The sequence below is a fragment of the Bradyrhizobium sp. KZN70725 genome (assembly GCF_055264925.1).
The window spans coordinates 1-57671 of record NZ_JBUYWT010000018.1 but is presented as its reverse complement, the minus strand read 5'-3'; the positions used below and the strand labels follow the sequence as shown (position 1 = coordinate 57671).

Below are 57671 nucleotides of genomic sequence, written 5' to 3'. Positions count from 1 at the left end.
CGCGCATCGGATGGAATATGCCGCGCGAGCGCCGATGCCAGCATACGCGTGTCCGCATGCGCATCGCCGCAGCGCGGTGCGCCGCTGCAGGCGACCACACGAAGCCTCGGATCGCCGGCATCAGTCACGAGGTCCGCCCCACCGGGCATCTCGCGCATCCCCTCCACCAGCATCATCCGCCACGGCGTCATGCGGAGAGCCCGCGCGCAGCCGGCGAGATCGTTGAGCGTCTGGTGCGGCATTTGCCCGAAGGCGACGCCAACCATCGCGCCCATTGGATAGATGCCCGGCACGGGACTCGACGATTGGCCGACTGGTTCGGCATCACCGCGAAGCGACTGCGGCAGGCTCGCGCCGCCGGCGAGATGAGCCGCCATCCGTCGCCGCTCACCCCTGGTTCCGCCGGAGGTGACAAACCATTCGGCCAGCGCCAACGCGACCTGAACGGCCTCGCTCCGCATGACCGAAAGCCCGCGCTGCGCGCCATCGGCCCGCACCAGCAGTCCCCGGCCGCGATCGCGCTCGATCCTGATATCGGCGGACGCATCCGCCAGCATCCGCGCATTGCCATCATCGATTGCGAAGCCGAACTTGGTTGGAAGATCAAACGAGGCACCGGCAAGCCCCTGCTCAAGCTCGGTCGCAAGCGAGCGCGTCTCGTCGGCGACAGTCCAGAACGGCGTCACCAGAATGTTTCGCTGCGCCTCGGTATTCGAGTCCGTGTCCAGCAACCCGAGTTCAGCGAGCCCATCGACCAGGGGCGGATAACCTTCATCGCTGACGCCGCGAATCTGGAGATTGGCGCGGCTGGTCAGGTCGATCAGGCCGTTGCCGTATCGCGCCGCCAGCCTGGCGATTCCCGCTGCCTGCGCCGCGTCCAGCCGTCCGCCGCGCGGGCGAATGCGCACCACGAGGCCATCGCCTGACTGCATCGGCCGCAGCGCGCCTGGACACCAGCCCTTGACCGCAACCGCGCTCATGAGGCCTCCTGCAGAGCAGCCGCGATCGAATTGCGCCGCGTCTGCCAGAGCGAGGCTTCATGCAATCTCGCGAAGCAGGTTTCGATCGCAGCCAGCGCCGCCGGGTTCTCGCGCGCCATGAAGCCGCGAACCTCGTCATTGCCGAGCGTCGCATCGTAGTAGAGATCGAACAGATGCGGCGGCACCGCGCCGGCAAGATGGGCGAACGCCGCCATGTGCTCCAACGTCGCTGTGATTTCGGCGGCACCACGGAAGCCATGGCGCATCATGCCCGCGATCCAGGCAGGGTTGGCCGCGCGCACTCGCACCACCCGTGAGATTTCCTCGGTCAACGCCCGGGCATGCGGCTGATCCGGCCGCGTCGCATCGAGGTGATAGAGCGATGGGGCTTTCGTGCCAAGGCGCCTCGCCGCCGCCGCGATGCCCGCCTCGTGCGCGGCGTAGTCGGCCGCCAGCAGCAGATCGGTCTCCGGCAGATCCTGGGTGTGAACAAAACTGTCCGCAGCCGCGAGCCGCGCCTCGATGCCGGCGCGATCGGGCCGCATCTCGCCGTCGGATGCGAGAGCCCACGACGATGCCGACAACCAGGCTTCGCCGGCCGCCTCGCGCGCCTCCGGTGTGAAGACGTCGGGGACCGACGAAATGCCAACGCCATAATGTCCGGGGCGAGGACCGAACACGCGCGCGATGCGCTGCCGGTAAGGATTCTCGTCCGCCTCGTCGCTGCGTTCGGACAACGCCTCCGCCGCGGCTTCGAATAACTGGGCCAGCCCTGAGAAGACGTCGCGGAACAGCCCCGACACGCGCAGCGTGACGTCGATGCGCGGCCGGCCGAGCTCTGCCGGCGCGATGATGTCGTAGCCCGACACCCGCCCCGAGCCGTGATCCCAGCGCGGCGCGATGCCCGCGAGATGCAGGGCCATCGCAAAGTCCTCGCCGGCGGTGCGCATCGTCGAGGAGCCCCAGAGGTCGACCACGAGTCCCTTCGGCCAGTCGCCGTGATCCTGCAAATGACGGCGCAGCAGCTCTTCAGCAAGCTTCACGCCTTGCGCATGCGCCGACGGCGTCGGCACCGCGCGCGGATCGACCGCAAACAGATTGCGCCCGGTCGGGAGCACGTCGCTGCGCCCGCGATAGGGCGAGCCCGACGGCCCCGGCGCAACACGCCGGCCGGCGAGCGCACCAAGCAACGCCTCCTTCTCCGCCTCACCGCAAGCGCCCTGCCCGAACACATGCAGGCCGTCGCCGAACTGGCTTTCCTTGAGGTCGCAGACGAAACGATCGATCTGCGGAATGGCCTCGGCCGCGGAGACCGACGCGGCGAGACCGAGATCGTCCTCCAGCCCGGCGATGCGCGCTTCGTCGCGGATCGCGGCGATCAGGCGCTGCCGCCGCGCCGGATCGAGACCATCGGCGGTCGAATACTCATCGAGCAAGCGCTCAAGATTGCGCAAGCCTTTGGGGACCGCGGCCTGTGCCAGTGGCGGCGGCGGATGACCGATCGTCACGGCACCGATCCGGCGCTTGGCCTGCGCCGCCTCGCCGGGATCGTTGACGATGAAGGGATAGACAACAGGCAGATCGCCGATCAGCGCCTCCGGCCAGCATGCGGGCGACAGCGCAACCGACTTGCCGGGCAGCCATTCCAGCGTTCCGTGCGCGCCGATGTGGACGACGGCATCGATGGCCTGCCGCCTGAGCCACAGATAGAACGCGACATAGGCATGGCGCGGCGTGCGCGCCAGATCGTGATAGTCGGCGTCGCGCTGTCCCACCTCACCGCGCTCCGGCTGAACGGCGATGACCGATTTGCCGCAGCAGATCGCCGCGAAATGAAATGCGCCGTCACGGCAATCGGGATCATCTTCCGGCGCGCCCCATGCGCGGCTGAGATCGTCCTGCAGCAGCTCGGGAAGGCCGGAAAGCGCCGCACGATAGTCGGCGACGTTCCACGTCAAATTCCTGCGCAAAAGAATGTCGCCCAGTGACTCCACCGGCTCAAGGTCAAATCCCGCGCCCGCGAGATCAGCCAGCATCGCCCCGACCGAGGCAAGCGCATCGAGGCCGACGGCATGCGCGATCTGATGCGGGCGGCCGGGATAGTTCGAGAGCACCAGCGCGAGCCGCTTCTCCTGTGCCGGCTTGCTGGCAAGCCGATGCCAGGCGGCCACGCGTGCGGCAACTGCAGCGACGCGCTCGGCATCCGGTCGATGCGCAAGATGCGCGAATTGCAGCTCAAGATCGCGCTCACCAGGCGATTTGAAGCTCACGACCCCTGTGAACAGGCGGCCGTCGACCTCCGGCAGCACCACATGCATCGCGAGATCGCCGGGCGAGAGCCCGCGGAGCGACAAGGCCCAATCCTCGCGCCGCGCGGTCGACAGCGCGACCTGGAACACCGGGCATGATGCAGCGTCGAACGGCGTCGTGCCGTCGTCACCGGCCGCGGAAAACGCGGTCGCATTGACGATCGCCGCTGGAGCGCATTGCGCAAACTGAGCGCGCAGCCAATCCGCCACGCCCGCCGCCTTCAGCGAGGTGACGAACACACCGTGGGCATCAAAGCCCCTCTCACGCAATGCATCGATCAATGCATCGACCGGCGCCGTATCGCCTGCCGCGAGGTAGGAACGATAGAACGTCACCAGCACGCGCGGCCGGCCGTCCGGTGCCGGCAACGCCGCGATGGCACCGCGCTGGGAATCGTAGACGCCGATCTCGGGAAGATCGATCTCGCCGACCACGGGTCCGGCATAAAGTCCGGACGCCAGCGCCAGTTGCGCGATCACGGCCTGCGCCGCAACGGGGCCGCCCTTGTCGCACAGCACCTTCAGACGGCGCAGCGTCGAGACCGGCAAGGTCGAGAACTCATCCAGCCGCAGATCGTCGCGGCCATCGGCCGGCAGCACGACCAGGGCGATGCCGCGCTCCTTCGCCAGCCGATGCACCGCGGCCAGCCCGTATGACCAATAGGGCTCGCCGCCGATCAGCCGCACCAGAATGCCGCGGGCGTGCGAGAGCGTCCGCTCGATATAGGTATCGACCGACAGCGGATGGCGCAGCTCCGCGAGATTGGCGAGCCGCAGCGACGGCAGCGCAGCACGGCCCCGCCGCCAGCCGGCCGCGAAGGCAGCAAGATCGCTGTCGGAAAACGACAACACCACGAGATCGGCCGGATCCTGGCCGAGGTCCCTTGGCGTCGCGGTCTCCTCAAGGCCGCGGCTCTCGCGGAAGACGACGTGCATCAGACACCAAGCCGTGCCCTGATCGCGGCTTCATCGATGTCGGCATGTTCGCCGATCACGACGAGCTTCGACCGCCGCGCCCGGGCACCCCAGGGCATGTCGAACTGATGCCGCACCCGCTCGCCGACCGATTGCACCAACAGCCGCATCGGCTTGCCTTCGACCGCGATGTAGCCCTTGGCGCGCAGCACGTTCTGCTCGCGCGCCAGCCCCTTGATCGAGGCGACCAGCGCGTCGACATCCGAAACTTCCGGAAGATCGATCACGACGGAATTGAAATCGTCGTGCTCGTGTTCCTCCTCGCCATCGTGATGCGACGGCCGCGCCGCGAGATCGCTTTCCGCCGCCGCCCCGAGCCCGAGGATCACGCGCGCGTCGATCGTGCCGTCGACGACGGGCAACATCGGCACCTCGCGCGGCATCTCGGCCGCGATCACCTCTTTCGCTGCCTTGATCCCCTCCGCCCCCGCGAGGTCCGCCTTGGTCAGCAGCACGATATCGGCACATGCGATCTGGTCCTCGAACACTTCCGACAGCGGCGTCTCGTGGTCGAGATTGTCGTCCGCCGCACGCTGCGCATCCACCGCGGCCGGATCAGGCGCAAAACGGCCGGCGGCGACGGCCTCGGCGTCGGCGAGCGCGATCACGCCGTCGACCGTGATCCGCGAACGGATCTCCGGCCAGTCGAACGCTTTCAGCAGCGGCTTCGGCAGCGCGAGCCCGGAAGTTTCGATCACGATGTGATCGGGCTTCACGTTCCGCGCCAGCAACTGCTCCATCGCCGGGATGAAATCATCGGCGACGGTGCAGCAGATACAGCCATTGGCGAGTTCGACGATGTTCTCGGCCGGACAATTGGCGTCGGCGCACGACTTCAGGATGTCGCCGTCGACGCCTTCGCTGCCGAATTCGTTGACCAGCACCGCGAGCTTCTTGCCGTTGGCATTGCGGATCAGATGCTGGATCAGCGTCGTCTTGCCGGAGCCGAGAAAGCCGGTCACGACGGTGACCGGAATTTTGGCGAGCGTGGTCATTCTGCGGCCTCCGGCACGACGGGAAGAGGTGGAATGCGGGCGAGCGATTGCTTGCGGAAGATTTCCGGACGGCTGCGCCACGGCACGATGCCGTCGGGCGCCGCCGCATAGGCGGAGGCACCGGCGATCACATCCGCGGCATTATCAGCGGACAGTCGGCCGTAGACATAGGACCACCGCCCCGGCGCGCTGAGCGCGACCGAGCAACCCTGGCTGCAGGCCGACAGGCATGCGACGGGAACCAGATTGACGTCATCAGGCACGCCGGCCTCGACAAGCGCGGCATGCAGGCGTGCACCGGGCGCGAGCTCACCTTCCGCCGGCGTCTGGCCGGCGCGGCAGGTGATGCAGACATGAAGTGTAACGCTCATCGCCCTTCCTGGATTGACAGCGGGAAGCGATGAGGCACACGAACCGATTTTGGACAGGTTCGTTCCCCGTCGCGGAACACCCCGTCCGCCGGTTTCACAACATGCTGCGTTGGCAGGTCTCCCGGCTTGCGGAGCAGGTTTTACCCTTCGATGCCCACCTTCCCGACTCCGTATGGAATCAGTGGCTTGGGCATCTCTCCGGTCACGGTCGCGGGGGCGGCTGCGCTTCGGGCCCGATTTAGCGGAGCCCTATCGCATTCCCTCTTCGCCTGTCGTAGGACAGGAACCGACGCGGGACCACCATTCGTCCAAGCCTCGCACTTGTCAAGCCGAAGGAATGTGATGACTTCTGATGGAAAGGGCGCTGAAGACGGCGCCGTCGGCACCGATCTTTCGCCGGATGCGCGCCACGCGGACAAGATGGCGAAAAAGAAGGCCGCCCGCGACCGCATCATGGCGACCAAGAGCGGTGAAAAGGGCCTGATCATCGTCCATACCGGCGCCGGCAAAGGAAAATCGTCCTCCGCGTTCGGCATGATTGTGCGCTGTGTGGCGCACGGCTTTCCCTGCGCCGTGGTGCAGTTCATCAAGGGCGCCTGGGATACCGGCGAGCGCCGCCTGCTCACCGGGCATTTCGGCGATCTCTGTCAATTCCACGCAATGGGCGAAGGCTTTACCTGGGAGACGCAGGATCGCGCCCGCGACATCGCGGCAGCGCAAGCCGGCTGGGAAAAGGCCAAGCAGCTGATCGCAGACCCGAGCCTGCGCATGGTCGTGCTCGACGAGATCAACATCGCGCTACGCTACGATTACCTTGCGATCGCCGATGTCGTCGACTTCCTGACCACGTCGAAGCCGCCGATGACCCATGTCGTGCTCACCGGGCGCAACGCCAAGGAGGAGCTAATCGAGATTGCCGATCTCGTCACCGAGATGACGCTGGTAAAGCATCCGTTCCGCTCCGGCATCAAGGCCCAGCCGGGCGTCGAGTTCTGACGGGCATCACGATGGCGCGCGCATTGATGATCCAGGGAGCCGGCTCGGACGTGGGCAAATCGCTCATCGTCGCCGGCCTCGCCCGCGCCGCGAGACGGCGCGGCCTGCGCGTGCTGCCGTTCAAGCCGCAGAACATGTCGAACAACGCCGCCGTGACCGTCGATGGCGGCGAGATCGGCCGCGCACAGGCGTTGCAGGCGCTCGCCGCCGGCGTCGAGCCGCACACCGACATGAACCCGGTGCTGCTGAAGCCCGAGACCGATGTCGGCGCCCAGGTCATCGTGCACGGCAAACGGATCGCCACCGCACGCGCGCGCGAATATGCCGGCATGAAACCATCGCTGACGGGCGCGGTGCTGGAGAGTTTTGCGCGCCTGAAGCAGCGCGCCGATCTGGTGCTGGTCGAGGGCGCCGGCAGTCCCGCCGAGGTCAACTTACGCAAGGCCGATATCGCCAATATGGGATTTGCGCGCAAAGCAGACGTGCCCGTGGTGCTGGTCGGCGACATCGACCGCGGCGGCGTGATCGCGCAGCTCGTCGGCATCAAGATGGTGATCGACCCTGATGATGCCGCGATGATCCAAGGCTTTGTCATCAACAAATTCCGCGGCGATCCGACATTGTTCGACGACGGCTATCGCCTGATCGAAGAACGCACGGCGTGGCGCGGCTTTGGCGTGCTGCCCTGGTTCGTCCGCGCCGGCGAACTTCCGGCCGAAGATGCGCTCGGGCTCGGCGAGGCGCGCAAGCCCGGCCAGTGCAAGATCGCGTTCCTTGCGCTGTCGCGGATTGCCAATTTCGACGACCTCGATCCGCTGAAGCTCGAGCCCGGCGTCGATCTCGTGATGGTACGTCCGGGCGAAGCCATCCCGGGTGATGCGAAGCTCGTCATCCTGCCCGGCTCGAAATCGACCCGCGGCGATCTCGCCTTCCTGCGCGCGCAGGGCTGGGACATCGACCTCCTCGCGCATCATCGCCGCGGCGGCCATGTCCTCGGCCTGTGCGGCGGATACCAGATGCTTGGACACAGCGTCGCCGACCCCGATGGGATCGAAGGTCCTGCCGGCGAAACGCGCGGGCTCGGGCTGCTCGATGTCGCAACCACCATGACCGAACAGAAGACGCTGACGCGCTCCAGCGCGGTGCATGCCGCGACCAGCCAGCCGATCAGCGCCTATGAAATCCATATCGGGCGCACCGACGGGCCGGATCGCGCGCGGCCCTTTGCATCACTCGACGGTACGGCTGAGGGCGCGGTCTCCGCAGACGGGCGCGTTCACGGCAGCTATCTGCACGGCCTGTTCGCCTCGGACGAATTTCGCAAGGCGTTCCTTGCACAGCTCGACATCCCCGCGGCGGATCAGACTTACGGCGCCAGGGTCGAGAGCGCGCTCGACGCGCTCGCCGGGCACATCGAGACCCATCTCGATGTCGAAGGCTTGCTCGCGCTGGCGCGCTAAACGGGCAGCACGGCGGAAAGGCGCGACCACTCGGGCTCACTGCCCGGCAAGCCGAGGCGCAGCCATCCCGGTTTCTGCTGGAAGACCCGCGACCAGATCTGCGCACGGGCAAGTTTCTCCTGCGCAGCCAATGCATCGCCCGTCTGGTAGAGCCGGAACAGCAACGTGCCACCGAGCAGCGTCCAACCCTGCGATCGCGCTATTGCATCGAGCCTGACGCAGTCGTCCGCGAGCCGCGCGGCCGTGGCCTTGGCCCAGTCGTGATCGAGCAACGCGCGCCGCCCGATCGCGATTGCTGCTCCCGAAACCGGCCATGGGCCCGCCCTCGCCGCAAGCGCGGCGACGTCCGCCTCGCTGCCGATCGCGAAGCCGAGCCGCAAGCCGGCAAGTCCGTAGAACTTGCCGAAGGAGCGCAGGATCAGGAGCCCCGCGCGTCCTGCTTCCGGTGCAAGGGACAGGTCAGGAACGGCGTCCGCAAAACTCTCGTCGATGACGAGCCGGCCAACGCGCGGCAGCAGTGCCAGCAACTCGCGCCGATCATGGCGTCGTCCGTCGGGATTGTTCGGATTGACGACGACGGCGATGTCCGCTCCCGCCAGCGCGGCGAGATCGGACACCTCGGCGACGTCCCAGCCGGCGGCCGACAACACCGCGGCATATTCATTGTAGGTCGGCGCCAGAATCCGCGCCCGCCCCTTGAGCGCCAGATGCGGCAGCAACTGAATCGCGGCCTGCGCACCACCCATCGCCACGATCGGCGCCTTGGTGACATAGGCCTGCCGCGCAGCGTCGTGCAGCGATTCAAGATCGGATCGCGACGGCAACGCGCTCCATTGCCTCGGCTCGACATCGACCAAGGGATACGGCACCCGATTGATCCCGGTCGACAGGTCGATCCAGTCGTCCGCGGCGCCGCCGAAGCGCTGCCGGGCGACATCAAGGTTCCCGCCGTGCTCACGCATGCGCCGCTCCTTCACGCCAGCGCCAGGACCAGCAGCGCCCCGGCCAACAGAATCATGGCGTAACGATAGAGTTTCAGCCCGGTGAGGACGTCAGCGGCAGCCGGATCGCGCGCGCCCTCGTTCAGCCAGGGCTCATCGGCGATGTGCCCGTGATAGATGCGAGGACCGCTGAGCCGCACGCCGAGCGCGCCGGCCATCGCAGCTTCCGGCCAGCCGGCATTCGGCGAGCGATGCCGGCGCGCATCGCGCAACATGCATGACCACGCCTGCGAACGGTTCGGCGCGAGCAGCACGAACAGAACACCCGTCAACCGCGCCGGAATGAGATTGGCGAGATCGTCGATCCGGGCGGCTGCCCAGCCAAAGGCTTCGTGCCGCTCGGTGCGGTGGCCGATCATCGAGTCCAGCGTGTTGATCGCCTTGTAGCCAAGGATTCCCGGCAGGCCGAACAGCGCGCCCCAGAACACCGGCGCCACGATGCCGTCGGATGCATTCTCGGCAAGGCTCTCGATGGTGGCGCGCGCGATGCCGGCGTCGTCGAGCGTTGCCGGATCTCGCCCGACAATCTGCGCGACCGCCGAACGTGCGGCCGTGATGTCGCCGGATACCAAGGGACTTGCCACCGCGGCGACATGGTCATGCAGCGAGCGCACGGCAACCAGCGGCCACGCTAGGACGCCGACAAGGACAATGCGAACCCATCCGGATGCGAGCGCGGACTGAACGGCCCAACCGAGCGCAATCACCAGCGCGATCACCAGGATCGCAGCCGCAATGCCAGCCACGCGACGAAACGCCGGCGGGTCGGAGGCGCGGTTCCAGGCGCTATCGACAAGATTGATCAGCCGGCCGAGCCAGGTCACGGGATGGCCGATGCGGGCAAACAGCCACGCCGGCCAGCCGATCAGGGCATCCACCGCCATCGCCACCGCCATCGCTCCCGCAAAACCCACGATAATCCTCTCCGCGCCGCGGTCCCCCTGATGCGCAAGACATCGGCCGAGTGCAAGCCCTCCGTGACGGATTTCGGCTTTGTCTTTCTCCGCGATTGGTGGTTAGAGCGTTTGTGAACGACGTGCGTACCGGTCGCACAGGAGATGATATGGCCGTCATTCTGATCACGGGGGGAGCGCGGTCCGGCAAAAGCCGGCGCGCCGAACTTCGTGCGCGCAGCTTTCCGGGACAGCCGGTCTATATCGCGACCGCCGAGGCGCTCGATGCGGAAATGGATGAGCGGATCGCCAAACATCGCGCGCGGCGCGGCAGCGACTGGATCGAGCGCGAGGTGCCGCTCGATCTGGTTGAAGTGCTGTCCGGGACCGATGGCGCTGGTGCAAGGCTGGTCGATTGCCTGACGCTCTGGCTATCCAATCTGCTGCATGCCGGGCGCGACTGGTCGCAGGAAGTGACGCGGCTGGCGGATGCGCTGTCGCGCCAGCACGGCCCGGTCGTGCTGGTCACCAACGAGGTCGGCCTCGGCATCGTGCCAGACAATGCATTGGCGCGGACGTTCCGCGACGCCGCAGGAATCATGAACCAGACTATCGCCGGCATCGCAGACGAGGTCGAGTTCGTCGTTGCGGGCCTGCCGATGAAGCTTAAATGAAATCCGAGATCGATCCTGCCAAAGGCCCCGCAATGGTCTCATTCGACGATACGTTTCGCCGGCAGCTGCACGATCTGTTCGTGTGGCGGCGCGACGTGCGGCGGTTCCGAACCGATCCGCTGCCGGATGGCACGATCGAGCGGCTGATCGAGATCGCCTGCCTGTCGCCTTCGGTCGGCCTGAGCCAGCCCTGGCGGTTCGTCATTGTCGACGACAAGACACGACGCCGCGCTGTCATCGACGACTTCAAGGCCTGCAACGCCGATGCGCTGCGGTCCTATTCGGGCGAGCGCGCCACAAAATACGCCGCGTTGAAATTATCGGGCCTCGAGGAGGCGCCGGGACATCTCGCCGTGTTTGCCGAGAAGACCGACCGGATCGGCGCCGGTCTCGGCCGCGCGACGATGCCGGAGACGTCGGAATATTCCGTGGTGGCCGGGATCTGCTCGATGTGGCTTGCCGCGCGCGCCGAAGGCATCGGCATCGGCTGGGTATCGATCCTCAATCCAGAACGCATTCATGGCGTTCTGGAAATCCCGGCCTCCTGGAAATTCATCGGCTATCTCTGCATCGGTTACCCCCAGACCGAGTGCGACCGTCCGGAGCTCGAACAGGCCAAGTGGGAATCGCGGCGAGGTCCGGATGAATTCACCATCCGACGCTGACCGCCCCCCTGCTGGCGACGGCACCTTGAGCTGTGACGCGCACTGGCGCGCCGACATCGCCTCGCTGGTCTTTCCCGTGCCGGAGCACCGCGCTATCTGCGCGGTGCATCGGGGCGCCTTTCGCACGCTGCTGGGCACCGATCCGACGGTGGACGCATGTCTCGCCCATTTCAGGCGGTTTGAACCAGCCTTCAAGGCAGCCGCACGCGCCAAGATCGAGCGCAAGCGCATTCCCCTTGGAACAAATTTGCATCTTACCAGTCGCGACATCACCCGAAAGCTGCTAGAAGCCGATCAAATCGAATGTGGAGAACGACCATGAGCCAGTCCCAGACCGCGCAAACCCAGGTTACTCAAGCTCAGGTCACGCATCTGCCGATCGCCACCCGACAGGTCGGACGGCTTGCACAGTCGTTGATGGCCATGACGCTCGGCCTGTTCATCGTCGGCGTGGTCGGCTTCTCGCACATCGACGTAATCCACAACGCCGCGCATGACGTGCGCCATTCCAACGCCTTCCCCTGCCACTGATCTCCTTGGCATGAGCACGTTTCGCTCGATCGTCTTCTCGTCGGTCATTGCCGGATTCATCGTCGGCCTGATCGTCACGGCGGTCCAGCAGTTCGGCACCGTTCCCCTGATCCTCAGGGCCGAGGTCTACGAGAAGGCGGCCGCGCACAAGCACGAAGCCGCCGCGCCACCGCAGGCGATCCTCGTCCATGATCATGCGGATCATGATCATGGCGCGGAGGCCTGGGAGCCGCGCGACGGTTTGGAACGCAACGTCTATACCGCGGGGGCGAACATCCTGACCGCGATCGGCTTTGCGCTTCTGCTCTGCGGCTTCCTCGCGGTTCGCAGCGGCGCGACCGGCGAGCAAATCTCGTGGCATGAAGGCTTGATGTGGGGCCTCGCCGGTTTCGCCGTCTTCACCATCGCTCCGGGCCTCGGACTGCCGCCTGAATTGCCGGGGGTCCCCACCGCTCCATTGCTCTCGCGCCAGATCTGGTGGGTGACGGCGGTGCTGGCGACCGCAGCCGGCCTCGGCCTGATCGTGTTCCGGCGCTCGATGCCGGCCGCCATTGCCGGCGTGGTCCTGATCATGCTGCCGCATCTGATCGGCGCGCCCGAGCTGGAGCACGTCGAGACCAACGTGCCTTCATCCTTGTCGCATCAGTTCATGGTCGCCGTCACGCTGACCAGTCTGGTGTTCTGGTCGCTGCTGGGCAGCCTGACGAGCGCCGCATTCGCCTATTTCGACCAGCCAAGCTCACCCGCTCGCGGGTGACAGCCGCTGCCGGAAAAACGCCAGGATCTCATCGCGGGCCGCGATGGTCGGCTGGCCGGCCTCGTCGATCAGATGCACGGTCACGACGCTGTGCGGTGTCGTGACGAAATTCCGGAAGAACGGCGGCACATCGCGGTTCGCCGCGCTGTCGGGAAGCACCCGCCCGATGAAGCGGTCGCCGAGCGCCTCGCGATAGGCCGCAAAGCGCTGCGCCATGCAGAACTTGTCGCCCTCAAATCGATACGCCAGCACGGTCAGGTCTTCGCGTTCCAACCGCTCGCGGACCGCCTTGACCTCCTCCGGCGCGATCTCGATGCCCGCCGGATCGTTCAATGGCAATGACGGCTGCGAAAGCACCGGCGCCAGCATCGACGGCTCCAGCATCATGGTGAGCGCGAAATTGCCGGTAAAGCACATCCCGATGGCCCCGACACCGGGACCGCCGCATTCACCATGGGCAAATCGCGCCAGCGCGCGCAGCCATTGCGTCACGGGACTGGACTGGTTTGCGGCCATCGCGCGAAACTCGGCGCTGACGCAGGCGCGCTGAAACACCGCGGCGTCCTCCTCTGCGCTCGCAATAGCGCCGTCACGGCCGAACAGCGATGGCATATAGACGGTGAATCCGGCATCGCGAACCCAGCGGGCGAAGCGCGCCACATGCGGGCTGATACCCGGCATCTCCGCCATCACGATCACCGCAGGACCGCCGCCGCCAACATGGACGGTCTTGCCGGCACCATCGAGGGTGATCTGGCGGCGCTCGAAATCCTCGAGCGGATCGTCCTGGGTCATCGGCCGGTTCGGCATCGGCGGTCCTCCTGATCGAGATCGGCAGCGTCTCGGCGTCAGAGTTGCGATTTTCCGGCCCGGCAGCTAGTGTCAAAAATGACATTGATCGCGGATTTTATGACATGACCAGGATTGCGGTTGTCGAGATCGACGGCTGCCTCGCGTCAGCGGCCGCCATCACCCACGACGTGCTGGCCACCGCCAACCGGATCAGTACGTCGAAGCGCGCGCCCTTCGAGGTGACGACGCTGCGTTATGGGCCGAGGCGGCGCGCCGCCCGATTGCGCGGCGCCGACCTTGTCATCGTTCCGGGGCTCGGCTCGGCGTCGGCCGATGCACTGGAGCGGAAGCTGGCGACACCGGCATGTCGGCACGCCCGCGACATGCTGGTCACGGCGTTCGCGAGCGGCGCGATGCTCGCCGCGTCCTGCGCCAGCAGTTTCCTGCTCGCGGAGACCGGCCTGCTCGACGGCAAGCGAGCGACCACGACATGGTGGTTCGCGCCGCTGTTTCGGCAACGCTATCCGAATGTCGAGCTGATGACGGAGCGGATGGTGGTGGCCGACTGGCCGATCGCAACCGCCGGCGCGGCGATGGCGCAGATGGACCTGATGCTTGCGGTGATCACGCGTTTCGGCAGCCCGGCGCTGGCCAAGGGCTGCGCCAATTACCTGCTGCTTGGCGAGCGGCATTCGCAGGCGCCGTTCATGGCAATCAATTATCTTGCCAGCCAGGACCTCAAAATCGCCCGGGCCGAGAAATGGGTGCGCAGCAACATCGCGCGCGACTTCACGATCGGGGACGTCGCCGCCGCCGTCGCGCTGGCGCCGCGGACATTTGCCAGACGGCTCGAGCCGATCTGCGGCGTGTCGCCCATTCAATTCGTGCAACGCATCAGGATCGAGACGGCGCGGTCGTTGCTCGAGACCACGCGCCTGTCGGTCGAAGAGATCGCGGGTAAGGTCGGATACGCCGAGCCATCGACCCTCCGCCGGCTGATCCGGCGCGAAACGCGGCATTCGCCGCGGCATTTCCGCTCAGGCGGTTGATCCGCAACGACGCCACATCCGCGATGAAATCATCACGCCGACAGCCACGCGAAGGCGCGGCGCAAGAATGCTGGCGCATCCTTTTCGACTGGCGTGCCATGTGCTTCCACTCGCGAGGAACAAATGATGCAGCGAGTTGGGCGCCACGATGTGCCTGACCTGGCCGAGTGCGTCGACGCCGGCCTGCATTTGCTCGGTCAACCGGACCGGCGACCAGATGAAAAGGGCACCGTCCGCCAGCCTGACGATGGCCATCCGGGTCGGATAATGAAACCCGGCGACCGCAAGGTTCGGTCCCCCGGCAATCCAGATGTCGTGGCCGAACTGCTGCAATACGCCATTCGCGATGAACCTTGACCGTCGGGCTCCGCATCCAACCCCGCACGCTGCCGCCGGGTTCATTTACCATGCCCGGCGTGACAGGCCGCGGACAAGGGCAATGTCGATCATCGGTTCCGATTGCGCCGCGGCCAATTGCAACGATCGGGTTTACGCAACCTTAGACGATTTGATCCAAATGTTGCGCGTGCACGACGCGATTGGGATGAAGCGGCCGATGTCGCAAAAGTCGGACCTCGAGGGACACAGGCTGCCCTTCGCTGATGACGCCGCGCGTCACCTCGCAGCGGATGACGCAGGTCGTGACGCTGTGATGCCGCGCGTGACCATCAGCCGAACCTCGAATGCGTCCGCAAGTCAGCCGCAGGCGGCAATCGCGCATTCACCGCAGTCCGGCGCGGGCGTACTGGTCTCCGCGCTGCGTGAGGCCGACTGGCTCACGGCTGACCGTGTCACCGCCTTCACCCGCGTATTTCTCGTCCTGTTCATCGCCTGCATCGCGATCATCCCATGGGCCGCGCCGACGATGGAAGTCGGCCATGATTTCGCGGCGTTCTGGACCGCGGCGAAGCTCGCGCTCCAAGGCCGCGCCGGCGACGCCTATGGCGACGCGGGCCGCGCCGCTGTAGCCGCCGTGCTCGGTCAGAACACCTACGCACCGTTCTTCTACCCGCCGACGTCGCTGCTGTTCTGGCTGCCCTTTGCACTGGTTCCCTTTGCAACGGCGGCCGTCGTCTGGATCTTCGCGACCGGCGCCGCCTATGCAGCCGCGGTGAGAGCCATGCTCGAGCGCGGCTCCGTCGTTCCAGCGCTCGCCTTTCCCGCCGCGTGGGTGTGCGCGCTATTCGGACAGAATTCGCTGTTCTCGGCGGCTCTGCTCGGCGGATCGGCCGTCACGCTGGACCGCTACCCGGTGATCGCCGGCGCGTTGCTCGGGTGCTTCAGCTACAAACCGCAGATCGCCCTGCTCGCGCCGCTGGTGCTGATCCTGACGCGGCGCTGGCGTGCGCTGGCTGCTGCGGCCGCAACGACGCTCGTGCTTGTTCTGGCGGCCACCGCCTTGTTCGGGATCGATCCGTGGATCAAATTCGTTGCCGTTCTGCCGGAGGCAAGCGCCTGGAGCCTCGGCGGCGGACCCGGTTTCGAGAAGTTCGCCAGTCCCTATGCCGCGATCAGGCTGGCCGGCGGATCCAGCAGCACGGCCTGGCTCGTCCAGGTGACCGCGGCCGCAATCGCGATCGCCGTCCTGATCCTGGTGCTGCGAAAACGTCCCGGCGGCGCCGCCGAGATCGCGCTGATGGTGGCGATGACCGGCCTGTGCGTACCATCGCTCGGCAACTATGAGGTCGTGATCCTGGCGATCCCGGGCGCGTGGCTGATCGCGCAGGCGCTTGCGCAGGGTTGGTTGCCCTATGAACGCATCGCCGTCGCGGCGCTTTATTTGACGCCATTCGCCATGGTGCCTGCGGGCGCCAACGGCCTGCAACTGGCACCGATCGCCGCTGCGGCAGTTGCCGTCCTTGTCGTGCGCCGCATCAGGCATCTGCCACTCCCGGATGCTCCGGCCGAAATCGCCAATCACTGATTTGCCCGACGTGGCAAGTCCCTTTGCGAAGACGCGAGGCGGACGGCGAAATCGTGCAGCCTGACGCCCTAAGCGAAGGTATGACCCACAAACGACGACCCATATTGGGTGTCGTCCCTGCGAAAGCAGGGACCCATAACCACAAATGCTGATTGTTGAACGATGTTGGGACAACGAGTCCCACTCACAACACCTGCCGCGGCGTATGGGTCCCTGCTTTCGCACGGACGACACCGAACAAGCTGTTTGACAGTTGAATCCGAAAACCAATGTGGCTCATAACCGCCGCAACGCGACGAACCGGCGTCCGCTGCTATCCAGCCGGCATCAGGATCGCCTCTCGCGCCGCGTGCCAGCTCGCCTCGTCGGGTGCGCACAGCAAGCCGCCGGTCAGATTGACCGGCCGGTAGGATGATCCGTCGAAATGCGCGCTGTAGCCGCCGGCCTCGCGATGCAGCAGCCAGCCCGCGGCATGATCCCACGGCATCAGCTTGTTGTAGAACAGCAGGTGGCAATGTCCGGAGGCCGCCATGCGATACTCGTGCGCGGCGCATCTGAGCCAGGCGCTGCCGCCGAGCCTGGAAAGATTGCCGGCGACAATTGTGCGTAGCGGCTCGGGCAGGAAGTTGACGCCGACGATCGTATCCATCTGCTTGACCGGCACGGCGGGAGCCACTTTCAGGTCATGCCGCCGGCCGTCCGGCATCGCGAGCCACGCGCCCTCGCCGCGCAGCGCGAATGCGGTGTCGTTGCTGACCGGATCATGGATCGCGCCGAGCACGATCTCGCCGCGCATGGTGGCCGCCACCATGGTGCCGAACAGCGGCAAGCTCGAGGTGAAGTTCCGCGTGCCGTCGATCGGATCGATGATGAAGGCAAGCTCCGCGGTTCCGACCTGATCGAGCGCGGCCGGATCACGCGCGGTGCCCTCCTCGCCGATCACAACCGCATTCGGAAACGCCCGCAGCAGCGCCGCCGATATCGCCTGCTCGGCAAGCTCATCGGCTTCGGTGACGACGTCGAATGCCGATGTCTTGGTGCGGACCTCGATCTCCCGCACGCGGCGGAACCGCGGCATGATCTCGCTGCGGCCGACTTCGGCAAGGATGGCTCCGATATCAAGCGCGTCGGCGTGGGACAGTTTCACGCGGCATTCTCCTGCGTTGCGCCGGCATCCTATCGTGGAATTGCGACTGCGTGGCGGTCAGCGGCGCTGGTTGTAGACATCGATGCAGACGGCGCCCAGCAGGACGAGGCCCTTGATCACTTGCTGATAATCGATGCCGATACCGAGGATCGACATGCCGTTGTTCATCACGCCCATGATCATGGCACCGACCACCGCGCCACCGACCCAGCCGACGCCGCCATAGGCCGACGCACCGCCGATGAAGCAGGCGGCGATCACATCGAGCTCGAAGCCGAGGCCGGCCTTCGGCGTCGCGGTGTTGAGCCGGGCTGCGAACACCAGCCCGGCGAGCGCGGCCAGCACGCCCATGTTGACGAAGGTGAAGAAGGTGAGCCGTTCGGTCTTGACGCCCGACAGTTTCGCCGCCTTGGCGTTGCCGCCCACCGCGTAGATCTGCCGCCCGATCACCGTCCGCCGCGTGACGAAGCCATAGAGCGCGATCAGGACGGTCATGATGACGAGCACGTTGGGCAGGCCGCGATGCGAGGCGATCAGGTAGGTGAAGTAGAGCACCGCGCCCGCCAGCGCGATGCTCTTGACGACGAAGAACGCATAGGGCTCGACGGCGATGCCGTGCGCCTGCTCGCGCGCCCGGCTCCTGGCGGTCGCCAGCACCAGCACAAACGCCAGGACGATGCCGATCGCGAGCGACGTCGGATAGAGCGTGCCGGCGCTCGGGAACAGCTCGGGGATGAAGCCCGACGACAGCTTCTGGAAGGTCGGCGGGAACGGCCCGACCGACTGGCCCTGCAGGACCGCAAGCGCGAGGCCCTTGAACACCAGCATGCCCGCCAGCGTCACGATGAAGGACGGAATGCCGAAATAGGCCACCCAGTAGCCCTGGGCCGCGCCGATCGCGGCGCCGACCAAGAGGCAGGCGACGAAGGCGATCGGGTAGCTGACATGGTAGCGCACCATCAGCACCGCCGCGACGGCGCCGACGAAGCCCGCGACCGAGCCGACCGAAAGATCGATATGCCCGGTGACGATCACCAGCAGCATGCCGAGCGCCATGATGACGATGTAGCTGTTCTGCAGCACGAGATTGGTGAGGTTGAGCGGCTGCAACAGCGTGCCGTCGGTCACGATCTCGAAGAACAGCATGATCGCGAGCAGCGACAGCAGCATGCCGTAGTTGCGCAGATTGTTCTTGATGAAGCCGGAATGCCTGGGGGCCTCGGGAAGTGATACCGTCTTGTCGGTCATGGTGCCCCTCCTCCGGCGCGTGCCACCCTTTCGTCGGCGCGGCGTCCGGACATTCTGTCATTGCGCATGATGGCGCGCATGATCTTCTCCTGCGTCGCATCGTGGCCTGCGAACTCGCCGACGAAGGCGCCGTCATTCATCACGCAGATCCGGTCGCAGATGCCGAGCAGCTCGGGCATCTCCGAGGAGATCACCACGACGCCCCTGCCGGCCTCCGCCAGCTCGTTGATAATGGAGTAGATCTCGTATTTCGCGCCGACGTCGATCCCGCGCGTCGGCTCGTCCAGCAGCAGCACCCTCGGATCGGTCATCAGCCATTTCGACAGCACGACCTTCTGCTGGTTGCCGCCCGAGAGGTCGCCGGTCGCCTGGTAGACGTCGGAGCAGCGGATCCGCATCCGGGTGCGGTAGTCGCTCGCGGCCTTCAGCTCGGCGACATCGTCGATCACGCCGCGATCCGACACCTGGCGCAGGCTCGCCACCGTCACGTTCTTGCGGACGTCGGCGGCAAGGATCAGCCCGAGCTGCTTGCGGTCTTCGGTGACATAGGCGATGCCGGCATCGATCGCGGCCGGCACGCTGGACAGATCGGCCTCGCGTCCATCGAGGCGGACCTTGCCGGAGACGTTGGTGCCCCAGGCGCGGCCGAACAGGCTCATGGCGAACTCGGTGCGGCCGGCGCCCATCAGGCCGGCGATACCGACTACCTCGCCGCGCCGCAGTGTGAAGTCGACGTTCTTGATCACCTGCCGCTCGGTATGCAGCGGGTGATACACTGACCAGTTCTCCACCGTCATCACGGGTTCGCCGATCTCCGCCTTCCGCTCGGGAAAACGATGCGCCAGATCGCGGTCGACCATGCTGCGGATGATGCGGTCCTCCTCGATGCGCTCGGTCCGGCAGTCGATGCTGTCGACGGTGCGGCCGTCGCGCAGCACCGTGATGCGGTCGGCGACCCGCGCAACCTCGTTCAGCTTGTGCGAGATCAGGATCGAGGCGATGCCCTGCTCGCGGAAGGCCAGGAGACGCTCGAGCAAGGCGGCGCTGTCGGCCTCGTTGAGACTGGCGGTCGGCTCGTCGAGGATCAGGATGCGCACCCGCTTGGACAGGGCCTTGGCGATCTCCACGAGCTGCTGCTTGCCGACGCCGAGGTCGGTGATCAGCGTGTCCGGCGGCTCCCGCAAGCCGACCTGCGCCAACAGTTCGGCGGTCCGCCGATGCACCGCGTTGCGGTCGATGACGCCGAACCGCGACGGCGGATGCGACAGAAAGATGTTCTCGGCAATCGACATCAGCGGGATCAGCGCCAGCTCCTGATGGATGATGATGATCCCGAGCGCCTCGCTGTCGTTGATGTCGCGGAAGCGCCGCTCCTCGCCGTCGAACACGATCGATCCATCGTAGCTGCCGGCCGGATAGACTCCGCTCAAGACCTTCATCAAGGTCGACTTGCCGGCGCCGTTTTCGCCGACCAGCGCATGGATCTGCCCAGCCTCGACGGTAAAGCTGACGTCGCGCAACGCCTGCACGCCGGCAAAGCTCTTGCTGACGCCGCGCATCTCAAGCATTGCCGTCATCGGATCATGTCCTGCAGCGTCAATCGCCCCCCGGCCCGGCTCGCCGCCGCTTGCCCGGCGATCCGCCCTGAAGCCTATTCCGTTCCGATTAAATCGGAACGGGGCTCCAGATTCTAGTTTTGACGCGTTTTCCTCACGCGAACCGGTACCCGCTTCGCTCGAAAACGCTCTAGTCGAATTGCGAGCGCTTGTAATAGCCGCTGTCAATCAGGACTTTCTCCCAATTGGTCTTATCCACCACGACCGGCTTGAGGAGATAGGACGGAACCACCTTGACCCCGTTGTTGTAGGTCTTGGTGTCGTTGACGCTGACCTCCTTCTTGCTCAGCACAGCGTCGACCATGTCGGCGGTGACCTTGGCGAGGTCGCGGGTGTCCTTGAAGATGGTCGAATATTGCTCGCCGCGCAGCATCGCCTTGATCGAGGGGACTTCGGCATCCTGCCCGCTGATGTACGGCATCGGCTGGTCCTTGCTGCCGTAGCCGACGCTCTTCAGCGAGGAGATGATGCCGATCGACAGGCCGTCATAGGGCGACAGCACCGCGTCGACGCGCTTCTTGCCGTAGAACGCACTGAGCAGGTTGTCCATCCGCGCCTGCGCGGTCGCACCGTCCCAGCGCAGCGTCGCAACCTTGTTCATGCCCGTCTGGCCGCTGCCGACCACGAGCTTGCCGCTGTCGATATAGGGCTTCAACACCGACATCGCGCCGTCGTAGAAGAAGTACGCGTTGTTGTCGTCGGGCGAGCCGCCGAACAGCTCGATGTTGAAGGGCCCCTTGCCCTCCTTGAGCCCGAGCGCGTTCTCGATCGACTGGGCCTGCAGCACACCGACCTGGAAATTGTCGAAGGTCGCGTAATAGTCGACGTTGGGGGTGCCGCGGATCAGGCGGTCATAGGCGATCACCGTGATGCCCTGGGCCTTGGCCTGCTTCAGGACATCGGACAAGGTGGTGCCGTCGATGGCCGCGATGACCAGCACCTTGGCGCCCTTGGTCACCATGTTCTCGACCTGGGAGAGCTGGTTCGGAATGTCGTCTTCGGCATATTGCAGATCGGTGCCGTAGCCGCGCTCCTTCAGCACCTTGACCATGTTGTTGCCGTCGTCGATCCAGCGCGCCGAGGACTTGGTCGGCATCGCGATGCCGATGGTCGGCTTGCTCTGGGCCATGGCGTCGCGATCCGACACCGTCGCGGCAAGGCCGGCCAGCGCAAGCGCGAACAAGGTGGTCTTCAATTTGAACATGCTTCACTCCCTTGCTTTTTTGAGTTGGGATTCCAGTTGCCGTGGACAGCATCAATCGACGGCGATCGCTCGTGGGCCGGCCTCAGATTCTACGGCGATGTCGGATCGGCGCCGGGACCGTCACGAACCGAAATTGCGGAATGTCGATCGTACCCGTCAACAGCGCCAATGCTCGCTACGCATGGTCGGTCATGTCGATCCCGCAATGCCGGGTTCAGCCGCGAGCCATGTCGTTGGACGAACGAGGCGCAGGAATGACGTGGAGGATCATGAGGCGCCGGTCTCCCGGAATCGTTGGCGAGCGCCAGCGTCCGACAGGACGTCTGGCGGTGCGCTGCCGTTTTCTGCACCCTTTGGTTGATGTTGCCGCTGCAATGTGGACGCAAGCGCCGACTGGCCATTTATTTAATTATCCGAAGAAATTGATCGGAGACGCGGAGGGTCGCAGGGGTACTGTCCGGAATCGCTGGCAAGTCCCATCGCCTCCCAGGTGGTGCAGCACCGCTTCTGGTAACCTTTGGCCGGATTGTGCCTTCACCCTGCTATGGATGCAAGCGCCATTTATTTCATCATCTGAATAAATTGGCCTGAGCTGCCGGCCGGCGGCAGCGATCTTCAGGCGTCGATGTCAGAGAGATCGTCAACAACCAGCAATGCCTCGGTGAAATCGTCGTCGCTGAAATAGGTGCTGCGGGTGATGACCACGGGGATGCCGGCGCGCGCCGCGGCGGCGAGGCCGTTGCCGGAATCCTCGATTGCGACGCAATCTCCCGGCCCGAGCCCGAGCCGGGTCAGGACCTCGGTGTAGACGTCAGGCGCCGGCTTCTTCCGCGGCACGTCGTCGCCGGCAACGATCGCCTCGAACTGATCGGCCCAGTCCAGCCCCAGCGAAACCGAAAGCAGCGCATCGATATTGCCGTGCGAGGTGGTCGTTGCGATCGCCAGGCGCTGGCCGCGGCTGCGCGCGCCGGCGAGCCAGGCCCTGACACCCGGCCGCAATGGGCAGCCGCCCGAGGCAATCAGCGCGGCGTAGCGCGCGGTCTTGATCCTGTGCAGGTCGGCGATCTCGGCGAATGTCAGCATTGGGACCGCGTTGCGCTGGTCGAAGGCGCGGATGCGCTCCTTGCCTCCGGCCACCCGAAGCAGCCGCGCATAAGTGACCTGGTCCCAGAACCAATCGAGGCCGGCTTCGGCAAAGGCTTCATTGAAGGCGCGGCGGTGCACCTCCTCGGTTTCGGCGAGCGTGCCGTCGACATCGAAGATCAGGGCGCGGGCGCTCACGATGATGTCGCGCATCCCGGCGGACCGGATCACGGCGAGCGCCTCGTTCATCGTCCCTCGCCCGGCGCACCGGCGCCTTTGACGAACACCCGGCTAGCGAGCACGTCGCCGGCCTCGATCGACATCACGTCGTCGGCGGTGAGCGTGCGGTCGAGCTTCGCCACGATCCGGTTGGCCTGGCGCAGCCGGATGCGATCGAGCGCATTGCGGATCGAGCGTGCATTGGAGAACAGCGGCTGTTCTTTGCGCACGGCGATGTAACGGATGAAGGCCTCGCGGGCTTCCGGAGAGAACCGATAATTCTGCTGCTGCAACATCAGCTCGGCGATCCAGAGCAACTCGCCGTCCGAATAGTCCGGGAAATCGATATGATGCGCGATGCGGGAGCGGAAGCCTGGATTGCTCTGGAAGAATTTCTCCATGCGGTCGCCATAGCCGGCCAGGATCACCACCAGATCCTCGCGCTGCTGCTCCATCACCTGCAGCAGGATCTCGATCGCCTCCTGCCCGTAGTCGCGCTCATTTTCCGGGCGATAGAGGTAATAGGCCTCGTCGATGAACAGCACGCCGCCCATCGCCTTCTTCAATATCTCTTTCGTCTTCGGCGCGGTGTGGCCGATATATTGGCCGACGAGGTCGTCGCGCGTGACGCTGATGACGTGGCCGCGGCGCACGAAGCCGAGCTTGTGCAGGATGCCGGCCATCCGTAGCGCGACCGTGGTCTTGCCGGTGCCGGGGTTGCCGGTGAACGACATGTGCAGGGTCGGAAACGTCGTCGCCAGCGCCATCTTCTGCCTGATGCGTTCGACCAGCAGCAGCGAGGCGATCTCGCGGATGCGGGTCTTCACCGGCTTCAGGCCGATCAATTCGGAATCGAGCTGGTCCAGCACGTCGCCGATGCCGAGGTCGGCGAATTCATGGCGAAGGTCGATGGTCTCGAGCGGGGTCTCGCGGATTTGTTCGCTGATCTGTTCTTGCGCTTGCGTCATTGTCCTCTCGCCTGGAAAAGCTCCGTCGCCGCGGCGGCGACGACGGAGAAGTGCATCCGGACCAGGACGGTCGAGGGAGCAACCCGCCTGGTTTGCAAGCCGGACGCGGTCAATGATCGGTGTAGCGTTCGCCTTCGGGGCGGCCCGCTGCATAGGAATGGGTCGCATAACGCAGATTGCGTCCGGCCGCCTCCTGGCGGTCGAGCCGGAAGCCTGGCTCCTCCTGCGGCCGGTTGACGATGAAGGAGATGCGAACCGACTCCCAGCCCGGGCTGGAATCGAAGCCGGAGATCCGGATATAGCGGTCGCCATAGACCCGTCGGCAGTCGGCGAGCTCCTTCATGATGCCCGCCGCATCGCGCAGGTCGAACATCGGCAGGCCCCACATGTCCCAATAGGTGTTGCGGGGATGCGGATCGTCGGTGAACTCGATGTTCACCGCCCAACCCTTGTCGAGGCAGTATTGCACCTGCGCAGCGATCTGCTCGTCGGTGAGATCGGGCAGGAACGAGAAGCAGCCTTGGGTAACGCGCATGAGTATCTCCTCTCAGACCGCCATGCTCGGCGTGGGAACGAAATCGGGGGCGTCGGTCGACTCGTAGTTGAAGGTGACGTCCTTCCAGACGTCGAGCGCCTCGCGCAGCGGCGTGCAGGTCTGCGCCGCCTTGGCCAGGATCTCCGGCCCCTCATGGACGTAGTCGCGCCCCTCGTTGCGGGCGAGGATCATGGCCTCCAGCGCGACGCGGTTGGCGGTGGCGCCGGCCTGGATGCCGCGGGGATGGCCGATGGTGCCGCCGCCGAACTGCAGCACGACGTCCTCGCCGAGCAGATCGAGCAGCTGGTGCATCTGGCCGGCATGAATGCCGCCAGAGGCCACCGGCATCAGCTTGTTGAGGCTCGCCCAGTTCTGGTCGAAGAACACGCCGTGCTCCAGGTGCAACGGATTGAAGTCCTCGCGGCAGATGTCGTAATAGCCGCGGGTGGTGTTCGGATCGCCCTCGAGCTTGCCGACCACCGTGCCGGCATGGATGTGATCGACGCCGGCGAGCCGCATCCATTTCGCGATCACGCGGAACGAGACACCGTGGCTGCGCTGCCGCGTGTAGGTCGAGTGGCCGGCGCGATGCAGATGCAGGATCATGTTGTTCCTGCGCGCCCACTTCGCCATCGACTGGATCGCGGTGTAGCCGATCACAAGGTCGATCATGACGATGTTGGAGCCGAGCTCATGGGCAAACTCCGCGCGCTCGTACATGTCCTCCATGGTCGCCGCGGTGACGTTGAGATAGGTCCCCTTGATCTCGCCGGTCGCGGCCTGCGCGCGGTTGACCGCCTCCATGCAGTAGAGGAAGCGCTCGCGCCAGTGCATGAAGGGCTGCGAGTTGATGTTCTCGTCGTCCTTGGTGAAATCGAGCCCGCCTTTCAAGGCTTCATAAACAACGCGGCCGTAGTTGCGGCCGGACAGGCCGAGCTTCGGCTTCACGGTGGCGCCGAGCAACGGACGGCCGAACTTGTCGAGCCGCTCGCGCTCCACCACGATGCCGGTCGCGGGGCCCTGGAATGTCTTCACGTAGGCGGTCGGCAGCCTCATGTCCTCGAGCCGCAGCGCCTTCAGCGGCTTGAAGCCGAACACATTGCCGATGATCGAGGCCGTCAGGTTCGAGATCGAGCCCGGCTCGAACAGGTCGAGGTCATAGGCGATGTAGGCGAAGTAGCTGCCCGGCGAATTCGGCACCGGATCGACGCGGTAGCACTTCGCCCGGTATTTCTCCGCGGCCGTCAGCCGGTCGGTCCACACCACGGTCCAGGTCGCGGTCGAGGATTCGCCCGCCACCGCCGCGCAGGCTTCGGTCGGATCGACGCCATCCTGCGGCGTGACGCGGAACAAGGCGATGACGTCGGTGTCCTTGGGCTCGTAGTTCGGCTCCCAATAGCCCATCCGCTTGTATTCCATCACGCCGGACTTGTAGCGATCCTTGCCGCGCACTGTGATCGACTGCTGCATGTTCATCGAAATCTCCTGTGGTTCGTCGCCATTTGCTCAGGCGGCCTGGGTCATCTTTCCAATTTGCGGATCGAGCGCGCCGGCGCGATAGCGGCGGGCCATCTCCGGCAGTGCAACCACCTTGATCCGGGCGGCATTGCCGGCCGTGCCGAACTGCTCGAAGCGATCACGGCAGAGTTCGCGCAGCGCATCCATCGCAGGCTTCAGGAATTTGCGCGGATCGAACTCGCTCTTCGATTGGACGGCGACCTTGCGGAAGGCCGCCGCCATCGCCAGGCGGCAATCGGTGTCAATATTGACCTTGCGCACCCCGTGCTTGATGCCGCGGACGATCTCCTCGACCGGGACGCCCCAGGTCTGCGGCATCTCGCCGCCGAACTGGTTGAACATGTCCTGCAGCGGCTGCGGCACCGAGGACGAGCCGTGCATCACCAGATGCGTGTTCGGCAGGCGGCTGTGGATCTCTTCGACCACGCGCATCGCCAGGATTTCGCCGTCGGGTCGCCGCGTGAACTTGTAGGCGCCATGCGAGGTACCCATCGCGATCGCGAGCGCATCGACCTTGGTGGCGCGGACGAAATCGACCGCCTGATCCGGGTCGGTGAGCAGCTGATCATGACTCAGCTTGCCCTCGACGCCATGGCCGTCCTCCTGCTCGCCGCCGCCATGCTCGAGCGAGCCGAGCACGCCGAGCTCGCCTTCGACCGACGCGCCGACCCAATGGGCCATGTCGACCACCCGGCGGGTGATATCGACGTTGTAGTCATAGTCGGCTGCGGTCTTGGCGTCGGCCTTGAGCGAGCCGTCCATCATGACGGAGGTGAAGCCGTAGCGGATCGCAGTGGCGCAGGTCGCCTCTTCGTTGCCGTGATCGAGATGCAGGCAGAGCGGAATCTGCGGATGCATCTCCTCGAGCGCGTCGATCATCTTCGCCAGCATGATGTCGTTGGCATAGGACCGCGCGCCGCGCGAGGCCTGGATGATGACAGGTGCATCGCAGGAAGCCGCCGCCTCCATGATGGCGAGGCCCTGCTCCATATTGTTGATGTTGAAGGCCGGAACGCCGTAGCCGCGTTCGGCGGCGTGGTCCAGCAACTGCCTCAGGGTTATCCGCGCCATGGTGGCGTCCTCCTTTCAATTCGCTCGTTGAATGAGCTGTTTTGCTGCAGCAGCGATTGCCGCGGGCGTGATGCCGAATTCGCGGTAGAGCACGTCGGCCGGCGCGGAAGCGCCGAAGCCGGCCATGCCGACGAACGCACCGTTGTCGCCGAGCCAGCGGGCCCAGTCGCCCTCGACCGCAGCCTCCACGCCGACGCGCGGGGCGCTGCCCAGCACCTGGGCGCGATAGTCGCTCGGCTGCTGGCGGAACAGGTCGAAGCACGGGCCCGAGACGACCGCGGCCTGTACCCCGTCTTCCGCCAGCAGCTTTGCGGCTTCGAGCGCAATCGCCACCTCCGAACCCGTTGCAATCAGGGTGACGTCACGCGCGAAGGCCGGCTCGACGAGAACGTAGGCGCCGAGCGCGACCTGGTTGTCCTTGCTGCCGTCGCGAACCGTCGGCAGCGCCTGCCGCGACAGGCAGAGGATCGACGGCGAGGTCTCTGCCTTCAGCGCGCAGTCCCACGCTTCCGCGGTCTCGACCGCATCGGCCGGACGGAACACCAGGACGTTTGGGATCGCGCGCAGCGCCGCCAGATGCTCGACCGGCTGATGGGTCGGCCCGTCCTCGCCGAGCCCGATGGAATCGTGGGTCATCACATGGATGACGCGGATCCCCATCAGCGCCGCAAGGCGGATCGCCGGCCGGCTGTAATCGGCAAAGCTGAGGAAGGTGCCGCCATAAGGAATGAACCCGCCGTGCAGGGCGATGCCGTTCATCGCCGCGGCCATGCCGTGTTCGCGGATGCCATAGTGGATGTAGCTGCCGTCGAGCGTTTCCGGCCGCACCGAAACCTGCGACTTCGCCAGCGTCAGATTGGAGTGCGTGAGGTCGGCCGAGCCGCCCAGCAAATTGGGCAACGCCTCCGCGATCACGTCGATGACCTGCTGCGAAGCCTGTCGCGTGGCGAGCTTCGGCCGCTCGGTCGCGAACCGCTCCACCAACTTTGCCATCGCCTCGGCATAGGCGCAGGGCAATTTCCGGTTCAGCGCATCGTGGAACGGAGACCGCTCGGCCCTGTCGCCCTTGCAGGCGCTGCGCGAACGGTCGATCCAGGCCCGCCGCGCGTCGCGGCCGCGGCCGCCGAGCTCGCGCCACTCCGCCAGCACCGCATCGGGGATTTCGAATGCCGGATACGGCCAGCGCAGCGCGGCACGGGTCTTCGCCATCTCATCGGCACCGAGCGGCGCGCCATGCACCTTTTCGCTACCCTGCCGGTTCGGCGCACCGAACCCGATCACCGTCCGGCAGGCGATCAACGACGGACGATCGCTCGATCGCGCCTGCCTGATCGCCGCGGTAATCGCCTGCGGATCGTGGCCGTCGATGCGGTTGACGTTCCAGCCGCTGGCCTTGAACCGCGCTGCCTGGTCGTCCGAACTGGACAGCGACGTGGCGCCGTCGATCGAGATATGATTGTCGTCGAACAGCACGATCAAGCGGTTCAGCCGCAAATGGCCGGCCAGCGAGATCGCCTCATGGCTGATGCCTTCCATCAGGCAGCCATCGCCGGCGATCACATAGGTGTAGTGGTCGACGAGGTCGTCGCCGAAGCGGGCGTTCATCAGCCGTTCGGCAAGCGCCATGCCGACCGCGGTCGCAACCCCCTGCCCGAGCGGCCCGGTCGTGGTCTCGACACCCGGGGTGTGGCCGTACTCGGGATGGCCCGGGGTCTTCGATCCCCACTGCCGGAATGCCTTGAGCTGATCGAGCGTCATGCTCTCGTAGCCTGTGAGGTAAAGCAGCGCGTAGAGCAGCATCGAGCCGTGCCCCGCCGACAGCACGAAGCGGTCGCGGTCGGGCCAGGCCGGATCGGCCGGGTCGAACTTCAGGAACTCCGTGAACAGCACGGTCGCGACATCGGCCATGCCCATCGGCATGCCGGGATGACCGGATTTCGCCTGCTCGACCGCGTCGACGGCGAGGAAGCGGATGGCGTTCGCCATCTCGTCGTGGCTGATTTCGGGGCGGCTGGCAACGGACGCAAGTCCGGTCATATCGTTCGCCTCTTTCGTTCGATCAGTTGCAGGATCAGCGGGGTCAGGATGAGCTGCATCGCGAGGTCGAGCTTGGCGCCGTGCACCACGATCGAATTGGCGCGCGACATGAAGCTGTTCGGGATCATCGAGAGCAGATAGGGAAAATCGATGCCACGCGGATTCTTCAAGCGGATCACGACCATCGATTCATCCGGCGTCGGGATCCAGCGCGCGATGAACGGGTTCGACGTGTCGACGGTCGGCACGCGCTGGAAGTTGATGTCGGTCTCGGTGAATTGCGGACAAATGTAATTCACGTAGTCCGGCATGCGGCGCAGGATGGTGTCGGTCACCGCCTCGGTGGAGTAGCCGCGGTGGCTGCGGTCGCGGTGCAACTTCTGGATCCATTCGAGGTTGATGACCGGCACGACGCCGATCTTGAGGTCGGCATGCTGCGCGACATTCACCTTGTCGGTGACCACGGCACCGTGCAGGCCCTCGTAGAACAAGAGGTCGGAATTCTCCGGCAGCGCCTCCCAGGCGGTGAAGGTGCCGGGCTTGGCGCCGTAGAGCCGCGCTTCCTCCTCGTCGTGCACATAGTGCCGCGTGGTTCCGGTGCCGGTCTCGGCATAGTCGCTGAACAGCTTCTCCAGCTCCTCGAACAAATTGGTCTCGGGGCTGAAATGGCTGAAGTGCTTGTTGCCGCGCTCGGCTCTCTCCGCCATCAGGCTGCGCATCTCGGCGCGGTCGTAGCGGTGGAACGCGTCGCCCTCGATATAGGCGGCGACCACGTTCTCGCGGCGGAAGATGTTCTCGAACGTCTTCTTCACCGAGGTGGTGCCGGCCCCGGAGGAGCCGGTGATCGAGATGATGGGATGTCGACGTGACATGCGGTCCTCCTCAGCGGAACAGGCCGCGCCGCGCGAACAGCGGGGCATCGCTGCTTTCGAACAACGGCTCGACGGTCAGGTGGATCGCATCGACGTCGCGCACGGCACGCGCCGATCCCATGATCAGCGGCACGCGCTGATGCGGCGTGCGTGCCGACAGTTCGAGAATGCGCGACCGGCCGTTCGACGCGGCGCCGCCCGCCCATTCCATGATCAGTGCGATGGGATGCGCCTCGTACAGCAGACGCAACCGGCCTTCGCGGTAGCCCTGGCGCGCATCCGCCGGATACAGGAACACGCCGCCGCGCATCAGGATGCGGTAGGCTTCAGCGACCAGCGAGCCGATCCAGCGCATGTTGAAGTCCTGCCCGCGCTCGCCGTTCACTCCGGCGAGGCAATCGTCGATGTAGCTGCGCACCGGGCCGCTCCAGTGCCGCCGGTTCGAGGCATTGATGGCGAATTCCGACGCGTCCTGCGGTACGCGCAGATCGCGCGCGGTCAGGACGAACTCGCCACTTCGCGGGTCCAGCGTGAAGCAGTCGACGCACTGGTCGATCGCCAGCACCAGCACGGTCTGTGGACCGTAGATGAAACAGCCGGCGGCACATTGCGCCGTGCCGGGCTCGAAGAAGGTCGAGATGACGTCGTTTCCTTTCGGCCGGATTGAGAAGATCGTGCCGATCGAGATGTTATTTTCGAGATTGGCGGATCCATCGAGCGGATCGATCGCGACACAGAGCGGCGCGTCGGGATCGAGCGTCTCAGGCAGTTCGACCTCCTCCGACAGCACTGCGGCGACCGGCGCGGTGCGCAGCGCGTTCCGCATCAGATCGTCGGCGACGATGTCGATGGTCTTCTGGCGGTCGCCGTCGGGATTGACGCCACCGCTCTCGCCGCCGACTCCGGCGAGCGGCCCGGCGGCAATGATGCGCGAGAGCTCGATCGCCGCACGGGCAAGGGCTTCGACGACGACAACGGTCGCGGCGCGCAACGGGTTGTGCTGCGCGGGCCACTCCAGATGGGCATGCAATGCTGGACGAATCTCCACCGGCCTCTCCCTATGATCGCGCCCTCTGTCCCGAGGCTTCGAGAGGCGACCTCAGGGGAGTCGCCTTCGCCCTATCAACGCGCGAATTGCCCAATTAGGGAAATTTTATTATCTTTGGTCCGAGCAAAGTATTTCTTATGGAGCTTGTCATGGCCGGCAACTTCTCGCGGGATCTCACCATCCGCCAGCTGCGCGCACTGTCGACCCTGCACGAGGCAGGCTCGATCACGTCCGCCGCCAACCGGTTGAACCTGACGCAGCCCGCGGTGACGTTGCAGCTCCGCAACCTGCAGGCGCTCGCAGGGTTGCCGCTGATCCAACGTACCGGCGACGGCATGGCGCTGACGGATGCCGGCGCACATGTGCTGACGCTGGTCGAGCGGATCGAAGCGGCGCTGAAGGATTGCGAGCAGTCGCTCGACATGATCGCCGGCCGCAGCGGCGGCCGCGTCGCGATGGGCGCGGTCTCCACCGCGAAATACTTCGTGCCGTTCGCGATCGCGGCGTTCTCGCGCCGCTTTCCCAAGATCGAGGTCACGCTCAGGATCGGCAACCGCGAGGAGATTCGCGACGCGCTGCGCGGCTATGATCTCGACATCGCGGTAATGGGCCGGCCGCCGGCCGACGTCGAGGTCGAGATGAAGCCGCTCGGCCGGCATCCGCACTTCATCGTCGCCGCGCCCGATCATCGGCTGGCGCGGCGGCGGCACGTCGCCCCATCGGAGCTCGCCAACGAAACCTTCATCACTCGCGAGCAAGGATCGGGGACGCGGATGCTGATGCAGCAATATTTCGAGCGGGTCGGGCTGGAGCCGAAACTCGGCATGGCGATGGACAGCAACGAGACCATCAAGCAGGCTGTGATGGCCGGGCTCGGCATCGCCTTCATCTCCCAGCACACGGTGTTCCATGAGCTGGAGGACGGCCGGCTGGTGGTGCTCAAGGTGAAGGGCCTGCCGATCGTCCGGCAGTGGCACGCGATCAGGCGCGCCGACAAGATCCTGCTGCCGCCCGCGCAGGCCATGCTGGATTTCCTCGGCAAAGAGGGCTGGCGCTATCTGCCGAATTCAAGCTAGCGCCCGGGCGACGTCGCAACGCCCGATCGAGCCAGAAAATCGAGGTGGCGCCGTATGTTAAGCATTGAAGTTCCGCGAAACGCATGTCACATCTTGACTGCGGTCACCCGGCGGACCGCACCCTGCGAGGGAGGTTGAACTGCAGAACCAGTCCCCGCCGACGCCCGACTTCAAGGCGTTATTCGAGGCGGCGCCCGGCCTTTATCTGGTGCTGACGCAGCCCGACTTCCGCATCGTGGCAGTGAGCGACGCCTATCTGCGCGCCACCAAGACCGAGCGCGCCGCGATCCTCGGGCGCGGGCTGTTCGAGGTGTTTCCCGACAATCCGGACGATCCGACCGCCGACGGCGTGCGGAACCTGCGCGCCTCGCTCGAGCGCGTGGTTCAGTTCCGCCGCCCCGACACCATGACGGTGCAGAAATACGATATCCGCAAGCCCGAGTCGGAGGGCGGCGGCTTCGAGGAACGCTACTGGAGCCCGCGCAATACGCCGGTGCTGGGGCCGAACGGGCAGTTCACCTACATCATCCATCGGGTCGAAGACGTCACCAGCTTCATCCAGCTGAAGCAGCGCGGTGCCGAGCAGGACCAGCTGACCGACCGGCTGCGCGAGCGCACCGAGCAGATGGAAGCGGAAATCTTCATGCGCGCCCGCGAGGTCGAGGCCGCCCGCGAACAGCTCGAAGCCGAGCAAAAGCTCCGCCAGGTGCAGAAAATGGAGGCGGTCGGGCACCTCTCCGGCGGCATCGCCCACGACTTCAACAATATCCTGACCGTCATCACCGGCCTGATCGACATCCTCGCGGAAGCCGTTGAACATGATCCGGCGCTGTCGTCTGTCGCCAAGATGATCACCGATGCGGCGTTTCGCGGTGCAGAAGTGACCAAGCACCTGCTGGCCTTCTCGCGGCTGCAGCCGCTGCAACCGCGTGAAGCGAATCTCAACACGCTGGTGCAGGACACCGCGCGGCTGCTGCGCCCCTCGCTTGGCGAGCAGATCGAGATCGATACCGCGCTCGAGCCCGATGCCTGGTCGGCCTTCATCGATCCGAACCACATGGCGACCGCGCTGCTCAATCTCGCGGTCAATGCCCGCGATGCGATGCCCGATGGCGGCAAGCTGATGCTGGAGACCAGCAACGTCATCCTCGACGAGGTTTATGCCGCCGCCAACCCCGACGTGCGGGCGGGTGAATATGTGATGGTCGCGGTCAGCGACACCGGCGGGGGCATCCCGGCGGGGATCCGCGACAAGGTGTTCGAGCCGTTCTTCACCACCAAGGACACCGGCAAGGGCACCGGCCTCGGGCTCAGCATGGTGTACGGCTTCATCAAGCAGTCCAACGGACACCTCAAGATCTATTCCGAAGAGGGCCACGGCACCTCGATCAAGCTCTATCTGCCGCGCAGCAGCGGCGACATGATCGACGTCGAGCCGCCTCCTCCGGTCGACACCCGCGGCGGCAATGAATCCATCCTGGTCGTCGAGGACGATCCGCTGGTGCGCAATTACGTCAGCGCCCAGCTCGAGCAGCTTGGCTATCACACCATGGTCACCGCCAACGGCCCGGAAGCACTGGCTGCGGTCGACAACGGGTTCGTCTGCGACGTGCTGTTCACCGACGTCATCATGTCCGGCGGCATGAATGGTCGGCAGGTCGCCGACGCCGTGATCGCCAAACTGCCCTCGGTGCGCGTGCTCTTCACCTCCGGCTACACCGAGGACGCGATCATCCACCACGGCCGTCTCGACCCGGATGTGACGCTGCTGCCGAAGCCCTATCGCAAGTCCGATCTCGCGCGGATGATCCGGCAGGTGCTGGCCCAGCCGCCGGCGGCGGCAATGGGCAAGTGACGCAGGGCCGGCGTCACGCCTCTCCGTTCTGCTTCTTGATCTGGTCGGCCGGCACGGCGCATCCGGACAAGAACAGTGCCGCGCAGGCCTTGGCGCGGGCCTCGATCTGCGCCCGCGACGGCGGCGGCCTGTGGCCGTACATCACGTCGCGTTGCGGCTGGAACACGAGCATGCCGAGCAGCATGCCCGCAGCGGCCTGCGCGTCGTCCACGGCGATCCGTCCCCTCCGCTGCTGCACGCCGAGCCACGCAGCGAGCGCGCCAAGCGTCCGCTGCATCGCCTTCTCGTAGAACATCTCGGCGATGTCGGGAAATTTGTCGCTGTCGGCCAGGATGATGCGCTGAAGCGCGATGACCTCGGCATCGAGGATCAGCTCGCCACAGGTCGAGAGTGCGGCCTCCAGTGCCGCCGCGATATCGCGGCCGTCGCAGGCGCCGAGATTTACGGCCGATATGAATCGGTCCATCCGGTCCGTCACCGTGCCCTCGAACAGCGCCAGCTTGGTCGGGATCAGCCGATAGAGGGTCTTGGTGGAGACGCCGGCGCGGCAGGCCACGTCGGCGATGTTGGCCGCAGCAAAGCCGCGCTCGGAGAACTCGCGCCGCGCGGCGTCATAGATCAGCGCGCGCGTCTCGTCGTCGGAACGCAGCTGCGGCCGCCCCCGGCCGCGCCGCGCCGGCGCGCCTTGCTCAGTCTGATCCTTGCCATTCCGGTTCATCCGCGAGCCATGCTTTTAAATGATGCCTGTCATTCTATTGACACTCCCAATATGGGCTCTATTTTGGAAAACATCAAGTTTCCTAATTAACCCTGCCGGCATCGGCCGAAATTAGCAAGATTTTCCAGCAGGATAGAACGGATCAGGGAGCACTGCCATGAGCCAGCATGAGACATCATTCAAGGCCGAGAGCCAGGTTCCGGCCGAGACCGCCAGGCAATTGATCGCACATCCGGAGGCCGCCAGGCCGCCCGCCGCCAAGGGCAGGCTTCGCCGCCTCCTGCTGGCCGGCGCGGCGCTCGCCGTCCTTTCGGGCGGCGCCTGGTACGGCTGGGATTACTGGACGGTCGGCCGCTTCCAGGTCTCGACCGACGACGCCTATGTGAAGGCCGACAACACGACGATCGCACCAAAAGTCTCCGGCTATCTCAGCGCGGTGCTGGTCGGTGACAATGAGCATGTGCGCGCCGGCCAGATGCTGGCGCGGATCGACGATCGCGATTTCAGGGTCGCGCTGGATCAGGCCAAGGCTGACGTCGCGGCCGCCGAAGCCGCGATCGCCAGCAAGCATGCGCAGCTCGATGTGCAGCAGTCGGTGATCGAAGCGGCACGTGCGACCCTCGCCGTCGATACCGCGACGCAGACCTTCGCCGAGCAGGAGAACAAGCGCTACACCGACCTCGCCGGCACCGGCTTCGGCAGCGTGCAGAACGCGCAGCAGGCGCAGTCGCGCTACGCCAGCGCACAGGCCGCCGTCGCCCGCGATACCGCGAACCTCGCCTCCGCGCTCCGCCAAGTGGAGCTGCTCAAGGCCGACATTGCACAGGCGGTCGCGTCGCAGGCGCGCGCAACCGCGCTCCAGCATCAGGCCGAGTTGAACCTCGGCTACACCACCATATCAGCCCCGATCGACGGCGTGGTCGGCAACCGCACCCTGCGCACCGGCCAGTTCGTCCAGGCCGGCACGCAGCTGATGTCGCTGGTGCCCGCCACCGGCGCCTATGTGATCGCGAACTACAAGGAGACGCAGCTCACCAATGTCCGCAAGGGTCAGCCGGTCGAGATCGCCGTCGACATGTTCCCCGGACAGGTGGTGCGCGGCCATGTCGACAGTCTCGCGCCCGCCAGCGGCCAGGAATTCGCACTGCTGCCGCCCGACAATGCGACCGGCAACTTCACCAAGGTGGTGCAGCGCATCCCGGTGAAGATCGCGCTCGACGCGACGGCGGTCGAATTGCGGCCCGGCATGTCGGTCATCCCGACCATCGCAACCTTGTCGCAACCTGGCGAGGCGCCGCGCTCCGGCGCCTCTCCCAAGCTCGCTGTCGCCTCCTTCAAATAGGTGATGTCATGTCCGATCTCGCGCTCTCCTCCCCGGCTGCCGCGCCCCGCGCGGCACCCGCAGTGGTCGATCCCAACCGCGCCAGCATGGCCGTCTGGATCTCCATCGTCGCCGCCATGATCGGCGCGTTCATGGCGATCCTCAACATCCAGATCACCAACGCCTCGCTGCTCAACATCGAGGGCGGCATCGGAACCGGCGTCGACAACGGCTCCTGGATCTCGACCTCCTATCTGATCGGCGAGATCGTGGTGATCCCGCTGACCGACTATCTCAGCCGGGTGTTTTCCTTCCGCAAGATCATCATCGGCTTCGCCACCCTGTTTGCGATCTTCTCGGTCGCCTGTGCCTTCACCCACGACCTGCCCTCGATGATCGCGATGCGCGGCTTGCAGGGTTTCTTCGGCGGCGTGCTGATCCCGATGGCCTTCACGCTGGTCTTCACCAAGCTGCCGAAGGCCCAGCAGCCGGTCGGCCTTGCCATGTTCGCGCTCGCCGTGACCTTCGCCCCCGCGATCGGCCCGACCATCGGCGGCTACCTCACCGAGAATTACGGCTGGCAGACCATCTTCTTCGTCAACGTGATCCCGACCGCGGTGATGGTCATCACGCTCTGCTTCACGCTGGAACGCCAGCCGATGCAGCTGCATCTGCTGCGCGAGGGCGACTGGCTCGGCATCGCCACGATGGCGATCGGCCTGTCGTCGCTGCAGGCCGTGCTCGAGGAAGGCAACAAGAACGACTGGTTCGGCTCGCCCTTCATCGTCAAGCTCGCGGTGATCGCCGCCGTCAGCCTCACTCTGTTCGTCTGGATCGAGCTCGTCGTCGAGAAGCCGCTGATCCGGCTGCGCCTCCTGACCCAGCGCAGCTTCGGCTTCGGCACCATCTCGGCGGTGTTTGTCGGCTTCGCGCTGTTCGGCTCGGTGTACCTGCTGCCGGCCTATCTCGGCCAGGTGCAGCGCTACAACGCCGAGCAGATCGGCCAGGTGCTGGCCTGGACCGGCCTCCCGCAGCTGATCCTGATCCCGCTGGTGCCGAAGCTGATGCAACGTTTCGATCCGCGATTCATCGCCTTCACCGGCATGATCCTGTTCGCGGTCTCCTCCTTCATGAACATCGCGATGTCGCTCGATTACTCCGGTGACCAGTTCTTCGTCCCGAACATCGTCCGTGCGATCGGCCAGGCGATCATGCTGGCGCCGCTGTCGGCGGTCAGCCTCGGCAGCGTCGCCCCGCAGGATGCCGCGGCCGCCTCCGGCATCTCCAACATGATGCGCAATCTCGGCGGCGCGATCGGCACGGCCCTGCTCGCCACCATCGTCACCAAACGCGAGCAATTCCACTCCAACATCATCGGCCAGTCGGTCGACCTCGGCCGCGAGGAAGTGCGCACCCGGATCGCCGAGGTGACCAATTACTTCCTCAGCCACGGCATCTCCGATCCGGCGACCGCGCACCACCAGGCGATCGTGGCGCTCGGCAATATCGTGAAGCGCCAGGCCCTGGTGCTTGGTTTCAGCGACACCTTTGCCGTGATCGGCATCGTGCTGGTGTTCGCCGCGATCGCGATCCTCTTGACTGGCAAGCCGAAGAATGCGGCCGGCGGCGGCGCGGCGCATTGATCTGTCGGGCGGCAGCCGCGGGCCGTCGCCCTCCCCTTTTACTTGTCAGCTTGCCTCGCGCAGCTTGAAGCGCTGGATCTTCCCGGTCTGGGTCTTCGGCAGCGCCTCGACGAAGGCGATCGCGCGGGGATATTTGTACGGCGCGATCGTCGCCTTGACGTGATCCTGTAGCAGCTTGACCTCGACCTCGTCGCAGCGCGCGCCCTGCTTCAGCACGATGAACGCCGAGACGATCTGCCCCCGCTCCTCGTCAGGTGCGCCGATCACGGCGCACTCCGCGACATCGGGATGGCCGAGCAGCGCGGCCTCCACCTCGGGACCGGCGATGTTGTAGCCCGCCGAGATGATCATGTCGTCGGCCCGTGCCACGAAGGACAGCCGGCCGTTCTCGTCCCTGACGAAGGCATCGCCGGTGATGTTCCAGCCGTCGCGGACATATTTGGTCTGCCGGGAGTCGGCGAGATAGCGGCAGCCGGTCGGACCGCGAACCGCCAGCTTGCCGACCTGGCCCGCCGGCAGCTCGTTCATGTCTTCGTCGACGATCTTCGCCTCGTAGCCGGTGACAGGCGTGCCCGTGGTGCCGCCGACGGCGCTGCCGGTGCGGTTGGTGATGAAGATGTGCAGCAGTTCAGTGCTGCCGATGCCGTCGAGGATCGGCTTGCCGGTCTTCCTGGTCCAGCTCTCGAACACCGGCGCCGGCAGCGTCTCGCCGGCCGAGACGGCGAGCCGCAGCGACGACAGATCGGCGCCCTTGTCCATCGCGGCCATCATCGCCCGATAGGCGGTCGGCGCGGTGAAGCAGATCGTCGCCTTGTAGGTTTCGATGATCCGGATCATCTCGCTCGGCGCCGCATTCTCCAGCAGCGTCGCGGTGGCGCCGAAGCGCAGCGGGAAGATCGCGAGCCCGCCGAGGCCGAATGTAAACGCAAGCGGCGGCGAGCCGACGAACACGTCGTCGGGCGTCACCTTGAGCACCTCGTTCGCATAACCGTCGGCAACGATCAGGAGATCGCGGTGGAAGTGCATGGTCGCCTTGGGCTCGCCCGTCGTGCCCGACGTGAAGCCCAGCAACGCGACGTCGTCGCGGCCGGTCTTCACCGCATCGAACTTGACCGGCTTGTTCAGCGCGATCCGGTCGAGCTCGGCGTCGTGGTTCTGCGTGCCGTCGAAATTGACGACCTGCTTGAGGAATTTGTTGGTCTTGGCGCAGGCCACCAGTTCATCCGCGATGCGGCTGTCGGTCAGTGCCAGCGAGATCTCGGCCTTGTCGACGATCTTGGCCAGTTCGCCGGCGCGCAGCATCGGCATGGTGTTGACGACGACGGCACCGGCCTTGGTCGCCGCGAGCCAGGCCGCGACCAGCGCCGGGTTGTTGCCCGAGCGGATCAGGACGCGATTGCCGGGCTTTACGCCATAGTTCTCCACCAGCGCGTGCGCCAGGCGGTTCGACCAATCGGTCAATTCCTTGTAGGTGCGCTGACGGCCATTGCCGATCAACGCGATGCGATCGCCCATCCCCTGCTCGACGATGCGGTCGGTCAGCTCGACCGCGGCGTTGAGATAATCCGGATATTGAAACTCCGGCCGGTCGAGCAGCAGCTGCGGCCATTGCGCTGATGGCGGCAGGTTGCGCCGCGCGAAATCGTCCACATGCCCGGATGGGCCGAGCCCGGGAAATTCACCTGACATTCGATTGCCCCTCGCTTTCCATCCAGAAAGGCCAAGACCAACGTCGAGAAGAATAAGGACGCCCGGCAGCGTTCCAATGGCCAATCATTTTATACTTAAAATAATTCGGCGCAAGCCTGGAAATCGCGCGGCAATCGCCGGCCGATCCTTCAAGAAGCTCAGATTTGCGTAAGCTGCTTCAGCCGCGCGACCATCGCCGAGCCCGGGTCGGCGAGCGGCGCGATCGCGGTGAAATGATTGGCGTCCGGCACAACGCCGAACCGCGTTGCGACGCCCGCTTTGCCCCAGACATCGACGATGGTCCGGCTCTGCCGGTGATATTCCGCGCTCTCGGCGCCGCCGACGACGGCATCGAGCGTCGCGCCCGCAGGCGGCGTCCAGGACAGCGGGCTCGCCGCACGTGCTGCGGCGCGGTCGAGGCCAAGCGCCTTATTGATGGAGGTGCCGACCAATGGCTCAAGCTCGAACAGGCCGGAGATCGCGTAAGCAGCCCTGACCAGGTCCTTCGGCAGCGACCCATCATAGGCCGGCCAATCGGTCGCGAGCATGCATGCGGCAAGATGTCCGCCTGCGGAGTGTCCCGACACGACCAGCGGCCGGCCGAGTCTGGCCAGTTCGCGGCACGCCGCACGCATCTCGCCGATGATGTCGCCGACCGTGACATTGGGACAGAGATCGTAGCTCGGCACCGCGACGCCGATGCCGTGACCATTGAGCCCTCGCGCGCAGTGGCTCGATGACGAGCCGTCGAGCGCCTGCCAGTAGCCGCCATGGATGAAGACCACGAGCGGGCCGTCACGATCGCCTTCGAACAGGTCGATGACGTTGCGGCTGCTCGGACCATAGGTCAGCCGCCGCGGCGGATGCTGCTCGCGATAGGCCGCGGAGTCCCTCGCCCAGCCGGCCATCAGCGCCGGATTTTCCGGCACCCGCGCCCGGTTGTTGTATTCGACCTCGTAATCGACCTCGGTCACGGCTTTAAGCGCTCCTTGCCTTGGCGGAGCGCTGCGCCGAGCCCTTGGCCTTGGCGAGCAGCCGCATCAGTTCGCGGATATCCTTCGGCGAGAGGTCGCCGAAGATATCGGCGATCCACTTCTCGTGCTCGGCGGCCATCTTGCGGAATTCGGCGCGGCCGAGCTTTGTGAGCCGGATGAACTGCACGCGACGGTCCGTCTCCGAGGTGCGGCGATCGAGATGGCCTGATTCAACCAGGCGCTCGACCAGCCCGGTGACGTTGCCGTTGGATACCATCATCCGCTTCGACAGGTCCGACAGCGTCATGCCGTCGGACACCTTGTCGAGCTGGGCCATCAGATCGAAGCGCGGCAGCGTGACGTCGAACTTCTCGCGCAGCCGGCTGCGCACCTCGCCTTCGATCAGCGTGGTGCAGGTCAAGAGGCGCAGCCACAGCCTGAGCTCGGTGCCGTGGTCGTCGGGCAGTTCGACGGCTTTGGTTTCGGAATCGAGGATCATGCGGCGATCGTGCCTCCGCGGCGGGTTCCGGTCGGACCAATTGCTTTGAGCTTCAAGCAATTCGCGGCGCCCCGCAAGGACAATTGCGAATCGTGCCTGACGCGCCTGGGCAATCCTGCAATTTCTTTAAACTTCAAGCAATTGGCGCGGCGCTTGCATGGGCTATGCCTGCATGATGCGCGACGATCGCCCTGACGCGATGCCACATCGCTTGCGGCGATTGCACGCGTCAGACTAAGCTGAGGCCAATTGGGCTGAAGCCGAAAACATCAAGGCAGTGGTCGGGGGAGAGACATGAAACAATTGACGAAGCTCGCGGGATTGGCGGCGCTGCTGGGTGTCGCCGTCACCCCGGCAACCGCACAGGAGAAGATCAAGATCGGCGTGCTGGTCACGACCTCCGGCCCGGCCGCGGCGCTCGGCCAGCAGGTCCGCGACGGCTTTGCGCTCGCGATCAAGGACCTCGGCGGCAAGATGGCCGGCCGCGATATCGAGATCGTCAACGCCGACGACGAACTGAAGCCCGACGGCGCGGTGGTCAAGGTGCGCGGCCTGCTCGAGCGCGACAAGGTTGATTTCGTGGTCGGGCCGATCTTCTCCAACATCCTGCAGGCGATCCACCGCCCCGTCACCGACAGCAAGACCTTCCTGATCAGTCCGAATGCAGGCCCCTCCAGCTACGCCGGCAAGGAGTGCAACCCGTTCTTCTACGTGACGTCGTACCAGAACGACCAGGTGCACGAGATCCTCGGCAAGGTGGCGCAGGACCGCGGCTACAAGCGCGTCTATCTGCTGGTGCCGAACTATCAGGCCGGCCGCGACTCCGTCGCCGGCTTCAAGCTCGACTACAAGGGCGAAATCGTCGAGGAATCCTACACGCCGCTGAACACGCTGGATTTCCAGCCCGAATTGTCCAAGATTGCCGCGCTGAAGCCGGACGCGCTGTTCACCTTCATGCCGGGCGGCATGGGCGTTAATCTCGTGAAGCAGTACAAGCAGGCCGGCGCCACCGTGCCGGTGCTCTCCGCCTTCACCGTCGACGAATCCACCCTGCCCGCGCAGCAGGACGCAGCGGTCGGCATGTTCGGCGGGGCGAACTGGGCCCCGAACCTCGACAATCCCCAAAGCAAGAAGTTCGTCGCGGCTTATGAAGCCGCCTACAACGGCGTGCCCGGCACCTATGCCATGCAGGCCTATGACGCAGCGTTGTTGATCGACAGCGCGGTGAAAGCCGTGAAGGGCGATCTCTCCAACAAGGACGCCGTCGCGGCTGCGCTGAAGAAGGCCGACTTCACCTCGCTGCGCGGTAACTTCAAGTTCAGCAACAACGGCTATCCGATCCAGGATTTCTACCTCACCAAGGTCGCGAAGCGGCCGGACGGCAAATTCCAGACCGAGATCGTCGAGAAGGTGTTTTCGAATTATGGCGATCGCTACGCCAAGGACTGCGCGGCAAAGTAGATCATAGGAGCAAGCATGAGCATGAAAGACGAGATTGCGGGCATCACCCGCGCCAACGAAGGCATGCAGGGCATTTCCTGGAGCATCCTTGGCCAGACCTACGTGCCGAAGAGCCGCACCGAGCATTCATTCTCCTGGCACGCCACCTTCCCGCCGGGCACCTTCGTTCCTCCGCATATCCACCCCGACCAGGACGAGTACCTCTATATCCTCGAGGGCAAGCTCGACTTCATGCTCGACGGTGCGGACGAATCCGCAACTCCTGGCGATCTGGTTCGGCTGCCGATGGGCAAGCCGCACGGCATCTTCAACAAGTCGCAGCAGCCCGCTAAGACGCTGTTCTGGGTGTCGCCGACGCGGAGGCTCTACGACCTGTTCTGGGCGATCCACAACATGAAGGAACAGAACCCGGACGACGTGGTGCGGCTCGCCGCCGAGCACAACATCCACTTCCTGCCGCCGCCGGCGTAGCTTATTCCGTCATTGCGAGCGAAGCGAAGCAATCCATATTTCCGCGATCGCGGAACGATGGATTGCTTCGTCGCTTTGCTCCTCGCAATGACGGTGTGGAGATGGCCTGCCGGACGTCTCCTCCTGCAAAGGACCTACTGCCGCGCCACCACGCGCGCGGCAAAGCCGGCCTTGGCCGCATAGCCGCGGACGATCGCCTCGCGCGCCTCGTAATTGAGGATGGTGTCGACGTCGGTAAAGCCCTGCGGCGCGAGCTGCTCGACGGCGTCGATCACGCCCTCCGGCCCGCCGCGGCGGTTGGAGGCGACGATGTCGGCGGTCATCGGCAGCCGCTGCCGCTCATAGGCCGCCAGCGCCTGGCGCGGGTGCTCCGCCCGCGCCAGCAGGTCGGCCAGGCTGCGCGCATCGAGAATGGCTTGAGAGGCGCCGTTCGAGCCGACCGGATACATCGGATGCGCGGCGTCGCCGAGCAGCGTGACCCGGCCACTCGACCAATACGGCAAGGGATCGCGGTCGCAGCACGGATACTCCCAGAATTCCGGCGTCGCGTTGATCAGTCCGGTAAAGTCGACCTGCGGGATCGTGAAACCAGTGACATAGGGCATCATCTCGTCGCGCCGGCCGAGATTGGACCAGCCCTCGCGGCGCGGCGGCGGCGAGGTGCCGTCGCCGATCCTCACCAGCACCGCCCAGTTGGTGAGGCGGCTTGCCGGGCTCGAGCCCGGCGCGATCGGATAGATCACGGCCTTGGCGTTCAGGCCGCCGGCGATGATCATCGAGCGCCCGGTCAGGAACGCTGGCCAGTCGGTCGCGCCGCGCCACAGCATCAGGCCGTTCCAGCACGGCCCGCCCTCGTCCGGAAACAGCGTCTGCCGCACTTTCGAATGGATGCCGTCGGCGCCAATCAGGATGTCGCCGCGCGCGGTATGCACATGGGCGCCGCTGCGATCGAAGAAATAGGCCGAGACGCCGCCCTCATCCTGGGTGAAGGAGCCGAGCCGGCAGCCGGTGTGGATCGCATCCGCGCCGAGCCGATCGATCACGGCCTGATGGATCACGCCTTGCAGGCGGCCGCGATGGATCGAGAATTGCGGCACGTCGTGGCCGGCATCGAGCCCGCGCTTCTCGTGCCAGACCTGCTGGCCATGTCGCGTCAGATAGAACAGCTCATAGGTGCGGATCGCCACCTCGTCGAGCTTGTCGAGCAAACCAAGCCCCGCCAGCTCGCGGATCGCATGCGGCAATGTGTTGATGCCGACGCCGAGCTCGCGGATCGTCTCGGACTGCTCGTACAGCTCGCAAGCGATGCCGCGCGAGCGCAGCATCAGCGCAGTGGTGAGGCCCCCGATTCCGCCTCCGACGATAATCGCCTTCATCGTCCTCACCTCCACTCACAACAGGACGCTTTTACGCTTTGGGCTAAGGTCGCATGCCCCGTTGTCCGGCCGCAAGCGGGTTTGCGGCCCGGGACGAGGACTGGCCCACGACGATTGGGCTTAGCCTTAACATTGCTTCAGCGTACCCCGATCTATCCCCGTCACCCTGAGGAGGCCGCAACGCGGCCGTCTCGAAGGGTCGACGGCCACCAGCCGGGACGTGCATCCTTCGAAGCTCGCTCCGCTCGCACCTCAGGATGACGGGATTGGCGGAACTGCGTCACCCTCAATCCGGCACCACCGCAATTGCCTGGATTTCCACCTTGGCGCGGTCCTCGATCAGGCCGGCAACCTGGATCGCGGTCATCGCCGGAAAGCGCCGGCCGATGATGTCGCGATAGACCGTGCCGATCTCCTTCAGCCGCGCGGAATATTCCTTGCGGTCGAGCAAGTACCAGGTCATCGACACGATGTGCTCGGGGCCGGCGCCGCCGGCGGCGGCGACTGCGACGATGTTGCGCAGGGTTTGGCCGATCTGCGCCACGAGATCGTCGGTCTCGAACACGCATTGTCCGTTCCAGCCGATCTGGCCCGCGATGAAGAGCTGTTTGCCGCGCGCGGCCATGCCGTTGGCGTAGCCGATCGGCTTGGCCCATCCTTGGGGTTGCAGGATCTCGATCATCTCAATTGCCCTCGAAGGCCGGTTTCTGCTTGGCGGCGAACGCCTCGAAGGCGCGGCGGAAATCGCCGGTGACCATGCAGATCGCCTGCGCCTGCGCTTCCGACTCGATCATCTCGTCGACGCCCATCGCCCATTCCTGGTTGAACATCGTTTTCGTCACGCCATGCGCGAACCACGGCCCATCCGCGAGCGAGCGCGCCAATTCATGCGCAGCACCGGCGAGTTCCGCCGGCGGCACCAGACGGTTGTGGAAGCCCCACGCAAACCCCTCCTCGGCGCTCATCGCACGCCCGGTGTAGAGCAGGTCGGCCGCATGGCCCTGCCCGATCACGCGGGGCAGCAACCCGCATGCGCCCATATCGGCGCCGGCAAGGCCGACGCGGGTGAACAGGAACGCGGTCTTGGCTTGCGGCGTCGCCAGCCGCAAATCGGACGCCAGCGCCAGCATCGCCCCGGCCCCGGCGCAAATGCCGTCGATCGCCGCGACGATGATCTGCGGGCATTTGCGCATCGCCCGCACGACCTCGCCGGTCATCCGCGTGAAGGCCAGCAGGTCCGGCATCGCCATCCGCGTCAACGGCTCGATGATCTCGAACACATCGCCGCCGGAGCAGAAATTACCCTCGGCGCCGGTCAGCACGATGGCGCGGACATCGGCGGCGTATTTGAGATTGGTGAAGAGATCGCGCAGCTCCTCATAGGACTCGAAAGTCAGCGGGTTCTTCTTGTCCGGCCGGTTCAGCGTGATGGTCGCGACACGGCCGCTCGCATCGACCTGCCAGCGGAAGTGCTTGGCGGGATAATCCTTGAACGGCCGGAGCTTTGCTTTCATCTCGGACATGACGTGTTCCTTCACCCGGTAAAGACTTCGCCGCCGGCGACCGCGACGGCTTGTCCGTTGATTGACGATGCAGTCTCGGAGGCAAGCCAGAGGATGGCGTCGGCGACCTCCTCCGGCGTCACCAGCCGCTGCATCGGATTGACTTTTGCCAACGCTGCGCGCGCTTCCTGTTCGCTGCGGCCGGTCTTGGCGACGATGTTCGCGGCGGCATCCGCCACCAGCGGCGTATCGGTGTAGCCGGGACAGACCACATTCACGGTGACGCCGCGCCGTGCATATTCCAGCGCCAGCGAGCGCGTCAGGCCGATGACGCCGTGCTTGGCCGCGACATAGGCGGAGACGTAGGCGTAGCCGGTGAGACCCGCGGTCGAGGCGACGTTGATCACGCGCCCGCGGCCGCGTTGCGCCATGCCGGGCAACACGGCATGCGTCACCAGGAACACGCTGGAGAGGTTGCTCGCCAGCATGTCGGCCCACAACGCCGCGCCGGTCTTGTCGAACGGCGCGCTCGCGGCCTTGCCGGCATTGTTGACGAGAATATCGATCGGCCCTGCCTCAGCCTCGATCTGCGCGACACCCTTGGTCACCGCAGCTTCATCCGTCACGTCGATCGAAACCACGGCGCCGGCCTGCTTGTCGAGCGATGCCGCCGTCGCCTTCAGCGCGTCGATCCGCCGTCCGGCGATGCTGACGCGCACGCCGGCATTTGCCAGCGCGATCGCCGTCGCGGCGCCGATGCCGGAACCGGCACCGGTCACCAGCGCATGTGCGTTGGGCCAGAACCTCATCATGCCTTCACTCCCGCAGCCGCGCGTTCGAGATTGGCCTCGTATTGCGACTTGCCCGACAGATACTGCTTCGGCCACGCGACCTGCTTGACGCCGATCTTCGCAGCCTCATGCAGCGTCCAGGCCGGATCGGCGAGATGCGGCCGCGCGATGGCACAGAGATCGGCGCGGCCGGCGGCGATGATCGAGTTGGCGTGATCCGCCTCCGAGATCGCGCCGACCGCGATGGTCGCGATGCCGACCTCGTTGCGGATCTTGTCGGCGAACGGCGTCTGGTAGAGCCGGCCATAGATCGGATGGTCGTCGGCCCAGACCTGCCCCGAGGAGCAGTCGATCAGGTCGGCTCCCGCCTCCTTGAACAGCTTTGCGAAGACCAGCGCATCCTCGGGCGTGTTGCCGCCCTCGGCCCAGTCGTGACACGACAGGCGGACCGACATCGGCTTGTCCTCCGGCCACACCGCGCGGACGGCGCGGAACACCTCCAGCGGATAACGCGCGCGGTTCTCGATCGATCCGCCGTAGTCGTCGGTGCGGCGGTTAGTCAGCGGCGAGAGGAAGCTCGACAGCAGATAGCCGTGCGCGCAGTGCAGCTCCAGGATATCGAAGCCGGCGGCCGCAGCGCGCCTGGCTGCGGCGACGAACTGCTCGCGCACCTCGTCCATCTCGGCGCGGCTCATCGGCTCCGGAATCTGGCCGTCGGGCAGATAAGGCACTGACGAAGCCGACACCAGCGGCCAGTTGTGGTCCGGCAGCGCTTCGTCCATGCCTTCCCAGGCGACGCGCGTTGAGCCCTTGCGGCCGGCATGGCCGAGCTGGATGCCGATCCTGGCTTGCGAATTCTGATGCACGAAGTCGACGATGCGCTTGTAGGCCGCCGCCTGCGCGTCGTTCCAGAGGCCGCAGCAGCCGGGCGTGATCCGCGCTTCCGGCGACACGCAGGTCATCTCCGTAAAAAGAAGGCCGGCACCGCCGAGCGCGCGGGAGCCGAAATGTACCAGATGGAAGTCGGTCGGCACGCCCTCCTCCGCCGAATACATCGCCATCGGCGAGACGATGATGCGGTTATGAAGCGACAGGCCGCGGATCTGGAATGGCGTCAGCATCGGCGGCGTGACGCGGTCGTTGGTCGCGGCCACGCCGCTGCGCTCCGCGAACCAGCGCTCATAGCCCTCGAGCCAGGTCTTGTCGCGCAGCCGCAGGTTCTCGTGGCTGATGCGCTGCGAGCGGGTCAGCAGCGAATACATGAACTGCTCCGGCTCCAGCGTGTCGGCATAGCGCGAGCCGACCACTTCGAACCATTCCATCGCGTTGCGCGCGGCGTTCTGGATCCGTGCCACGTCGACCCGGCGCAGCTCCTCGTAAGCCTTGAGCACCGCGGGAATGCTGTCGCGCGTCGCGCCGTGGATCTTGAACTGGTTGGTCAGCTCGATCGCATCCTCCAGCGCGAGCTTGGTTCCCGAACCGATCGCGAAATGCGCGGTGTGGGCGGCATCGCCCATCAGCACGACATGGCTGTTGCCGTTGAACGCGGTCCATTTGCCGCAGATCAGCCTGGGAAACGACAGCCAGGCCGAGCCGCGCAGGTGCCGCGCATTCGAGACCAGATGATGCCCCTCGAGGATTTCCGCGAACACATTCTCGCAGAACGCGATGGAGTCGCCCTGCTCCATCTTGTCGAGACCGTGGGCGAGATAGGCCTCCTCGGTGGTCTCGACGATGAAGGTCGCCGCGCCCTCCTCGAACTTGTAGATGTGCGCCTGGAACCAGCCATGCTCGGTCTTGCGGAAGTCGAAGGTGAAGGCGTCGAACGGACGGTTGGTGCCGAGCCAGATGTAGCGGTTCGGCCGCATCAGCATGTCGGGTTGGAACGTCTCGGCATATTTGACGCGCACCTTCGAATTGACGCCGTCGCATGCCACGACGAGATCGGCGTCGGGGAATTCGAGATCGGAATTCACCTCGCGCTCGAAGATCAGCTCGACGCCGAGTTCCTCGGCGCGCGCCTGCAGGATGTTGAGCAGCCGCTTGCGGCCAATGCCGACGAAGCCGTGGCCGGTGGTGCGCATGCGCCGGCCCTTGATCAGGACCTCGATGTCGTCCCAATGGTTGAAGGCCTGCTCGATCGTGTCAGCGGTGACCGGATCCCATTTGCGCATGTTGTCCATGGTCGCATCCGAGAACACCACGCCGAAGCCGAAGGTGTCGTAGGGCCGGTTGCGCTCGACCACCGAAATGACGTGCGCGGGATCCAGCATCTTCATCAGGATGCCGAAATAAAGCCCGGCCGGCCCGCCTCCAATGCAAACGATACGCATGGCGTTCTCCCGTTGGCTTCGGCGGCGCGGGCACGGACGAGGCGCGTTCCCCTGGAGCCGATACGGGATATTATTTTATACTTAAAATAATTGTCAAGGGAGTTGGCACCCCACCCAACGCTGTCGTGCCGGCGCAGGCCGGGACCCATACGCCGCAGCAGATATTGTCGGCGGGACTCGTCGTTCCAGCGACGTACAACAATGACGATCTGTGGTTATGGGTCCCGGCCTGCGCCGGGACGACACTGAACTTGTTGCCGCTGATTTGCCCGTCGAAGGCGTGGCAAGACGGCGGATTGCGCTGCGCTAATCCGCCCTACGCCGATCCCAGGCCGCGCCGCGCGCCCTCAATGCACCGCGGCGTACAGGATCTTGTCCTGCGTCGCGTCCGCCGCGTCGAACTCGGCGACGATGCGGCCGGTGCGCGCGACCAGGATGCGGTCGGACACCGCGAGGATCTCCGGCAGGTAGGACGAGATCACCACCACCGCCTTGCCCTCGTCGGCGAGGCGGCGGATTTCGCCGTGGATGTGCGGGATGGTGCCGACGTCGACGCCGCGCGTCGGCTCGTCGAAGATGATGATCGAGGGGTCCTGCACCAGCGTCTTGGCCAGCACCACCTTCTGCTGGTTGCCGCCGGACAGCTCGATGATCCTGGCCTTGCGCTGCAATGCGCTGATCTTGAGCCGATCGACCCAGTAGCTGGCGAGCTTGCTGCGCCGCGCGCGCGACAGCAGGAAGCTCCAGCCCTTTCCGGTGGCGAGGCTGCCGATATAGACGTTGTCGTCGACCACCATGGTCTCGAAGAAGCCGTTGGCCTTGCGGTCCTCGGTGATGTAGGCGATGCCGTCATTGATCGCCTGCCGCGGCACGCGGTAGCGGATCGGCTTGCCGCGCAGCCGGATGGTGCCGCCATTCACCAAATTGCGCTTCAGCGCGCCGTAGATGATCTTGGCGATCTCGGTGCGGCCGGAGCCGATCAGGCCGGCGATGCCGACCACCTCGCCGGCATAGACCGAGAACGACATGTTCTTGACCGCCATGCCCATGGTGACGTTCTCGACCGTCAGCACCTTCTCGCGGCGCTGATGGGTTTTTGCCTTGCCGCCATAGACCGCCTGCGCCACCTCGCGGCCGACCATGTGCTGCACCAGCGCATCGCGCGTCAGCTGCCTGGCCGGCGCCGTGATCACCAGCTTGCCGTCGCGCAGCACGGTGATGCGGTCGGCGATCTGCAGCGACTCCTCCAGCGCATGCGAGATGTAGATGATCGAGACGCCGCGGGCGCGCAGGTCGCGCACCAGATGGAAGAAGTGGACGATCTCCTCCGGCGTCAGCGATGCGGTCGGTTCGTCGAAGATGATGATGCGCGCCTTGTTGTAGATCGCGCGCGCGATCTCCACCATCTGCTTCTTGGCGGTGCCGAGCAGCGCCACCGGCGTTGCCGGATCGACGTGGAAGTTGAGCGACTGCAACAGCTGCTGGGCCTGGATGTTCAGGGTGCGGAACCGGGTCAGCAGCTTTTCGTTGCCGAGCTCGATGTTCTGCGCGGCGGTCATGGTCGGCACCAGGCTGGTCTCCTGATAGACCATGCAGATGCCGGCATTGAGCGCGTCGCGCGGCTGCTCGAAACCGGTCGGCTTGCCGTCGAGCAGATAGTCGCCGGAGGTGAGCTGGATCGCGCCCGCGATCGCCTTGCACAGCGTCGATTTGCCGGCGCCGTTCTCGCCGACCAGCGCATGCACCTCACCGGGATAGAGGTCGAAATTGACGCCCTCGATGGCGTGGACGCCGCCATAGATTTTCGAACCGTTGGTGATCCGCAGCACCGGCTCGCGGGCTGCGGGGGTCTCTGCCGTCCTGGCGCCGGGGGCCGCCTGCATCACACCGTCATTCATCGCAGCTCTCCCGTATGGCGCAGCAGGCGTCCGGCGCCGCGCGCCGCGATCACGACGCCCGATGGCGTGGCGCAGGCGGCGGTGACGCCGTGGAAGCGGCCGCCGGCGCGGCTGTGCAGGCTGTCGGTCGCATCGCCCTCGGCATCGAGATGCACCAGCAGACCATAGGAGCGCGGCGGCGCCCACGGCTTCTGGATGCCGAGCGCCTTGACGCTGCCGATCTGCATCGGCTCGAGGCAATCGCTGCCGCCGGCGAGCGCCGGCGCGACCCAGTAATCCGGCGGCATCGTCGCCATCATCTCCTCGCGGAAATCGTCTTCCTTGAGCACGAACTCGATCAGATGGGTGCGGCGGGCGAAGATGCCGAGCAGCATGCCGCCGTGGCCGTCCGGATGCAGCCGCGCCGGATAGCCCGGCATGTTGCCGGCGACGGTCTCGCGCGGACCAAGCCCGTTGCCGCCGAGCGCGAACCGGCTGAGGCGATGGGCCCAGCTTTCGGTGAGCCACAGGCTGCTGCCGTCGGCCGAAACACTCACGCCATAGGGATAGGGCAGATCGCGCAGCAGCAGCTGCGGATTGTCGAGCCCGGCGCCGCAGCTGACGAGCCGGCCATTGGCGCGCTTCTCCATCAAATCATGCCGCCATTCGCCCGGGCGTCGGCCGGTGCTGCCTTCGACGGCATAGATGCGGCCATCGGGCGCCGCCGTCACCGACAGCAGCCCTGTGAGCGCGCTGCCGCCGGCAGCCTCCAGCCAGCGCGGATCGGGCTTTGCCGGATCGATCGCGGCAAGGCCCCTGCCCGCGACGCAGACCAGCAGGCGGCCGTCCGGATGCAACGCGAGCCCGCCGGCATCATCCTCGAACTCGGCGACGACCGTACGTGTCGACAAGTCATTGCCGCCGAGCTTCAGCACCCGGCGTCCGGCCGAGACATAGACCGCGCCGTCGCCGGCGGCGATCACGTCGTCGACGCCGGGCAACGGCTCGCCGATCGGGGTGGCGCTGTCGAGCCGGTCGTTCGGGCTCAGCGCACCGTCGAGCGGCGGGATCGCGTTCTGGCCGCCGTCGCGGTCGATGACGCTGCGGATGTCGCGCAGCAGATGATCGAAAAATCCCATTACGTCGTCACCCTGCTCTTTGCGCCCCAATAGGCATCGTAGCCGGTCCAGCTGTCGTCGACGCCGTCGAGCTTGATGCGGCCGATCCGGTTGTTCTCGAGCCCGCCGAGATAGAGATAGCCCTGGTGCTCGCGCATCGAGGTCAACGTCGAATGCGAAATGCCGGTCGGATCCCACCAGGATTCCAGCGCCTCGCCCTGCTCGTTGAATTTCAGCACGCAGCCATGGTTGAGCGCCGGCGCCAGCCACTCGTCGGTCGGCACCTGCTTCACCATGCGCAGGCGGAAGCCGGGCTTTCGCGCGGCAAGGTCGAAAGTCGGCGTGCGGATGCCGACCAGCGCCAGCCAGTAGGTGCCGTCGGACGCGCGGTTGATATTGTCGGGGTTGCCCGGCAGCTCGTCCATCAGCACCTCCGTCTTGCCCTTGTTCGGCCCGTCGATCCAGTGCCGGAACACCTTGCACAGCGAGGTCGACGCGATCAGGATCGACTTGCCGTCATGCGAGACGCAGATCCCGTTCGGGAAATAGAAGTGGTTGATCACCGTGCGCGTGGTCCTGGTCGCCGGGTCGTAGCAGACCACGCGGCCGTTCGGCCGGCCCTCGAGGATGTCGAGGGTGTTGGTGGTCATCTCGTAGCGCGTGGTGCAGTCGCTGAAATAGATCTTGCCGTCGGGTGCGATGTCGAGGTCGTCGGCCATGCGCAGGCGGCTGTCGTCGTTCAGCTTGTACCAGGTGCGGTTGGTCTCGTCGGTGACCTTGAAGATGCGGCCGTCGGGCGCGACGCCGTAGACGCCCATGCCGGCGACGGCGACGATCAAATTCTCATCGCGATCGAACTGCATGCCGAGCGGCCGGCCGCCGATATGGGCGAACACCTCGCGGGTCTCGAAGTTCGGCCCGGAAAAACGGATCACATTGCCGTCGCGGGTCGAGCCGTAGAGCCGGCCCTGGCGGTCGAGGATGACATCCTCGGGCCCCTCGACCTGATCGACGCCGATCGCCTGCGCATTGATTAGCCGGTCGTTCTGCGCATAGGGCGACGCCGCGCCGGGCTGCACCGCGGGCGCCGAGGCGAGCGGCACGAAGGCCGGATTGACATAGATCTTCTGGATCGCCTTGCCGCGGTTCTTCGACCATTTGACGTCGATGCCGACGGCCGCGAGCAGGATCATGCCGGTCACCGCCGAAGTGACATAGCCCGGGATGCCCATCCGCACGAGGCCGTTGATCAAAAGAAAGATGATCAGCGCGCCGATCATCGCCCGCCACACCGTGCCCTTGCCGCCGGCCAGCGACACGCCGCCGAGCACCACGGCGGTGAGCGCCTGGAATTCCCATCCCACGCCCGTGGTGGAATCCGTCGAGGCTTGCCGCGCGGCGTAGAAGATGCCGCTCGCCGCACACAGCGTGCCCGACAGCACATAGGTCATGAACAGCATCAGGCGGACGCGGATGCCGGCATGACGCGCCGCCTTGCGGCTGGCGCCGATCGCGGTGAGATGCCAGCCATAGCGCGAGCGCGACAGGAAGATGTGGCAGATCAGCAGCACCACGAACAGCGTCGCCGCATTGACGGGAATGCCGAGCACGCTGCCGCCGCCGATGAAATCCCAGGCATCGCTCTCGACCGAATTGGTCGCGAACACCTGGGCGTAGCTGGTGTTAAGCAGATTGACCGAAGCGCGCAGGATGATCAGCGTCACCAGCGTGGTCAGGAACGGCCGCGTCTTCAGGAAGCCGATCAGAAAGCCGTTGATGCTGCCGAGCAGCGCACCGACCAGCAGCGTCGCCGGCACCGCGAGGCCGACCGGCCATTCGCGCACCAGCAGGAAATACAGCGCCGCGAAATTGCACAGCGCGAAGATCGCGCCGACCGACAGGTCGATGCCGCCGGTGACGAGGCAGAAACCCATCGCGAGCGCGACGAAACCGAATTCGGCAAACAACCGCAGCAGCGACACCGAGTTCTGCACCGAGGCGTAGTCGGGAATGGTGAGCGCGAAATAGGCCCACAGCCCGATCATCACGGTGAACGGAACGACCGGCTCGAACCACTGTTTCAGCAACAGCTCCGACAGCAGGAGCCGGGGTGAGAACCGCCGCACCGATGCGGAAAAGGAATCAACTGCCATCGACATCGCCAAAGCACTCCCTGATCCGGTTTCAACGTTTCCGGATTCTGACCCGTGATACAGCCGGCGCGGGAATGCCCCCCCGCGCCGGCTGTCTCGCGCCTTGTTAGTTTTTCTTGGGTAGCGCGAAGCAGGTGCCGCCGAGCGAGGCGTTGGTCTTATCGATCCAGATCGGCCGCGTGTAATAGGACAGGTTTTTGGTGCCGGGCTTGTCGCCGGACATCAGCAGCGTCTCGGCTGCGAACATCAGATCGTGACCCTGCTCGGTCGCCTTGTAGCTGAGGAATTTGCTGAAATTCCCGGAGTTGACCTGGTCGCAATCGAGCTGCGAGCCCTCGCCCGAGGCGAACACCTTTACATCGTCGATCTTGCCGGCATTGCGGATCGCCTGCGCGGCGCCCGACTCCATGATGCCCCAGAAGCCGATCGAGGCGCAGAGATCGGGGTGCTGCTGGATCACGGTGGCGGTGATGTTGAGCGCGGTGTTGGCGTCCCAGTTCGCGGCCTGGTTCGACACCACCTTGATGTTGGGATCCTTGTTCAGGACCTCCATGATGGCGCCGACCTGGTCGACGCTGGCCGCCGCGGTCAGTTCGCCCTGCACGATCTGCACCTTGCCCGACTTGCCGGAGCCGGTGCCGCAGGCCTTGACCGCCTCGTTGGCGAGCATCCTGCCGATCTCGCGCCAGTCGACGCCGACAAAGGCGCCGGACTTGTAGTTCGAGGCCATGTTGACCTGGATCACATGCGTACCCTGGCTTTCGGCGCGCTTCAGGTCCTTCATCAACAGCGTCACGCTCGGATTCTGCACGATCAGGACGTCGGGCTTCTGGTCGACCAGCGCGGTCAGCGCCTGCTGCATGGCCGACGGGTTGTTGTTGGGGTCGCGCACGATGTATTTCATGCCGCGCCACTCCGCCTCTTCCTGCACGACGCGGCCCCATTCGTCGGACAGCGGCACGCCGAGTGCGATCGGCAGATAGGCGACGGTCTTGCCCTGCAGCGACTTGTCGTACGCTGCGCGCAGCTCGCGCCCGGCCTTGGTACCTTCATCCTGCGCCGACGCCGCGAACGGCATCGCGGCAAGCGCCACCCCGGCGAGCAGGATCGTCCAGAACTTGGTCGTCTTCATCGTCTCCTCCACACAAAATTCTTTTGATTGATTTGGAATCGCTTTGATTGGCGCGAGGGACGCGCCCAGTCTTCATGTCCTAGTCGCCTTGCCGCGCGGTCTCCTCGTCGCGGGGGTGCAGCCAGTTGTCGAGCACGATGGCGGCCAGCAGCACCACGCCCTTGATGATGTTCTGCACCTCGCTGTTGACGTCCATGATGGTGAAGGCGTTGAGCAGCGTGCCGATCAGGATGCAGCCGACCACGACGCTGAACACGCTGCCGCGGCCGCCGATTAGGCTGATGCCGCCGATCACGACGACGAGCACGACGTCGAAGATCATGGTGCCCTGGGTGATCGCCATCTGCATGCTGCCCGTGGTGCCGACCCAGACTAGGCCCGCAATCCAGGCGAGCAGTGCAACCAGCACGTGCTCGAGCACGATCAGCGGCCGCAGCGCGACGCCGGTCAGCCGCGCGGCCTCCGGATTGTCGCCCTGCGAATAGATGAAGCGGCCGATCGAGGTGCGCGACAGGAACAAATGCATCGCGATTGCACAGGCCGCGAACACCAGGATCGGAACCGGGATGCCGAACAGCCGTCCGGCGCCGAGATACATCAGGCCCGGCGCATCCTTCGGCGCATAGACCACCCAGGCCGGCGCGATCCAGAAGGCGAGGCCATAGATCACGAAGCCGGCAGCCAGCGTCACGAACAGCGCCGGAGCCTCGACGAAGGCGACCATCACGCCGTTGACGACGCCGATCAGCACCGCGACCGCCAGCGCCAGCAGCACTGCCGTGAAAACAGGCATGCCGTTCTGCATGTAGATCAGCGCGATCGCCCAGGAACCCGCCATGATCGCGACCTCGGAGAGGTCGATGCCGCGGCTGATCACGATCAGACCCATGCCGAGGCCGAGCACGCCGAGGATGGAAATACTCCGCAACAAATTCAGGAGATTGGAGACGGTGGCGAAGCCGTTCAGCGTCAGGCCGAACACGATCAGGAGCGCGATGGTGATCAGGAGCACGATCTGCTCCTGGCTCGGTTTCGCAAACATTGCGCCCAGGCGAGATGATGCCGCAGGGACAGCAACGCCACGCGATGGCGATTGCACGCTCATCGTTTCCTCCAGGTATTATTTTGCTTGAGACTTTAAGAGTGCCGATTAGTATTCGTCAAATGCATTCGGCGGATACGGATTGATCATTTCCATGCATGTACGCGACGTCGATCTGAACCTGTTCGTCGTGTTCGACGCGATCTATTCCGAGGGCGGCGTCAGCCGCGCCTGCTTCCGCCTCAACCTGACGCAGCCCGCGGTAAGCCATGCGCTGAGCCGGCTGCGCGCGATGTTCAACGATCCGCTGTTCGTGCGCCGCAACCACGTGATGACGCCGACCCCGCTGGCCCGGCAGATCATCACCACGGTGCGCCAGGCGCTCAACGGCCTCGAGACGACGCTGACCCACACCCACCGGTTCGATCCGGCGCAGACGCCGAAGCGGTTCGTGATCGGGCTGCGCAACAATCTCGAGGCACCGATGCTGAGCGCGCTGATCAACCGCATCAGCACGGTGGCGCCGCTGGTCGAGATCGCCACCGTGCGCAGCGAGCGCAACAATCTCGAGCGCGAGCTTGCCGCCGGCACCCTCGACGTCGCGATCGATACGCTGTTGCCTCTGTCGGCGGAGGTGCGGCGCGAGCAGATCCTGACGGAGCATATCGCGGTGTTCGCGCGGCGCGGCCATCCCGAGCTCGGCACCCGGCTCGACAAGAAGGCTTATTTGCGCATGGAGCATGTCTGCGTGACGTCGCGGCGCAGCGGCCTGTCATTCGAGGATTTTCAGCTCCAGCGCCTCGGCCTGACCCGCACTGTTCGCCTGACCTGTCAGAATTTCGCAACCGCCTGCCACGTCGTGAGCCGCAGCAACATGCTGCTGACCGCCTCGGAGAGCGCCGCCTCCGTGCTGGAAGATCCCGGGCTGCTGCAGTGCTTCCCCTGCCCGTTTCCGATCAGTCCGCACGTCAATTATCTCTACTGGCACGCCACCGCCGAGGACGATACCACCAATCAATGGCTGCGCGAGCAGTTGCGCGCCGCCGCGGCGCTGCTGGCCGGCAGCCGCTTCAGCAAGAAGAATCGCCGCGCAGTGAAAGCGCGCCCCAGGGTCGGCATTCCGCTTCCGGCCAGCCTCGCCGCCGAATAGCCGCGTCCGCCCGGTATTATGGCGCAAACGCCACAAGCCTACCGAAACTCCGGTTCCTAGATTCCGGGAGGGTACCGTGAGCTAGGAGAAGCGCCGTGTGGCGGCGCGCGGCTTGGGCCGCAACGCTCTTAAGTCTTTTGATTGTATGCCGGAGCGGCGTCGGCGACAAAGTAACCGTGCGTATTGGGATTATCGCCCCTCCGCCAGCAAAAGCCGCTTTCACGGCGGACCTGTATGAAATCGAGATAGACCAAATTGCAATAGAACCAGAGGGTTTTGCCGCCTTTGCGGAATGGGTCCGAAAACTCGCCGCTGGCGATGAATTCAAATTCGTTAACTTGCATTCCGTTTGGCCGCCGAGGCTGTTCAGATACCGGGTGGAACCATGAAGCTGAAACGTGGATCGTTTACGGCGATCTTCTTCCTTGCATGCGTCGCGGCACTAGTGGCTCGTCACAGTGATTTTGACGGTTTGATACCGAGCCAGCTTAGGATCGGCAAGTTCTCTGGCGGCACGAGGATTTCGATGCTTCTGGGGATATCGGCTCGACG

General features: G+C 65.4%; 51 protein-coding genes and 1 riboswitch (1 of these 52 running past the window's edge). Of the genes, 16 read left to right on the top strand and 35 right to left on the bottom strand.

Annotation, left to right across the window (positions count from 1 at the left end; translation table 11 throughout):
- The 4 genes in view from cobG to ACZBJS_RS19065 are tightly spaced (each overlapping or abutting the next) and all read right to left on the bottom strand, a layout consistent with a single transcriptional unit that may run on beyond the window.
- Window positions 1-980 carry the 5' portion of a precorrin-3B synthase gene (gene cobG / locus ACZBJS_RS19080; RefSeq protein WP_316396171.1) on the bottom strand. Its footprint begins 184 nt before the window's first position, so only the first 980 of its 1164 coding nucleotides appear in the window; the start codon lies at window positions 978-980; its stop codon lies beyond the left edge, outside the window.
- Window positions 977-4225: a cobaltochelatase subunit CobN gene (cobN, locus tag ACZBJS_RS19075; RefSeq protein ID WP_463439003.1), complete on the bottom strand. Its 3249-nt coding sequence runs from the start codon at window positions 4223-4225 to the stop codon at window positions 977-979. Before cobN ends, cobG begins: the two co-directional genes overlap by 4 nt.
- Window positions 4225-5259, bottom strand: a complete 1035-nt coding sequence (gene cobW, locus ACZBJS_RS19070) for a cobalamin biosynthesis protein CobW (protein ID WP_076833488.1) — start codon at window positions 5257-5259, stop codon at window positions 4225-4227. Before cobW ends, cobN begins: the two co-directional genes overlap by 1 nt.
- Window positions 5256-5630, bottom strand: a complete 375-nt coding sequence (locus ACZBJS_RS19065) for a DUF1636 family protein (RefSeq protein ID WP_028331460.1) — start codon at window positions 5628-5630, stop codon at window positions 5256-5258. Before ACZBJS_RS19065 ends, cobW begins: the two co-directional genes overlap by 4 nt.
- A gap of 94 nt (window positions 5631-5724) precedes the next feature.
- A riboswitch (cobalamin riboswitch) is annotated at window positions 5725-5936 on the bottom strand.
- 36 nt (window positions 5937-5972) lie between these two features.
- Here ACZBJS_RS19065 and cobO point away from each other — a divergent pair.
- Together cobO and ACZBJS_RS19055 are read left to right on the top strand one after the other, a co-directional pair.
- On the top strand, window positions 5973-6626 hold the full coding sequence (cobO, locus tag ACZBJS_RS19060; RefSeq protein ID WP_076833485.1) for a cob(I)yrinic acid a,c-diamide adenosyltransferase: 654 nt from the start codon (window positions 5973-5975) through the stop codon (window positions 6624-6626).
- 11 nt (window positions 6627-6637) lie between these two features.
- Complete coding sequence (locus tag ACZBJS_RS19055; protein ID WP_076833483.1) at window positions 6638-8086, top strand: cobyric acid synthase; 1449 nt, start codon at window positions 6638-6640, stop codon at window positions 8084-8086.
- Here ACZBJS_RS19055 and cobD read toward each other — a convergent pair.
- Together cobD and cbiB are read right to left on the bottom strand one after the other, a co-directional pair.
- On the bottom strand, window positions 8083-9048 hold the full coding sequence (gene cobD, locus ACZBJS_RS19050; protein ID WP_076833481.1) for a threonine-phosphate decarboxylase CobD: 966 nt from the start codon (window positions 9046-9048) through the stop codon (window positions 8083-8085). The two genes, ACZBJS_RS19055 and cobD, sit on opposite strands and share 4 nt — an antisense overlap.
- Before the next feature lie 11 nt (window positions 9049-9059).
- Entirely contained in the window at window positions 9060-10001 is a 942-nt protein-coding gene (cbiB, locus tag ACZBJS_RS19045; protein ID WP_076833479.1) for an adenosylcobinamide-phosphate synthase CbiB, read from the bottom strand.
- A gap of 149 nt (window positions 10002-10150) precedes the next feature.
- On the opposite strand from cbiB, the gene cobU reads away from it, so the two are divergent.
- The 5 genes from cobU to ACZBJS_RS19020 are packed head-to-tail and all read left to right on the top strand — an operon-like array spanning window position 10151 to window position 12607.
- Window positions 10151-10654 carry a bifunctional adenosylcobinamide kinase/adenosylcobinamide-phosphate guanylyltransferase gene (gene cobU, locus ACZBJS_RS19040; protein ID WP_057015887.1) on the top strand — a complete coding sequence of 168 codons (504 nt, stop codon included), beginning with the start codon at window positions 10151-10153 and terminating at the stop codon, window positions 10652-10654.
- A 32-nt stretch (window positions 10655-10686) separates the two neighbouring features.
- A complete protein-coding gene (bluB, locus tag ACZBJS_RS19035; RefSeq protein ID WP_057015939.1) occupies window positions 10687-11319 on the top strand; it encodes a 5,6-dimethylbenzimidazole synthase in 633 nt (210 codons plus the stop codon).
- Window positions 11297-11641, top strand: a complete 345-nt coding sequence (locus ACZBJS_RS19030; RefSeq protein ID WP_076833476.1) for a hypothetical protein — start codon at window positions 11297-11299, stop codon at window positions 11639-11641. Before bluB ends, ACZBJS_RS19030 begins: the two co-directional genes overlap by 23 nt.
- On the top strand, window positions 11638-11850 hold the full coding sequence (locus tag ACZBJS_RS19025; protein WP_057015885.1) for a CbtB domain-containing protein: 213 nt from the start codon (window positions 11638-11640) through the stop codon (window positions 11848-11850). Before ACZBJS_RS19030 ends, ACZBJS_RS19025 begins: the two co-directional genes overlap by 4 nt.
- A 10-nt stretch (window positions 11851-11860) precedes the next feature.
- The gene (locus ACZBJS_RS19020) at window positions 11861-12607 is read left to right on the top strand and encodes a CbtA family protein (protein ID WP_076833475.1); all 747 of its coding nucleotides are present in this window, start codon (window positions 11861-11863) and stop codon (window positions 12605-12607) included.
- Here the strand turns inward: ACZBJS_RS19020 and ACZBJS_RS19015 are convergent.
- Window positions 12590-13417 (bottom strand): dienelactone hydrolase family protein, encoded by an 828-nt coding sequence (locus ACZBJS_RS19015; RefSeq protein ID WP_463439002.1) that lies wholly within the window; start codon window positions 13415-13417, stop codon window positions 12590-12592. The two genes, ACZBJS_RS19020 and ACZBJS_RS19015, sit on opposite strands and share 18 nt — an antisense overlap.
- Window positions 13418-13521: 104 nt before the next feature.
- On the opposite strand from ACZBJS_RS19015, the gene ACZBJS_RS19010 reads away from it, so the two are divergent.
- On the top strand, window positions 13522-14448 hold the full coding sequence (locus tag ACZBJS_RS19010) for a GlxA family transcriptional regulator (protein ID WP_463439001.1): 927 nt from the start codon (window positions 13522-13524) through the stop codon (window positions 14446-14448).
- Here ACZBJS_RS19010 and ACZBJS_RS19005 read toward each other — a convergent pair.
- Window positions 14437-14781 (bottom strand): hypothetical protein, encoded by a 345-nt coding sequence (locus tag ACZBJS_RS19005; RefSeq protein ID WP_463439000.1) that lies wholly within the window; start codon window positions 14779-14781, stop codon window positions 14437-14439. The genes ACZBJS_RS19010 and ACZBJS_RS19005 overlap by 12 nt on opposite strands.
- 328 nt (window positions 14782-15109) lie before the next feature.
- On the opposite strand from ACZBJS_RS19005, the gene ACZBJS_RS19000 reads away from it, so the two are divergent.
- Complete coding sequence (locus ACZBJS_RS19000; protein WP_463438999.1) at window positions 15110-16372, top strand: glycosyltransferase family 87 protein; 1263 nt, start codon at window positions 15110-15112, stop codon at window positions 16370-16372.
- Between the two features lie 313 nt (window positions 16373-16685).
- Here the strand turns inward: ACZBJS_RS19000 and ACZBJS_RS18995 are convergent, their stop codons facing one another.
- The 12 genes from ACZBJS_RS18995 to ACZBJS_RS18940 all read right to left on the bottom strand — a co-directional run bounded on the left by ACZBJS_RS18995 (window position 16686) and on the right by ACZBJS_RS18940 (window position 30920).
- A complete protein-coding gene (locus ACZBJS_RS18995) occupies window positions 16686-17519 on the bottom strand; it encodes an inositol monophosphatase family protein (RefSeq protein ID WP_076833465.1) in 834 nt (277 codons plus the stop codon).
- 57 nt (window positions 17520-17576) lie between these two features.
- Window positions 17577-18767, bottom strand: a complete 1191-nt coding sequence (gene mmsB, locus ACZBJS_RS18990) for a multiple monosaccharide ABC transporter permease (RefSeq protein ID WP_076833463.1) — start codon at window positions 18765-18767, stop codon at window positions 17577-17579.
- Window positions 18764-20344, bottom strand: a complete 1581-nt coding sequence (mmsA, locus tag ACZBJS_RS18985; protein WP_076833461.1) for a multiple monosaccharide ABC transporter ATP-binding protein — start codon at window positions 20342-20344, stop codon at window positions 18764-18766. The genes mmsB and mmsA overlap by 4 nt, the downstream gene beginning before the upstream one ends.
- A gap of 169 nt (window positions 20345-20513) precedes the next feature.
- A complete protein-coding gene (gene chvE, locus ACZBJS_RS18980; RefSeq protein ID WP_057015877.1) occupies window positions 20514-21587 on the bottom strand; it encodes a multiple monosaccharide ABC transporter substrate-binding protein in 1074 nt (357 codons plus the stop codon).
- Window positions 21588-22202: 615 nt separating this feature from the next.
- Complete coding sequence (locus tag ACZBJS_RS18975; RefSeq protein WP_076833459.1) at window positions 22203-22919, bottom strand: HAD family hydrolase; 717 nt, start codon at window positions 22917-22919, stop codon at window positions 22203-22205.
- Window positions 22916-23857 carry a CbbX protein gene (gene cbbX / locus ACZBJS_RS18970; RefSeq protein WP_057015875.1) on the bottom strand — a complete coding sequence of 314 codons (942 nt, stop codon included), beginning with the start codon at window positions 23855-23857 and terminating at the stop codon, window positions 22916-22918. Before cbbX ends, ACZBJS_RS18975 begins: the two co-directional genes overlap by 4 nt.
- 109 nt (window positions 23858-23966) lie before the next feature.
- Window positions 23967-24392 carry a ribulose bisphosphate carboxylase small subunit gene (locus ACZBJS_RS18965; protein WP_076833455.1) on the bottom strand — a complete coding sequence of 142 codons (426 nt, stop codon included), beginning with the start codon at window positions 24390-24392 and terminating at the stop codon, window positions 23967-23969.
- Between the two features lie 12 nt (window positions 24393-24404).
- Window positions 24405-25862, bottom strand: coding sequence for a form I ribulose bisphosphate carboxylase large subunit (locus ACZBJS_RS18960; protein WP_038377118.1), 1458 nt, complete (start codon window positions 25860-25862; stop codon window positions 24405-24407).
- A 36-nt stretch (window positions 25863-25898) separates the two neighbouring features.
- A complete protein-coding gene (fba, locus tag ACZBJS_RS18955; RefSeq protein WP_283062445.1) occupies window positions 25899-26981 on the bottom strand; it encodes a class II fructose-bisphosphate aldolase in 1083 nt (360 codons plus the stop codon).
- Between the two features lie 15 nt (window positions 26982-26996).
- A complete protein-coding gene (gene tkt, locus ACZBJS_RS18950) occupies window positions 26997-29018 on the bottom strand; it encodes a transketolase (protein WP_463438998.1) in 2022 nt (673 codons plus the stop codon).
- Entirely contained in the window at window positions 29015-29890 is an 876-nt protein-coding gene (locus ACZBJS_RS18945) for a phosphoribulokinase (RefSeq protein ID WP_028331481.1), read from the bottom strand. Before ACZBJS_RS18945 ends, tkt begins: the two co-directional genes overlap by 4 nt.
- Before the next feature lie 10 nt (window positions 29891-29900).
- A complete protein-coding gene (locus ACZBJS_RS18940) occupies window positions 29901-30920 on the bottom strand; it encodes a class 1 fructose-bisphosphatase (protein ID WP_463439029.1) in 1020 nt (339 codons plus the stop codon).
- Between the two features lie 167 nt (window positions 30921-31087).
- On the opposite strand from ACZBJS_RS18940, the gene ACZBJS_RS18935 reads away from it, so the two are divergent.
- Complete coding sequence (locus ACZBJS_RS18935) at window positions 31088-32014, top strand: LysR family transcriptional regulator (RefSeq protein WP_463438997.1); 927 nt, start codon at window positions 31088-31090, stop codon at window positions 32012-32014.
- Window positions 32015-32111: 97 nt separating this feature from the next.
- Window positions 32112-33869: an ATP-binding protein gene (locus tag ACZBJS_RS18930; RefSeq protein WP_463439028.1), complete on the top strand. Its 1758-nt coding sequence runs from the start codon at window positions 32112-32114 to the stop codon at window positions 33867-33869.
- 13 nt (window positions 33870-33882) lie between these two features.
- Here the strand turns inward: ACZBJS_RS18930 and ACZBJS_RS18925 are convergent, their stop codons facing one another.
- The gene (locus tag ACZBJS_RS18925) at window positions 33883-34587 is read right to left on the bottom strand and encodes a TetR/AcrR family transcriptional regulator (RefSeq protein ID WP_057015868.1); all 705 of its coding nucleotides are present in this window, start codon (window positions 34585-34587) and stop codon (window positions 33883-33885) included.
- A gap of 157 nt (window positions 34588-34744) precedes the next feature.
- On the opposite strand from ACZBJS_RS18925, the gene ACZBJS_RS18920 reads away from it, so the two are divergent.
- Both ACZBJS_RS18920 and ACZBJS_RS18915 read left to right on the top strand, forming a co-directional pair.
- Window positions 34745-35929, top strand: coding sequence for an HlyD family secretion protein (locus ACZBJS_RS18920; RefSeq protein ID WP_168857120.1), 1185 nt, complete (start codon window positions 34745-34747; stop codon window positions 35927-35929).
- Between the two features lie 8 nt (window positions 35930-35937).
- On the top strand, window positions 35938-37551 hold the full coding sequence (locus ACZBJS_RS18915) for a DHA2 family efflux MFS transporter permease subunit (protein ID WP_082653692.1): 1614 nt from the start codon (window positions 35938-35940) through the stop codon (window positions 37549-37551).
- Between the two features lie 45 nt (window positions 37552-37596).
- On the opposite strand, the gene ACZBJS_RS18910 is transcribed toward ACZBJS_RS18915, so the two are convergent.
- The 3 genes from ACZBJS_RS18910 to ACZBJS_RS18900 form a co-directional block, all read right to left on the bottom strand.
- On the bottom strand, window positions 37597-39240 hold the full coding sequence (locus ACZBJS_RS18910) for a benzoate-CoA ligase family protein (RefSeq protein ID WP_463438996.1): 1644 nt from the start codon (window positions 39238-39240) through the stop codon (window positions 37597-37599).
- 158 nt (window positions 39241-39398) lie between these two features.
- A complete protein-coding gene (locus ACZBJS_RS18905) occupies window positions 39399-40214 on the bottom strand; it encodes an alpha/beta hydrolase (RefSeq protein ID WP_463438995.1) in 816 nt (271 codons plus the stop codon).
- A gap of 4 nt (window positions 40215-40218) precedes the next feature.
- A complete protein-coding gene (locus ACZBJS_RS18900) occupies window positions 40219-40713 on the bottom strand; it encodes a MarR family winged helix-turn-helix transcriptional regulator (protein ID WP_016845834.1) in 495 nt (164 codons plus the stop codon).
- Window positions 40714-41007: 294 nt separating this feature from the next.
- Here ACZBJS_RS18900 and ACZBJS_RS18895 point away from each other — a divergent pair, with 294 nt between their 5' ends.
- Together ACZBJS_RS18895 and ACZBJS_RS18890 are read left to right on the top strand one after the other, a co-directional pair.
- A complete protein-coding gene (locus tag ACZBJS_RS18895) occupies window positions 41008-42174 on the top strand; it encodes an ABC transporter substrate-binding protein (RefSeq protein ID WP_463438994.1) in 1167 nt (388 codons plus the stop codon).
- A 21-nt stretch (window positions 42175-42195) separates the two neighbouring features.
- Entirely contained in the window at window positions 42196-42645 is a 450-nt protein-coding gene (locus ACZBJS_RS18890; protein WP_463439027.1) for a cupin domain-containing protein, read from the top strand.
- A 134-nt stretch (window positions 42646-42779) separates the two neighbouring features.
- Here the strand turns inward: ACZBJS_RS18890 and ACZBJS_RS18885 are convergent, their stop codons facing one another.
- From ACZBJS_RS18885 to ACZBJS_RS18840, 10 genes are all read right to left on the bottom strand, one after another.
- Window positions 42780-44021 (bottom strand): flavin-dependent oxidoreductase, encoded by a 1242-nt coding sequence (locus ACZBJS_RS18885; RefSeq protein ID WP_463438993.1) that lies wholly within the window; start codon window positions 44019-44021, stop codon window positions 42780-42782.
- Between the two features lie 286 nt (window positions 44022-44307).
- Window positions 44308-44703 (bottom strand): RidA family protein, encoded by a 396-nt coding sequence (locus ACZBJS_RS18880; protein WP_038382134.1) that lies wholly within the window; start codon window positions 44701-44703, stop codon window positions 44308-44310.
- A gap of 1 nt (window position 44704) precedes the next feature.
- Complete coding sequence (locus ACZBJS_RS18875) at window positions 44705-45544, bottom strand: enoyl-CoA hydratase family protein (RefSeq protein WP_194295415.1); 840 nt, start codon at window positions 45542-45544, stop codon at window positions 44705-44707.
- Window positions 45545-45555: 11 nt separating this feature from the next.
- Complete coding sequence (locus tag ACZBJS_RS18870; RefSeq protein WP_463438992.1) at window positions 45556-46335, bottom strand: SDR family NAD(P)-dependent oxidoreductase; 780 nt, start codon at window positions 46333-46335, stop codon at window positions 45556-45558.
- Window positions 46332-48647, bottom strand: a complete 2316-nt coding sequence (locus ACZBJS_RS18865; RefSeq protein ID WP_456827275.1) for a bifunctional salicylyl-CoA 5-hydroxylase/oxidoreductase — start codon at window positions 48645-48647, stop codon at window positions 46332-46334. Before ACZBJS_RS18865 ends, ACZBJS_RS18870 begins: the two co-directional genes overlap by 4 nt.
- 347 nt (window positions 48648-48994) lie before the next feature.
- A complete protein-coding gene (locus tag ACZBJS_RS18860; RefSeq protein ID WP_229191393.1) occupies window positions 48995-50530 on the bottom strand; it encodes a sugar ABC transporter ATP-binding protein in 1536 nt (511 codons plus the stop codon).
- Window positions 50531-50541: 11 nt separating this feature from the next.
- A complete protein-coding gene (locus ACZBJS_RS18855; RefSeq protein WP_463438991.1) occupies window positions 50542-51663 on the bottom strand; it encodes an SMP-30/gluconolactonase/LRE family protein in 1122 nt (373 codons plus the stop codon).
- Window positions 51663-53795, bottom strand: a complete 2133-nt coding sequence (locus ACZBJS_RS18850) for an ABC transporter permease (RefSeq protein ID WP_463438990.1) — start codon at window positions 53793-53795, stop codon at window positions 51663-51665. Before ACZBJS_RS18850 ends, ACZBJS_RS18855 begins: the two co-directional genes overlap by 1 nt.
- A 106-nt stretch (window positions 53796-53901) precedes the next feature.
- On the bottom strand, window positions 53902-54927 hold the full coding sequence (locus ACZBJS_RS18845; protein WP_076833596.1) for a sugar ABC transporter substrate-binding protein: 1026 nt from the start codon (window positions 54925-54927) through the stop codon (window positions 53902-53904).
- Between the two features lie 79 nt (window positions 54928-55006).
- On the bottom strand, window positions 55007-55939 hold the full coding sequence (locus tag ACZBJS_RS18840; protein WP_229191388.1) for an ABC transporter permease: 933 nt from the start codon (window positions 55937-55939) through the stop codon (window positions 55007-55009).
- 184 nt (window positions 55940-56123) lie between these two features.
- Between ACZBJS_RS18840 and ACZBJS_RS18835 the strand changes: the two genes are divergently transcribed.
- Window positions 56124-57119, top strand: coding sequence for a LysR family transcriptional regulator (locus ACZBJS_RS18835; RefSeq protein WP_076833425.1), 996 nt, complete (start codon window positions 56124-56126; stop codon window positions 57117-57119).
- A gap of 128 nt (window positions 57120-57247) precedes the next feature.
- On the opposite strand, the gene ACZBJS_RS18830 is transcribed toward ACZBJS_RS18835, so the two are convergent.
- Window positions 57248-57463, bottom strand: coding sequence for a hypothetical protein (locus ACZBJS_RS18830; protein ID WP_463438989.1), 216 nt, complete (start codon window positions 57461-57463; stop codon window positions 57248-57250).
- Between the last annotated feature and the right edge of the window lie 208 nt (window positions 57464-57671).

Bases quoted from the DNA above. Each gene is read 5' to 3' on its own strand.
- cobN (WP_463439003.1), bottom strand. From the start codon at position 4,225: ATGCACGTCGTCTTCCGCGAGAGCCGCGGCCTTGAGGAGACCGCGACG.
- cobW (WP_076833488.1), bottom strand. From the start codon at position 5,259: ATGACCACGCTCGCCAAAATTCCGGTCACCGTCGTGACCGGCTTTCTC.
- ACZBJS_RS19065 (WP_028331460.1), bottom strand. From the start codon at position 5,630: ATGAGCGTTACACTTCATGTCTGCATCACCTGCCGCGCCGGCCAGACG.
- cobO (WP_076833485.1), top strand. From the start codon at position 5,973: ATGACTTCTGATGGAAAGGGCGCTGAAGACGGCGCCGTCGGCACCGAT.
- ACZBJS_RS19055 (WP_076833483.1), top strand. From the start codon at position 6,638: ATGGCGCGCGCATTGATGATCCAGGGAGCCGGCTCGGACGTGGGCAAA.
- cobD (WP_076833481.1), bottom strand. From the start codon at position 9,048: ATGCGTGAGCACGGCGGGAACCTTGATGTCGCCCGGCAGCGCTTCGGC.
- cobU (WP_057015887.1), top strand. From the start codon at position 10,151: ATGGCCGTCATTCTGATCACGGGGGGAGCGCGGTCCGGCAAAAGCCGG.
- bluB (WP_057015939.1), top strand. From the start codon at position 10,687: ATGGTCTCATTCGACGATACGTTTCGCCGGCAGCTGCACGATCTGTTC.
- ACZBJS_RS19030 (WP_076833476.1), top strand. From the start codon at position 11,297: ATGAATTCACCATCCGACGCTGACCGCCCCCCTGCTGGCGACGGCACC.
- ACZBJS_RS19025 (WP_057015885.1), top strand. From the start codon at position 11,638: ATGAGCCAGTCCCAGACCGCGCAAACCCAGGTTACTCAAGCTCAGGTC.
- ACZBJS_RS19020 (WP_076833475.1), top strand. From the start codon at position 11,861: ATGAGCACGTTTCGCTCGATCGTCTTCTCGTCGGTCATTGCCGGATTC.
- ACZBJS_RS19015 (WP_463439002.1), bottom strand. From the start codon at position 13,417: ATGCCGAACCGGCCGATGACCCAGGACGATCCGCTCGAGGATTTCGAG.
- ACZBJS_RS19010 (WP_463439001.1), top strand. From the start codon at position 13,522: ATGACCAGGATTGCGGTTGTCGAGATCGACGGCTGCCTCGCGTCAGCG.
- mmsB (WP_076833463.1), bottom strand. From the start codon at position 18,767: ATGACCGACAAGACGGTATCACTTCCCGAGGCCCCCAGGCATTCCGGC.
- mmsA (WP_076833461.1), bottom strand. From the start codon at position 20,344: ATGACGGCAATGCTTGAGATGCGCGGCGTCAGCAAGAGCTTTGCCGGC.
- chvE (WP_057015877.1), bottom strand. From the start codon at position 21,587: ATGTTCAAATTGAAGACCACCTTGTTCGCGCTTGCGCTGGCCGGCCTT.
- ACZBJS_RS18975 (WP_076833459.1), bottom strand. From the start codon at position 22,919: ATGAACGAGGCGCTCGCCGTGATCCGGTCCGCCGGGATGCGCGACATC.
- cbbX (WP_057015875.1), bottom strand. From the start codon at position 23,857: ATGACGCAAGCGCAAGAACAGATCAGCGAACAAATCCGCGAGACCCCG.
- ACZBJS_RS18965 (WP_076833455.1), bottom strand. From the start codon at position 24,392: ATGCGCGTTACCCAAGGCTGCTTCTCGTTCCTGCCCGATCTCACCGAC.
- ACZBJS_RS18960 (WP_038377118.1), bottom strand. From the start codon at position 25,862: ATGCAGCAGTCGATCACAGTGCGCGGCAAGGATCGCTACAAGTCCGGC.
- fba (WP_283062445.1), bottom strand. From the start codon at position 26,981: ATGGCGCGGATAACCCTGAGGCAGTTGCTGGACCACGCCGCCGAACGC.
- tkt (WP_463438998.1), bottom strand. From the start codon at position 29,018: ATGACCGGACTTGCGTCCGTTGCCAGCCGCCCCGAAATCAGCCACGAC.
- ACZBJS_RS18945 (WP_028331481.1), bottom strand. From the start codon at position 29,890: ATGTCACGTCGACATCCCATCATCTCGATCACCGGCTCCTCCGGGGCC.
- ACZBJS_RS18935 (WP_463438997.1), top strand. From the start codon at position 31,088: ATGGCCGGCAACTTCTCGCGGGATCTCACCATCCGCCAGCTGCGCGCA.
- ACZBJS_RS18925 (WP_057015868.1), bottom strand. From the start codon at position 34,587: ATGAACCGGAATGGCAAGGATCAGACTGAGCAAGGCGCGCCGGCGCGG.
- ACZBJS_RS18920 (WP_168857120.1), top strand. From the start codon at position 34,745: ATGAGCCAGCATGAGACATCATTCAAGGCCGAGAGCCAGGTTCCGGCC.
- ACZBJS_RS18915 (WP_082653692.1), top strand. From the start codon at position 35,938: ATGTCCGATCTCGCGCTCTCCTCCCCGGCTGCCGCGCCCCGCGCGGCA.
- ACZBJS_RS18910 (WP_463438996.1), bottom strand. From the start codon at position 39,240: ATGTCAGGTGAATTTCCCGGGCTCGGCCCATCCGGGCATGTGGACGAT.
- ACZBJS_RS18900 (WP_016845834.1), bottom strand. From the start codon at position 40,713: ATGATCCTCGATTCCGAAACCAAAGCCGTCGAACTGCCCGACGACCAC.
- ACZBJS_RS18895 (WP_463438994.1), top strand. From the start codon at position 41,008: ATGAAACAATTGACGAAGCTCGCGGGATTGGCGGCGCTGCTGGGTGTC.
- ACZBJS_RS18890 (WP_463439027.1), top strand. From the start codon at position 42,196: ATGAAAGACGAGATTGCGGGCATCACCCGCGCCAACGAAGGCATGCAG.
- ACZBJS_RS18885 (WP_463438993.1), bottom strand. From the start codon at position 44,021: ATGAAGGCGATTATCGTCGGAGGCGGAATCGGGGGCCTCACCACTGCG.
- ACZBJS_RS18880 (WP_038382134.1), bottom strand. From the start codon at position 44,703: ATGATCGAGATCCTGCAACCCCAAGGATGGGCCAAGCCGATCGGCTAC.
- ACZBJS_RS18875 (WP_194295415.1), bottom strand. From the start codon at position 45,544: ATGTCCGAGATGAAAGCAAAGCTCCGGCCGTTCAAGGATTATCCCGCC.
- ACZBJS_RS18870 (WP_463438992.1), bottom strand. From the start codon at position 46,335: ATGATGAGGTTCTGGCCCAACGCACATGCGCTGGTGACCGGTGCCGGT.
- ACZBJS_RS18865 (WP_456827275.1), bottom strand. From the start codon at position 48,647: ATGCGTATCGTTTGCATTGGAGGCGGGCCGGCCGGGCTTTATTTCGGC.
- ACZBJS_RS18860 (WP_229191393.1), bottom strand. From the start codon at position 50,530: ATGCAGGCGGCCCCCGGCGCCAGGACGGCAGAGACCCCCGCAGCCCGC.
- ACZBJS_RS18855 (WP_463438991.1), bottom strand. From the start codon at position 51,663: ATGGGATTTTTCGATCATCTGCTGCGCGACATCCGCAGCGTCATCGAC.
- ACZBJS_RS18850 (WP_463438990.1), bottom strand. From the start codon at position 53,795: ATGGCAGTTGATTCCTTTTCCGCATCGGTGCGGCGGTTCTCACCCCGG.
- ACZBJS_RS18845 (WP_076833596.1), bottom strand. From the start codon at position 54,927: ATGAAGACGACCAAGTTCTGGACGATCCTGCTCGCCGGGGTGGCGCTT.
- ACZBJS_RS18835 (WP_076833425.1), top strand. From the start codon at position 56,124: ATGCATGTACGCGACGTCGATCTGAACCTGTTCGTCGTGTTCGACGCG.
- ACZBJS_RS18830 (WP_463438989.1), bottom strand. From the start codon at position 57,463: ATGCAAGTTAACGAATTTGAATTCATCGCCAGCGGCGAGTTTTCGGAC.